The organism is Type-C symbiont of Plautia stali (genome assembly GCF_059730935.1).
In genome coordinates this window covers 1-56,093 of the sequence record NZ_AP035924.1, presented here as the reverse complement: position 1 = coordinate 56,093, position 56,093 = coordinate 1, and the positions used below count along the sequence as shown (strand labels likewise).

The following is a 56,093-nucleotide window of genomic DNA, read 5'->3' as shown; positions in this document are numbered from 1 at the left end:
GCCGGAGCAGATTTTTGTTAATCCGCAGAATCCGCGTACCCAGCAGTTTTTGTCGCGCGTGCTTGAACACTAACAGGAGGCAGAATGTCGATTCACTTCCCTTTGCAGGCCGATGGCGCGCTGGATGCGCTGCAGCCTGCGCCGAGGTTTAAATCGGTGGCCGGAACGGGCAATCAGCCGCTGGCTAACGGTACGCCGGTGTTTAACAGCCCTGAAGTTTTTTCACCGCTGATGCTGATGAAACAATCGGCGCTGGAGAATAACCTGCGGCAACTGGCAGCGTTCTGCCGGGAGCACGGTGTGATGCTGGCCGCGCACGGCAAAACCTCGATGTCGCCGGCGATTCTGCGCCGTGCCGTCAGTGAAGGCGGCGCCTGGGGCCTGAGCGCAGCGACGCCGGCCCAGGTACGCGCACTGCGCCAGTTTGGCATCCGCAACGTGTTTCTCGCCAATGAACTGGTGGATCCCGCCGGGATCCGCTGGATTGGCCAGTGGCAACAGCAGCATCCCGACCACGGCTTTCTCTGTTATGTGGATTCGCTGCAGGGCGTAAAACTGCTTGAGCAGCATCTCGGCGGCGCGCAGATCGCCGTACTGCTGGAGATGTCGGTCAGCGGCGGCCGTACCGGCTGTCGCTCGCCGCAGGCTGCGCTGGAAATCGCCCAGGCAATCCATGATAGCCGCTCACTGCAGCTGGTGGGTGTGGCCGGTTATGAAGGTGCGCTGGGTGCCGGACGCGATGCCGCAGGCGTGCAGCGGGTGAAAGATTACTGCGAGATGATGATCGCGACCGCCGCGCTGCTGGCTGAACACCAGCTGTTTGCCAGCGGAGAAATTATTCTCAGCGCCGGCGGTGGCGCGTGGTTCGATGTGGTCGCGGCCTGCTTCAGCGCGGCACAGTTGCCGCTGCCGGTCACGCCGCTGATTCGATCCGGTGCGTACATGGCACACGACAGCGGCTTATATGCACGCATTGCCCCCTTTGCGCAGCCGGGAGCAACGCACCATTTCAGCGCCGCACTGGAGATCTGGGGCCGCGTGTTATCGCGTCCGGAGCCGGGGCTGGCCTTTGTCGATTTCGGCCGGCGCGATGTGCCGTTCGATCAGGATCTGCCCAATCCGCTGTGGATTCGTCAGGCGGACGGCAGCGCACCGCGCGCGGCTACGCATTTGCGCATCACCGACGTCAACGATCAGCACGCTTATTTGCAGTTACCGGCGGACGATCCGCTGCAACCGGGCGACTGGATTGGCTGCGGCATTTCCCATCCCTGTACCGCATTTGACAAGTGGCGTTATTTACCGTTGGTGGATGATGACTATTACGTCACCGATTCACTGGAAACCGCGTTCTGACGCTTTTTCAGCCACAAAAAAGGCTGCCAGTGCTGGCAGCCAGTTCTGGCACATCCCTGTGCGACCATGCGGGTCGGCGTTGTGCCTTCAATGAACACATAATAACACAGATTATAATTAGCAGGCTAGTTATTTATTGCCAGCGCCAGCTTCACCGCGTCCTGCGCATGGATTAATGTGGTATCGAACAGCGGCACCGCCGCATCCTCCGCTTTAACCAGCAGCGTGATTTCGGTACAGCCAAGGATAATGGCTTCAGCCCCTTGTGCCACCAGCTGAGCGATGATGTCACGGTACTGCGCGCGTGATTCTTCACGGATCACGCCGAGGCACAGCTCCTGATAAATAATGTCGTGCACCGTTTTACGTCCGGTAGCGTCCGGTACCAGCACCTCGATGTCATATTGCTGCTCAAGGCGCCCTTTATAGAATTCCTGCTCCATGGTGAACGCGGTCGCCAGCAGACCGACGCGTTTCACGCCGGCCTGACGAATGCGTTGTGCCGTGGCGTCAGCGATATGCAGCAGCGGAATGCGGGTGGCCGTGGTGATCTGATCGGCGACTTTGTGCATGGTGTTGGTGCACAGCACAATGAAATCCGCCCCGCCCTTCTCCAGGCTACGGGCGGCTTCGGCCAGGATTTCACCGGCCTGCTGCCATTCACCGGCGACCTGCAATTTCTCAATTTGCTGAAAATCGACGCTGTACATCAGGCTGCGCGCCGAGTGCAGTCCGCCCAGCTGTTGCTTTACCTGTTCATTGATGATGCGGTAATAGAGCGCGGTGGATTCCCAGCTCATGCCGCCAATCAGGCCAATCATTTTCATCAGTTACCGTTCCCCACGGAAATTAGCTCGTCTGGCACTGTACGGTATTCAATGAAGGCTTGAAAGCATCGCGGCGCTGAACCGCATCGCAGGCACAAAAAAGCCCGGGATAACCCGGGCTAAGCACGTTAACGGAGAAAAGGATTGTTATTATTTGTACAGCTCAGCAGTCATGTCCACGCCGTTGTCTGCGCGGGCGCTGGTGATTTTGTAGCTGTCCGCACCACTCGCTTTAGCCTGAGCGGCAACCTGGGCTTCAGCGCTATCCAGCGTGCTGCCGTGAACGGAGATGCTTTCAGCGGCGAAGCTACCGAAAGAGATCATAGAAAGAGCAGCAACAGCAGCGATGGTCAGAGTTTTTACGTTTTTCATGGTCATATTCCTTCAATGTTTGGGTCAGAGCTGAATGCTCTGCATGGGAGTTATAGTAACCATTGTTATTATTACCGACCTAACAAAAAGTGCGATCTTAATCACACTATGTGCGGTTTTGCTCTGCCAGCGGCTGCGGCCAGCGCGCGCCAGGAAAGAGCGACAGACGGATATTGAACAGATGAAACAGCGGCGCAAACAGCGCATTTTCCTGCTGCGCCGCCGCCTCCAGCCGCAGCAGTAACACATCAAGCTCATGCAGCAGCGCAGGCGATGGCGTGCTGTCCAGCGTTTTCAGCCGCTGCTTAAGAAACTGGCTCAGCTCGTGAAACATGGCTGCGCTTTCTATCTGGTTCGCCAGCAGCAGGTGCCGATGACGGGTGTAATAGTCATAGCAGTTAGCCCCGAGCCAGGCCTCCGCAATCAGGTTACCGCCCGCCACCAGCTCCGGTGCCGGATCGACGCGTTTACGCGGCAGAATCACGTTTACTCTGTCCAGCGTGCGTGCGACAAATTGCTGCCGCGCCGTCAGCGTGGCGGTGTTCATGCGCAGCGCGGTGATAAACTGCAGCAGATCGCGAATGCCTTTACGCAGCGCACGCGTGGCCGTCCATGCCGGGCGTTTGTTGCGAATCAGCAGCGTCAGCACCAGCGCAACGGCAATGCCCACCAGCGTGGAGATCATGGCATTCACTATAAGCTGCAAGTCGGGTTTGAAATGGTGGCTCATGCCGATCAAACCGGGGATCTGCGTGGCAACGATGAGACCGATCAGGTTGGTGGACGGATTGGCAATCACCAGCCCTAAAGCAAATAATCCCGGCGCGAGGCAAATCACCAGCGCTTCAAACGTCACCGCCTGTGGGATCAGCAGCGTGACGTAAATCAGGCTGATCGCCATGGAGATTAGCACGCCCTTCAGAAACAGCTTCATTGGCGCGATGGGGCTATCCAGCCCGGCGAAGAACGAACACAGCACCGCCGCCATCATCGGCGCGGTTGAACCATCACGCCAGCCGCTGCCAATCCAGAACAGGCAGCTGGCAAAGGTGGCGATAAAGGCAGTAAAGCACGACAGGAACAGCAGACCTTTATCGACATGTTTGTGCGCGCGTGAGGCCTTGCCCGGTTTCACCGCTGGCGTCCAGTCACTGACGCGCTCGCTGACGCTGTGGTAAGCATCAGCAATACGGACAAAGTTGAGTAACCGTTCCAGCAGACCGATGAGCAAAATGCTCTCTTCACTGTTAAGCCGCCCTGCGCGCCAGGCCTGCTGCAGCTGTTCCTGAGCGTCGGTGAGGCGATCGCGCACCGGCTGCTGCACATCACCGTTCAGCCATTGTAAAAATTGCTGAAAGGCCGTCGCGACATAATCGGGAAAGCGGATCTGCTGCTGTGCCAGCAGATTCAGACGCGATTCAATGGCGGTGAGCGTCGGGATAAGGTACGACAGATGCTGATACTGCACGCTGACCAGCCGCACCAGCCGCCGCGCGGCATCCCCTTCATAAACGCAGTGGGTGATCAGCGTTTCGACGTTAAGCGGATAGTTGGCCATCTGCACCAGAATATCCTCGCGCTCCAGCGATTTTGCCGCAGGCATCGCCGTCATCAGCTCGCTACACAATTTACGCGCGTTCTGATACCACAGCCCGACGCTCTGTTCGAGCAGATGGCGCATCGAAACCGGGAAGATCAGCCGATGCACCAGGCTGCTGCAGACAATCGCCACGGTGATTTCCTCAATGCGGGAAATTACCGTATAGGTAATGGCGCCGGGCGAGGTCACATCGGGAAAGCCCATAATGGCGGCGCTGTAGCCGGCCAGCATAAAGACGTAACTTTTTGGCGTGCGGTCGTGCAGCGAGAGATACAGGCAGACGGCAACCCAGAGTGAAATACACAGGCTGAACAGCATCGGCGACTGGACCGTAGCCGGATAGATCAACAGAGTAAACAGCCCGCCCAGCACGGTGCCAAAAAAGCGAAACACCGATTTGGACACCGTCGAAGCGGAATAAAGCTGCGAGGCAACATACACGGTGGTCAGTGACCAGGCGGGTTTGTCCAGGTTGAGTTCCAGCGCAAGATAAAAAGCCAGAAAGGCGGCCAGACAGGTTTTGGCAGAGAACAGTACGGCGCTTCGGGAAAACCACTTCATAGAACGGGAGCAACCTATAGCAGGCAACGTTATCGCTTATCCTGACAGAAGCCTGCGGCGTTGACATTTTGATTTGTTATACAAATTATTACCGTGCTAATTATCCGGTTCTCTATGCAACTTGCCCATTACAGTGAATGCTGATGCAGGCTGAAATTAGAGTTATAAGCGATATTAAAAAGTTATTTATTGGTTATATAACAACTTTGCCAGGATGGAGAAAAAACCACGAGAGACGCCCCATGAAAGCACAACGTTTTGCCCTGAGCGCACTGGCACTCAGCTTCGGCCTGCTCGCCACGCACGCCTTTGCCGCCAACCCGGAAACCGTCACCATCGGCTATCAGAAAGCCAACATTTTTGCGCTGCTGAAATATCGCGGCACGCTGGATGAGACCTTCAAAAAAGAGGGTATTGCGGTGCGCTGGGTGGAATTCCCCGCCGGCCCGCAAATGCTGGAGGGGTTGAACGTGGGCAGTATCGATCTGGCCGCCACCGGCGATGCGCCACCCGCCTTCGCGCAGGCGGCAAAAGCCGATCTGATTTATCTCGGACATTCACCCGCCAACCCTAAAACCGAAGCCATTGTGGTACCGAAAGACTCACCCATCAAAAGCGTGGCCGATCTCAAAGGCAAACGCATTGGCCTGAACAAGGGTTCAGACGTCAATTATCTGCTGGTGAAAGCGCTGGAAGATGCCGGGCTGAACTATAAAGATGTCACGCCGGTGTACCTGCCGCCGGCCGATGCGCGCGCCGCCTTCCAGAAGGGCGCAATCGATGCCTGGGTGATCTGGGATCCCTACCTGGCAGAGGTCGAAGCCAACGCCGGCGCGCGTGAAGTGCGCAACGCCGAAGGTCTGGTGCCGCACTACACCTTCTATCTTGCCAGCCGCCCGTTTGCCGAAAACCACCCGCAAACGGCTAAGCAGGTGGTTGACGAGTTGAGCAAGCTGAGCGACTGGGCCAATCAGCATCAGGATGAAGCCGCCGCGATTCTGGCGAAATCCACCGGTCTGGATAAATCCATCTGGCAGACCACGCTGCAACGCCTGCCTTATGGCGCGTCACGCATGTCACCGCAGGTGTTTGCGGAACAGCAGGCGCTGGCGGACACCTTCACCCGCGTCGGCCTGCTGCCGGTGAAGGTTGATGTGCGCAGCGCGACCTGGTCGCTGGATAAAAAATAAGCTTTTTGTTAAATCTGAAAGGTCGGGCGATCTGGCGCCTGACGTTAATTCAACTGATTTTCAGTTTAAACAGCCGATACATTGCAACCCGGCCTGAATCGGTTACGTTGACTTCACGGTATCCCTGTATACGCTTTACCCATTCTTTTTGCAGGAAAAGCGTAAACAGGGCTGAGCCCGCGTCACCGCCGAGGTGGAAACGCCTTTCACTCCAGTCCAGACAGGGGCAACAGGGCTTGCGCCGTGTGCGGGAGTTAAGTAAAACGCCCATGTTCTCAAAATGGATTTTGCCGGCTGATGTCAGTCCCGAACCCTCTGCTTCCAGCCAGTTTTCCCTAAGCATAAAGTCATAAATTTCGACAGCAAGCTCGCCTGCCAAATGGTCATAGCAGGTGCGTGCATAACGCAGATGAAGCGGCGTACTGGAAACGGGGGCCTTAATGGTCCCCATGGAAACCCCCATCAGGTTTTCCAGCAATCCGGCGATAGGATGGCCAGCCAGACTGTAATAGCGATGACGACCCTGCATCATGCAAATGACCAGACCGTTGTTGAGGAGTCGGTTCAGATGCCCGCTGGTTGTCGAGGCTGCTATGCCAGCCACTACGCTAAGTTCGGTCGCTGTCCATGCGCGCCCGTCCATCAGCGCGCACAGAATAGCCACCCTTGACGGGTCTGCCAGCGCAGATGCCACCATTGCCATTGATGTTTCAAGGACATTATCCGGCTCACTTTCGCGCGTTTGGTTAACAAGGTTCATTCAGAAGCTACTGCCCATTTTCGGGTTACTTCGGCTGCCCGGACATCATCATCCGTAATGAGAATGAGCCGGTTATGGTGGTCGCTGTACTGTACCAGAATATTGATGCCGTTCCGGGCAAGCGTGTCAGCGATTTCGCCCAGCTCTCCGGGACGTTCCTGCGCTAATTTTCTGACCAGAGGACGACATAGGTTGCCGACTTCAAAACCGGCTTCAGTTAATACCGTGCGCGCTTTATAACCGTCTTCAACCAGAAAGTGCGCATGTCCGCCTTCCGGTGTTGTAAATACGCCACCTCCTTCAAGACCCACACCGTTTTTCCCCAATACACTCCCCAGTAAACCCAGCGAGCCCGGGCTATTTTTGAGAATAACGTGAATGTCATGCATGCGGATTGGTTCCATTATCAGAAGAGTAATCACGGAATACACTGGCTACCCGTATTCTGTAGAATGAAAAAATCGACTGCCTGCCTTCTTGCTGCGCGGCCTGATGCATCACATTGCGTTTCCACCCGGCGACAGCATCCTCATCTTCCCACCAGGACAAAGAGAGGATCTTGCCGGGCGTGGTCAGGCTCTGGAAGCGTTCTATGGAAATAAATCCGGGCGTGTCGGATATAAGAGGCGTCAGCTCAGAAGCAAGTTGAAGATATCGCTCCTGAGCTGCTGGCAGGGCTTCTGCCTCAAAAAGTACTGCAATCATGGTCCGCTCCTTCGTTAATTTTCAGACAGCTTAATGAAGACAAAGCCATGTTGCTTCGGCCGGTACCAAAGTGTCTGTGTCAGCGAAGCCATCGGCATGAAAAAGCGATAAACAGCAAACGCAGAAGTTAAAAGGCGGGAATATGGAACCACTGGCTATGACCGCTTCTGATACAAAGCGAATTCATATACACTTCGATGTCTGGTATAAGCGAAAAAAAGACATTACAAGCAGTTTTGGACTGAAACCCTAATGGCTTCACAATAATGACATCAATACTAAAATTTATGCTTATCCTGGAATGGAGTTATACCTCTGAACATAAATATAAGAACCGCCCAGGCAGCTGATATCGATGGCATGTTTCATGTCAGAATCTCAGTTATCGAGAATCATTTAAGTCGTGAGGAAATGCAGCGAATCGGGATTACCGAAAACGTAGTAGCTGATCTGATTGAAAAGAGTTGCTGTGCATGGGTTGCGACTGATAACGAAAAAATTATTGGTTTTTCTATGATTTTACCTGATGAAGGCTGCCTTTTTGCTGCCTTTGTTCTCCCGGAGTACGAAGGCAGGGGTATAGGCCGCAGGCTTGTTGAAATCGCGGAAAAGGAATTATTCAGGCATCATGAGATTGCCTGGCTTGAAACTGACAAACAAAGTCGTGCAGCAAAATTTTACATACAGCTCGGCTGGGGCAATAAAATTGACATCAATGACACAGATATCAGATTAGAGAAACATCGCTGAGTGAAATCTACAGCAATATTCATTGATGTCGGCTCCTGGCACAAAGCGCGCCGTCTGGTCAGGTTAGAAACTATTTTGCCCGGTCAATGCTGACATATAGGCATCACCCCAAAGCCGACATTCCAGGCTGGACTTGTCTACTTCAAGGCAGAGATCGACATCCGCGGCGAATCCACGTTGCAACAGCTCTATTGCAGACGAACACTCCCGTAGAAGCACCAGGTTTTGCTTCTGGTAATGCTGCCAGACAGCCACCGCAGCCTCTGCTTCTGGTGAGCAATTTTGACGCCCCATTGCAGCGATAATTCCGCCAGCAGCCACATAATCCTCAATACCGGGGCGAAGGCTCCCATCGGGCCAGCGTTCTCCGCAGGGAATTACCAGCACACGGCCGAAGGAACGGCAGGCATTCGCGGTCGCAGATATGTTTCTGAAACAGCCGCTCAACACTGCTATTCCAGCATCCCTTGCTTTGAATGAAACGGCTGAACCGTTAGGCGATGGGAGGACCAGTTTTTCACCCTCGCTTATGTTTCTTAGCGAAGCCGGCGATAGGCTGTAACCTTCACCGCTGAATCGTCTGTCCGGACTCGCTGTGCTGGCTCCCATTTTCAAACCATATTCAATAGCAGAAGCATCTTTCCAGGGGTACGGATAGACACAGGCACCATTATTGACAGCCATACTGACGCAAGTTGAGAACGACATAACGTCAACAATGACAACGCAGTCGACCTCCCCGGCAAGATGCTCTACCGCAGGCAGGCCCCACTCAAGACGAACCGCAAATTTTTCCTGACTGAACCATTGCACGAGGCTTTCTCCGTTATTCCCACGCCCTGTTTTGCATCACCACCCGGTACCCGTCGGGATCGACGAAGGTTTGCCCATTCACATCCCAGTAAGGATTGAAAGAATTCGTCCGTTTAAAACCCGCGTCAATCATGGTTGCACATGCCAGCTTCCATGCATTTTCATCCGGATAATAGAGGACGAGGAGATCGTCTTCGGTTGGCGAGGGTATAACGGGATGTCCCGGGCAGCAGGTGAATTCGAGGTGCCAGTCGAGGTCTTTTCGCCCCAGCATCACGCCATTGAAACCGTCGTGATCGTGGAATTCGGCAATTTTTTGCAGACCCAGTCCCTGACTAAACATCAGCACCGATCGTTCAAGCTGGGAGACGGGTCTGGCAATGCGCATGTGCGTAAACATCTGGCTAGACTCCTGAAAACGTTTTTCTGGGTATTGTTAACCCGGTAGAGTTTACACATGATCGGGCTGGTCATTTGTCGATGAGAGCCTGCGCAACATTCCCTGCCCGCGTTGTGCACGTCATGATACAGCACCGCGGCGGTATAACCCGAATGGCAGCAACGGTTATTCAGGTTTCCCGATCGGCGCGCTGCGCAGCGGGCGACAAATCACGGTCATGGCAACGGCGCTGCACAGGGGAAACAGCGCCAGCAGCAGCCAGGGATAAATAGCCTGCGTTGAAGGGACAAGCGCGTTGTCCAGCAGCGGTCCAAACATTAAATTGCCGGCCAGCACCGCGAAGCCGCCGGCGGTGGCCAGGGCGCCGTAATGTGCACCCAGCGTCGCGGGGTCGGCAAACCGGGGAATCAAATCCTTGGCCGACGGCACCAGCAGCATCTGGCCGAATGTCAAAAACGTCACCAGACACACCGCAGGGATCAATCGCAGCCAGCCGTCAGGCGGCGTGGTTGACGCGAACAGGGCCACGCTGGCAAACGCGGCGGAGAGCAGCAAAAAACCCACCGGTAAAACTTTTACCGTCCCCACACGTCGTGCAAAGCGCGCCAGCGGCAGCTGAAAAGCGATGATCAACACCGAGGCCAGCATAAAGAGCGGGCCGAGATCTTTCTCGCTGCCGCCTGCTCGCCGAATCTCCACTGGCAACGCCAGATACAGCTGGTTGTAGCTCAAAAGCCACGAGCTGTAAGCCACGATGAAAGCGACAAAACGCGGCTGGCGGAAGGTCATCCACCAGGGGACAATTTTCAGCGCCTGTTTGCTGTTACCTGTAGCAGGGAGAAAAAAGTACAACACAATCAGCGCGATGACAAAGACCGCGGCCCCTGCCAGCGCCACCTGGCGGAAACCGAATCCGGTCAGCAGTGCGCCAGCCACCGGACCCAGTACGGCACCGAGTTCGCCGCACACCGCAAACAGCGCAAACCACTCCGCGCGGCCGCGCTTGCCCTGCGCCTCGCTTTGCGTTCCCGCTTTGGCCAGCAGCGCTTCAATTGACGGGGAAAACAGCGCACCGCCGATGCCCGTCAGACATGCACCCAGAATAATCGGCCACAGCGATTGCCCCAGCGCCAGCAACAGATAACCCGCAATCCGGACCAGACAGCCACACAGGATAATTATCTTTGCGCCGTAACGGTCAGAGAGCGCACCGCCCAGCAGAAACATCCCCTGCTGGGAGAACGTGCGTAATCCCAGAATCAGCCCGATAACGCCGCCGGAGAGCAACATATCATCGCGTAAGAATATCGCCAGAAAGGGAACGACCGCGTAAAAGCCAATGTTGAAAACAAACTGGCTGCCCAGCAAAACGCCCGGGCGCAGGGTGGAGACAGGACGCAGCGAAAACGGAAGCATGCTACCTGGCCCTAAAGAATGAAATGAATGTGCTTCTTGCCATGAAAGCGGGAGATCTCAATTTTGGTTTTCACCCGGAATACCTGCCAAAGCAGCGCCTCGGTCAGGATATCCTGCGGCGTGCCGGTTGCGATGATTTGACCGTTCTGCATCACGATCAGCGAATCACAGAACATCGATGCGTGGTTGAGATCGTGAATGGCGACAATGCTGGTAACCGGTAACTCGCTGATGAGCTGCATTAATTGCATCTGGTGATGGATATCCAGATGGTTGGTCGGTTCGTCCAGCAGAATTTCGCTCGGCGTTTGCGCCAGTGCGCGGGCAATGTGCACACGCTGACGTTCGCCACCGGAGAGACTCAGCCATCCCTGCTCACTTTTCTCCAGCATGTCCACGCGCTGCAGAGCGGCCGTCACAGTCTCGTCATCGTGCGCGCTCCAGTTGGAGAATGGCGAATGATGCGGAATGCGCCCCAGTTTCACCACATCGCGCACACGCATGTTGGCGTCAGTCATGCCGTGCTGCTCGACGAATGCCACCCGGCGGCCAAGCTGTTTGCGGGCGATGCGGGCGATATTTTGCCCGTCCAGCGTCACATTGCCGGCATCCGGGCGCCGCAGGCCGGCGAGGATGCGCAGGAGGGAAGATTTGCCGCAGCCATTTGGACCAATCAGCCCTACCGTTTCACCACGGGAAATGTGCAGCGATACGTTATCGACGATGACCTTTTTTCCGACCTTCCAGCTAATGTTGTCAGCGGAGATACTCATTATTTATTCCCCGAACGCCAGATAATCACCGCAAAGAACGGTACGCCAACCAGCGCGGTCACCACGCCTACCGGCAGGCTTTGCGGGGCAATCAGCAAGCGTGACGCGATATCTGCCAGCACCATCAGAATGGCACCGGCCAGTGCGGTGGCAATCAGCAATGTGCGATGCAGCGGACCAAAGAAGAAACGCATGACATGCGGCACCACCAGGCCAATAAAACCAATCGAACCGGCCATGCTGACGATGGTGGCAGTGATAAGCGCGGTGGTGATAAAGAGCGCAAGGCGCACCTGAGGCACCGCAATACCCAGCGAGGCAGCCGCATCGTCACCAAAGGTGAACGCATCCAGCGCCCGGGAATAGTAGAGGCAAATGGCCAGTCCGAAGGTCACCACCACCAGCACCAGCTGGAGTTCCGGCCAGCGCACGCCACTGAAGCTGCCCAGCAACCAGAACATCACATCGCGCGCCTGCTGCGCACTGGCAGAGGTGCTGATGGTATAAGCGGTGATGGCATTAAACAGCTGGGAAGCCGCAACGCCAGCCAGGATGGTGCGTTCATTACCGCCGCGTGCCCCTTTCGTCAGAAAAGCGACAAAGGCAAAGGCGGTGAAGGCGCCGGCGAAGGCTCCCGCCGACAGCGAGACGGCTCCGCTGCCGATGCCCAACACCACGACAGAAACCGCCCCGGTGGAGGCACCGGCAGAGACACCGAGCACATAAGGCTCAGCCAGCGCATTCTTCAGCAGGCTTTGCAAAACGGCACCGCAAATCGCCAATCCAGCGCCACAGCATGCCGCCACCAGCGCCCGGCTCAGGCGAAAGTCCCAAATCACACTCTCGTAGATACGGCTCAGGGGAACGTGCGTTAGCCCCATTTTATTACTGATGGCATAAAAGACGCTTTTTAGCGGGATCGACAGCTCCCCGACGCTGACACCGGTCGCAATCACCAGCAATAATAACGCCACGGCAGCCACCAGCGAGGCGGTCAGGAACAGCCCCTGTCGCGCCTGAACAACAGCGATGGTCATCAGTTCAGTTCCAGTTTTCTCAGCTGCTCACCCACCTGTTCGGCTCCGTAGATAGTGCGGATGGTCGGGTTCATGGCCTGGCCGTCCATCACCACGATGTGGCCTTTTTTCACCGCATCCAGCTGGCTGACGGCGGGATCGCTTTTCAGGAATTTGATTTTCTCTTCGGCCTTATCCAGCGCCCAGCGATTGCGATCGAGACTGGAGACCACGATCACATCCGGATTGGCAGCAATGATGCTCTCCCAGCTGACCGTCGGCCATTCGGTTTCTGACGTGATGGCGTTGTGCCCGCCCAGTACGTTAGCGATGAATCCGGATGGACTGTTTTTACCGCCCACATAGGCATCTGCAGACGGTGACGAGCTTGAGAACCAAAACACAAACGAGAGATCTTTCTTGCTGCTACCAAACTCCTGACGCAGTGCCGCTTCACGCTTTTTGAAATCGGCAATCACCGCCTGGCCACGATCTTCCACGTTGAAAATTTTGGCGAAGTCCTGAATCTCCTGATACAGGTACGTCATATCCCACAACTGCTGGCGACTGCCATACATATCCCCTGCGGCTTTTTTGGTGGCGCACATTCCTGGCGACACATAACTGTTTACGCCAAGGGTGATTAAATCTTCGCGTTTTGCCACCTTGCTCTCGGGTCCCAGCAGCAGCGGCGTCTGGGCAGGAACGAAGTCCGGGTTTTGCGCCAGCACGGATTCAAGGGTGGGGATTTCAACCGTCAGCGTTTTGATTTTTGCATTCTGTTCAGCCAGCTGTGGCAACACTTTAGTCGGCCAGAATGCACTGGCGATGACCTTACCCTGCAGGCCGAGCAGCAGCAAAATTTCTGCGGTATTTTGCCCCAGCGCCACCACGCGCTCAGGCGGTTTGGTAAAGGTCTCTTTATAGCCGCAGTTTTCAATCGTGAGAGGATAGGTGGTGGCCAGCGCAGAGCTAACCGATGCAAACACCAAACATAACGTGCAGATGACCTTTTTCATTTACCCCTATCCCCATTGATATTGTTTTGAGAAGCCCGCGCCGCTTTAATGCAAATGAAACTCATTAACGAAGCGGGCTTTTATACAATGGGCACTTTAAGGTGTCAACGGGAGATTGTTTCCCTGAGTTATCATCGTCATGGGCCTGCCGGGATCGCATACCGGACGTTCGGTAAAAGCCTGTCCGCAGCCAGCCGGTCCCCTTCCCTGCTGGCGTCACGTATTTAATACGCAGAGCATGCCAGGCCAGCATTCGCTTCGCGGCACCGGGTAAGAGGCGTCCACCGATTCAGGCCTGACGCTGACCGCACTCAGCGATGTTTACCGGTTGCCTGCGCTTTTCTGACAGCTGCAGACTGAGCATCGCCAGCAGAATAAAGGCCACCGACATGCCGATCAGCCCGTAAAAGCCGGCCAGTGGATATATCCATGATGCGACCGCAGAGCCAAAGCCGATACCGCCAAACATGAAGGCACTGGTCAGCGCCAGCGCAATGCCGCGATGGCGGACTGATGCCAGCTCGACAATCCGGCGCTGCTGGCTGGGCCAGAGCAGATCGGTGGCAAACGCCCAGACCACCAGTGCCGCCAGCAGCACGCCCAGCGCTTTCGGCAGCACGGCGATAAGCGCCGTATCGACGATGAGCAGCGTCATGCCGCTCAGCAGCAGTTTCTCAGCGGTAAAGCGTGTCGCCGCGCGGGTGACCCAGAGATTGCCCAGCACGCCGGCAACGCCCAGCACGGCCAGCGCTGCGGAGACCGCATGCGTGCCGCCAGTGTAGGTGTCGCGAATGAGCGGCGCGATAAAAGCGTAAAAGCTGTAAACGCCGGAAGTAATAAAAAACACCACCAGGAAAGCCGTCAGGTATTTGCCATCGGCCAGCACGCCGGCCATCTCACGCAGCCGGATGCGCGTTCCCGCGCTGTCATCCGGCACCGTCAGCAAAATATTCAGCCCGCTCAGCAGACTTAGCAATCCGACCAGCACAAACAGGGCTTTCGCGCCCCACAGGCTGGCTACCCAGGCGGCGAGCGGAATACCGGCAAGGCTTGCCATCGATACTCCGAGCAATACCATGCCGATGGCCCGGCCGCGCTGCTGTTCATGGACCAGTTCGGAGCCCAGCGCAACAAGCACCGGACCGATGAACCCGGCGCCGGCCCCCATCAGGATGCGTGAGGCGAGCAGTACGTTGTAGCCCGGCGACAGCACAAACGCGAAGGCGCCCAGGCTAAACAGTGCAATGCCAGTGAGCACCAGCCGGCGACGGCGCAGGTGACCAAACAGCACCTGTACCAGCGGAGCCGCCAGCGCGAAGGTGAGTCCGAAAACACTCAGTAAGCGCGCGCTCTGCGCATCAGTCAGCTGCCAGGCTGCTGAAATGGCCGGCAGACTGCCAGCGACAGACAGCGCGCCGGTAGCCTGTACGAAGTAGGCAATGCTCAGCGCACGCAGCGCGCGGCGCTGGGAAGAGGTGATGACAGCGTTCATTATTTCTCTCCGGCATAAACTTCAGGGGCGCTGCCCCTGAAATGTTTACTGAACAGGAATCGGGTTATCCGCCACAGACTGGTTGAACTGATTCACCAGCGTATGCTCGTTCGCGCCCGGGTTATCGCGCACCGGCAGCACGCGGTCGACAATCGCTTCGATGGTGTCGGTTCCCAGCTTTTCAAACGTCTCGCTGATGAAGGCGTCCAGCGGCATGGCGCGCGGGTCGCCGCTTTTATAAATCAGATCGGTATCCACCCACGGCGGTGAAATTTCGATGACCTGCACGCCGGTATTACGCAGCAGGAAGCGCTGCGACAGGGTATAGGAGTGAATCGCGGCCTTGGTGGCCGAGTAAAGTGCGTTGGTCGCCAGCGGCAGGAAGGCCAGCACCGAGCTGTTGTTAATCAGCACCGCGTCCGGCTGCTGCTTCAGGTGTTCGATGAAAGCCGCACTGACGCGCACCGGGCCCAGAATGTTGGTGTTCAGTAGCGTCACCGCCTGCACGTCATCCAGTTCGCCCGCCGCGTTGTCAAACGGCATGATGCCAGCATTATTGATGACCACGTTCAGGGCCGGATAGCGTTCCAGCACGCTCTGTGCCGCGGCCTGAATGCTGTCGGCGCGCGTGACGTCCAGCACCACATAGTCCATGCCCGGACTGGCGGCGGTGACTTCCTGCAGCAGCGCCTCGCGGCGTCCGGAGATAATCACCTGGTTGCCCAGCTGATGAAATTTTTCTGCCATGGCGCGGCCGATGCCAGAAGTGCCGCCCGTGATGAAGATGGTGTTATCGGTCAGTTTCATGATCTGATTCCTTAATGGGACAGTTATTGGGATTGCGATTCTGAATAAGGGGGGCGTTCAGTGCACAGAGACGGGCCGATAGCGTTCAGCCGGCGCGTCGCTGCCGAGGTGCGGCATCATGGCCTGACGCGCCTGCTCATAGCGGGTCCAGAGCGCTTCGTCCTGCAGGGACGGAATGGTAATGAGCTCGCCGCGGGCGAAGCCGGTGAGCGCCGCATCAACCATCTCCTGCGCGCTCATGACGATGTTCGGGTCAAGCTGGTCAACCGGCAGACCGCCGTTATCCCAGAACGGCGTCGCGGTAGCGCCAGGCAGTACGGCCTGCACCTGAATCCCCTTACCGGCCAGTTCATGGTGCAGCGACTGACTGAACGCCAGCACGTAAGCCTTGCTGCCGCCGTAAACACCGTTCAGCAGTTCAGGCGCAATGCTGACGATCGAGGCGATGTTGATGATGGCGCCGCGTCCGCGCGCCACCATGCCCGGCACCAGCGCATAGGTCAGGCGGGTCAGCGCGATGACGTTGAGGTTAATCATGGCGTTCATCTGCGTCACGTCGCTGTCCAGCAATGGGGTATGGGTGCCGATGCCGGCGTTATTCACCAGCAGTGTGATGCTCGCGTCCTGACGCAGCTTTTCTTCCAGCGCGTTCAGCTGTGCAGCATCGGCCAGGTCCGCGGTGATGACTTCCACGCTGCGGCCGCTGTCGGTGGTGATGTGTTCAGCCAGCTGGTTCAGGCGGTTGTGATTGCGGGCCACGATGATCAGGTCATAGCCCATGCGTGCCAGGCGGCCGGCGTACAGTGCGCCCATACCGGTAGAGGCACCGGTGACAACGGCAGTGCCGCGGTTGGTGTGTGTCTGCTGCGTCATGATATTCACCTTGTCAGTTATCGGGTTGGTGAATTCATAGTACGCAGTCGCGCACCGGCGCGGCTGACGAGAAAGGTCGTGATTTCGGACAACATGATGACCGGGATTCCGGCCATCGTGATCAGAAGGCGTTCAGGCGGGACAGCCCGCGTCAGGCTTTACCGGTACGCAGCGACTGCGGCGGGATGCCGTAACCGCGAATGAACACTTCCCGCATATGGCGGCGATCGCGGAAGCCGGATTCACGGGCTATCACCTCCATCGGCAGCCTGCTCTGCTCGATCAGCAAGCGGGCGTTTTCCAGTCGTAATCCCTCAATGGCTTTGGCTGGCGACTTGCCCGTCTCAGAACGGAACAGGCGGCTGAGCTGCCGCGCGCTGAGGTGAACCGCATCCGCAAGGTCTTCGATGGTCAGCGCTTTGTTGAGATTGTTGCGCGCATATTCCAGCGCCGACTGCAGCCGGTCACTGCGCGGAGAGAGCATCAGCATCTCAGAGTGCTGCGTCTGTCCGCCGGAGCGGCGGTGATGCATGACCAGCAGGTGTGCCACGCTGCGCGCCACTTCGGCACCGAGATCTTTCTCCACCATTCCCAGCGCCATATCCAGCCCGGCGGTAAGTCCTGCCGAGGTCCAGATGTGATCGTCAATAATGAAGATGCGGTCTTCTTCTATCCGCGTCGTCGGGTGCAGCAGTTGCAGACTCTGGGCATGTACCCAGTGCGTAGTGGCGCGGCGCTCCGATAACAGACCGGCCTGCCCCAGCACGAATGCGCCGGTACAGATCCCGGCCACCCGGCGGGCCCGGGGCGCGTGCACCTGCAGAAAATCAACGATGCCCGCTGTGGCCGGCAGCTCCAGCGGCGTCATTACGCCTGCGACCAGCCAGGTATCCATTTCCATCTCTGCATGAATCGGCTGGCTGTCCACGCCGAAGCCGGAAGAGGACTGCACCGTGCCACCGCGCTCTGAATAAACCGTGCAGTGATAAAACGGTTCGCCGTTTACCTGATTGGCAAACTCAAAAATGCTCAGCGTGGATAATCCCAGAACCTGGAAATAATCGGAAATCAGTAAACCTACCCGGTGCATCATCGTCTCCTTCAGTCGTCCGGCACCGTCTGCCACACTGTGTCCGGCCTGATCTTAAGCGGGGTAAGCGATGACAATAACCCGATTTCGCTCAGCGGTATCACCTGCGGAAAAATAAAAAAGGCGATGACACCGACCTGCTGCGGATCTTCTGCGCCGTTTTATGTTAAGAGTACCCGATCGGGCAGTTCGCCAGGCATAGGATTTTAAACAGGCGGCCATTGCCCAGGTCATCAATCAGAGAAAAAACCATGAAAAAATCAATCGTTCCTGAAGAATTTCAGCACTATTACCATGACTGGCACTTCTCTCCCGTTATCGAAGCCGATGGCACCCTGTATCTTTCCGGGGTGACGGCAGCGCGGAAAGACAAACCGATAAGTACCCACCCTGAAGAACAATTCCATGATGCGTTTTATAAGCTGGGTGTGTATTTAAACGCTGCCGGACTGGACTATGAACATATACTGGAGATGACCACCTTTCATATCGATCTTAAAAAACACATCGGAGTATTTTCTAAGGTCAAAGATGTGTATATCAAAGCCCCCTACCCGGCATGGTCTGCCATCGGCGTATCAGAGTTCATTCCGGAAAACGCTCTGGTGGAAATGCGGATTGTGGCGAAAAGGGTACTTCAGGCGGATGGACAAAAATAACCGCAACCGCCGCTTCCGTAACAGGGCTGTGATTACAGCCCTGCTTCTTCCGCATTTATTCAGTTTTTCCCTGCATCAGCTGCCGGTATTTCATGCTGTCGTGGTACATCTCATGGAATACGCGGTATTTACGGTCGTAATACTCTTTGATTTTGTTGGTCTGCGGCGTGATGGTCTTACCGATGCGGCTCATGGCGGCCATCGCTTCGGGCAAAGAGTCGTACGCGCCCGCCGCCACGGTGCCCATCATGGCGCTGCCGAGCAACATGGCTTCACTCTCTTCCGGCAACAGCATCGCGCAGCCCGTCGCGTTGGAGTGCTCCTGTACAAAGATGGGATTTTTGGTGCCGCCCCCGCTGGCCATAATGGTATCAATGCAGTAACCACTCTGGTTCATGGTTTCAATAATGTGGCGAGTGCCAAGCGCCAGCGCCTGGATGGTGGCGAGATAATGCAGCGCCATATCTTCCGGTGTGCGTGACAGTTTCAGGCCAGTCAGCGTGCCGGTCAAGGTCGGATTGGCACGCGGTGAGCGGTTGCCATGGAAATAAGGCAGCATATGAATGTCTTTGGTCAGGAAAGCAATATTCTCAGGTTCACCCGCCATTTTGCGCAGAATGCCGTTCAGCACTTCATAGATGGTTTTGCCGCTGTCTTTACCCTGCTTAAGCAGATCCTGATAACATGGATGCGACTGAATCACATGGTCAATCAGCGCGCCGGTGGTGGATTGTCCGCCTTCGTTCAGCCAGTAATCTGGCAGGATCGCCGAATAATACGGCCCCCAGATGCCGCCGATATAGCGCGCGCTGCGCGACATCGCCATATGGGCCGTGGACGTGCCGCCAATCAGCGCAATGCGGTTGTCAAAATCCGCTGATTCGCCGGATGCGCCGCTGGCACCAAGAATACCGAGGCTGCCGGCGTGCGCATCAATAATCGAAACGCTGACCGCCGTGCCCGCCATTAACCCCATCTCTGCGGCGGCGCGCTGCGTCAGGCCATGCCCCAGCGGCTCACCCATGGTTTTCACTTCGCTGCCGATCTTTGCCGCATTGTTTTCCAGTAAATCCTCCAGGCCAATCTGGCGGAAATAGCTCGGATCCCAGCGGTCTTCATGGCCGATATAGGTCCATTTGCAGACGGTAGAACACAAAGATCGCGTAGTATCCTGGGTGGCGCGCCAGGTGAGGAAATCCGGCAGGTCGAACAGATGCCCGACGTTGCTCCAGGTGGTCGGCATGTGCTGTTTCAGCCACAGCAGTTTGGGGGTCTGCATTTCCGGCGAGATAATCCCGCCAACAAACTCCAGCACGCGATGGCCCGTGGCATTGATGCGTTCTGCCTGCGTGATAGCGCGATGATCCATCCAGACAATAATGTTCTGCTCGCTGCGCCCGGTCGGGCTGACGGTCAGCGGTTTGCCTTCTTTATCCAGCACCACCAGCGAACAGGTGGCGTCAAAACCGATGCCTTTCACCTGAATCGGGTTGATATCCGCCTGACTGACCACGTCTTTAATCGCGTTACACACGGACTGCCAGATCTCATCAGAGGATTGCTCAACAAAATCAGCTTTCGGGCGGTAGAGCGTGATCTCCCGGCTGGCCTGGCCGAGCATACGGCCAGTCATGTCGAAGACGCCCGCGCGGGCGCTGCCGGTTCCTACGTCGACGCCAATAAAATAACTCGCCATGTTCTTTCCTTTCTTGAAAAGCTTTCGCTTATGATTTTCTGTTTTGCAGAGCGATAAACAGGATCAGGACACAACCCCACAGCGCCATGGTCAGGTAACTACTGACGCCCATCAGGTTCAGGCCGCTTTCCAGCATTTGCAGTACGATGAGCGCCAGCACCAGCCCGATCACCCGGCCAAAACCGCCGTCAGGGTTAATGCCGCCAAGCACCGAGGCCAGAATGGTCACCAGTAAATAGGAGTCGCCGTAGCCAGCCTGGGCCGAGTTAAATTTGGACATCATCAGCAGTGCCGCGCCCCACCCTAACAGCGCAGAAAGCACGTACACCGCGATGGTAACTTTGTGGGTGTTAACCCCGCTGAACCGCGTCGCCTGTTCGCTGGAGCCCATCAGATACAGGCTGCGACCGAGCGTAGTGTGTTCCAGAAACACCCACAGCAGCAGCGCCACCAGCAGGAATAGCACCAGGGCAACCGGGATACCCAGCAGGCTGCCGTTGCTGAGGTACTGAATCACCGGCGGGAAACCGGAAATGACCGCGCCGTTGGTCAGCAGAATATTCAGTCCGGCGATCAGCGTCATGGTGCCGAGGGTTGCCAGAATCGGTGAAACCCCGATAAAGGCAATCAGCGCGCCATTGAGCACCCCAATCACCAGCGCCACCGCCAGACCCGCAAGCAGCGCCAGTGCGACATATTCCGGCTGGTTCGGATGCGCCACCAGAATCGCCGCCATCACCAGCGAACACGCGTTGGCACCGGCAATGATCGAAAGGTTGATCCCGCCGGTCAGCATGGTAATGCCCATCCCCAGCGCCAGCATGCCCAGAATCGGTAACTGCGAGGAGATCGACTGGAAATTGCCGACGCTGTAAAAGCTGCCACCCAGCGTAAAGGAGAACAGCACGGCAACGGCCACGATGATCAGCAACTGCAAACGGATGATGCGGTCGCCGGGGAAGAATCGGTTTAACGTCGTCATGTCACATCCCCTTCGCCAGTTTGCGTTTTTCGTTCCACGCGGTGCTGCTAATGCTGACCAGAATGATCGCGCCGCTGAACACCTGATGCCAGTAAGATGAAATGCTCAGCAGGGTCATGCCATTTTGCAGGAAGGCCAGCAGCATCACGCCCAGAATGGTGCCGGTTAGCGAGCCGCGCCCGCCGGTCATGCTGGTGCCGCCTAATACCACCGCCGCCAGCACCGTCAGTTCATAACCGAGCAGGGAATTAGGTGCCACCGACTGGGTAATTTGCGCCTGTACCACGGCAGCAATACCCGCCAGCAATCCCATAAAACCGTAAACGTAAAAATGCAGTCGCAGGATGTTCAGACCAAGACGCGATGCGGCGTCACGGTTGCTGCCCATGGCGTAAATCTGGCGGCCCACGCGGGTGCGATTCATCAGGACGCCGGTAACGATGATCACCCCCAGCAGGCAAAGCAGCGGCAGGGTCAGGCCATAGTCGTAACCGTCGGCGGCGGTGAAGGAGAACCAGCTGATCCCGTTCATAAACCAGTCGGGGAAACCGTACAACCAGGTACCGTTAGTCAGATACACCAGCAAACCGTAAAACAGGTTGAGCGTCGCGATGGTGATAATGATGGCCGGCACGCGCAGCCAGTACACCAGAAAACCGTTGACCAGGCCGAGCAGCAACCCGATCCCCATCGACATGGCAAACGCCAGCGGAAAGCTGCCGCCGTGATGAATGATGTAGCTCGCCATCACGTACTGACCGATGGAGGTGACAGCGGGAAAGGAGATGTCGATGCCGCCGGCAATCAGCACCACAAACAGTCCACAGGCCAGAATGCCCAGAATGGCATAGCTGGTGGCGACGTCAGTCAGGTTACCCAGCGTCATAAATTCACTGCTGCTGGCGCTCAGACCCACCACCAGCAGCAGCACCAGTAATCCCAGCCAGAATTCGTGCTGGGTAAACAGTTTCGATAGCGATTTGTTACCCATTAATCACCTCCGCAATCTGCGCTTCGCTGCTCTGGTGCGGCGCGAACTCCGCTACCAGTTCGCCTTTGCGCATCACCAGCACGCGATGGCTGTTGTAATACGCTTCCGGGATTTCATCGCAAATCATCAGCACCGCCATGCCGGATTCCGCCAGATCGCGGGCAATGCGGTAAATGCCTTCCTTATTGGCAATATCCACCCCTACCGTTGGTGAATCGAGGATCAGGATATGGGGCCGCGTCGCCACCCATTTGGCGATGGCGATACGTTGCGCATTGCCGCCGGAGAGCGTTTTAACCGGTAAACTGCTGTCCGGGACTTTTATATTCAGGTCACGGATCAGGTCCTTAACTACCGCCGCGGCTTTGCGGTGATCCATCAATCCGGCGCCGGTATGCAGCTTGTCGAAAATCGATACCAGCGTGTTGTCATAAATGGATTGATCCATGATGAGCCCCTGTGTCAGCCGGTCTTCCGACACATAAGCGATGCCGTGACGAATGGCGTCGCGGTTAGAGTGGAATTTCACCACCTTGCCGTTAATGCGGATCTCTCCGCTGTCCGGCTGGCTCATGCCAAACAGGCTCAGACAGAGTTCCGTGCGGCCCGCACCGAGCAGGCCGATAATCGACGTGATTTCTCCCTGGCGCAGCGACAGCGAAATATCGTGGTACTGCCCTTTGCGGCTCAGCTGGCTGATTTCCAGCAGTGGCGTCACATTGGCCGGCGCCCGGTGCGGCAGGTGGCTATAGGTGAAACGCTGCCCGGTCATCAGGAACGCCAGTTCATGGCTGTCGAGTTCACTGGCCGGATAGGTGCCGACCAGTTTGCCGTCGCGCATCACGCTGATACGATCGGCTACTTCCATCACTTCATCGAGACGGTGACTGACGAACACCACGCAGATACCGGCAGCTTTGAGTTCATTCACCACCCGCAGCAGACCATTCACCTCGCTGCGGGTCAGTGACGCCGTCGGTTCATCCATAATCACCAGACTGGCGTCAGCAGCGATGGCACGGCATATTGCCACTAACTGGCGGTCAGCGATCGACAGCTTTTCAACTTTACGATCCGGATCCAGAGCAACGCCGACCCGTTGCATCGCCGCCAGCGCTTTTTTGCGCATTGACTCGCGATGTACCCAGAAATCACCGCCCGGTAAATAGCGGTGAATAACGATATTTTCGGCGACTGACAGATTGGGAAATAACGACAAATCCTGATAAATAACCTGAATGCCGTAATAAGAAGACAGCTGTGGCGTCAGGGTATGAAAAAGTTTTCCGTCCAGCGTAATGGCCGCGCCCTTTTCCGGTTGATAAACCCCGGAAATGACTTTAATTATGGTGCTTTTGCCGCAGCCATTCTGCCCGGCCAGACAATGCACCTCACCTTTATTCAGCGTCAGGCTGACATTATCCAGTGCTAATACGCCGGGGAACTTTTTACTGATTTTTTCGAGGCTGATAAAGGCCTCAGCATTGGCGGGGGACGTGCTGAGCGTATTCATCATAGTTCCTTAAGCCTGCCCATCCTATTTCCAGCCGGGTGTTGGCGATGCTCGCTTATCCGAATCATTTATTTATATCTCATCGAATTTCACTGACTTTCGCCGCGCCTGACGCGAATTATTCAGGGAATATGTTTTCAATCTCTGAGTAGAAGTTCAGATACAGCACAACATACAACGCCGTATCTGTTTCTATTTGCCTGGTGTGGCGCTGGAGATAATCTATCTCCGTTAAATTAAGGTGTTAAACATTCTGATCAGAAGCCAAGTGATTTCGCATTCTCTGGCGTTACTTCAAGAATTTTATTAAAGCGAATCACTTTCTTATCCATATCGACGTCGGCTTTGCCCAGACCTTCAATGCTCAGGTCTTTAGTGACTTCTTTACCCTGCAGCAGCTGATCGGCAACCGAAACCAGGGCGTAACCGGCATCTTTTGGATCCCACAGCAGGACTTTCTTAATGTCACCGCGCATCAGGTATGGCGCAGCCTGAGCGGGCATAGCGATCCCGACAACCGCGATCTTATTTTTCGCGCGCTTCTGCTGAACCGCCTGACCGGCACCAATCGGACCAAGGGAACCGAAACCGATAATTCCTTTCAGATCAGGATAGGTTTTCATCAAATCCAGCGTGGTGGAATATGACTTATCAATATTTTCAGCCACTGGCAGGCGTGACGTGACTTCATGCATGTCCGGGTATTTTTCTTTCTGATATTTGATTGCCGCATTGGCCCACGCATTATGTAATGGCACGGTCAAAGAGCCGACATAAATGGCATAACCGCCTTTGCCACCCATATCTTTTGCCAGCTCGTCCATATTGGCTTCCGCATATTTCTGGCTGTCGATGGTTTCGACATCCCACTGACCAATTTGCTGGTCCGGCGATTCATGGGTTAATACCACGATGCCCTGGTCGCGCGCTTTTTTCAGTACCGGCTCCAGTACTTTGGCATCGTTTGGCACCACAATGATGGCGTCAACTTTTTTGGCAATCAGATCTTCAATCACCTTGACCTGCTGCGCCGGATCGGGCGTGGAGGCGCCAACCTGATAGGCGTTAACATCCAGTTTCTGCGCGGCTTCTTTTACGCCGACTTCCATGCGGGTGAACCACGGAATACCGGTAACTTTGGCCACCACGGCGATATCGTAAGGTTTGGCAGCGAATGAGGGTGTTGTGAATAACATGCACGCTGAAACCACACATGCACTGACTAATGCGAGGTTAAATTTCATTTTGGTACCTTTCTGATGAGGTTCTGATATTGGGAACAGGCGGTTGCTATTTAATTCACGCTCAGAGATTAACTTACCCGTACATAGGTTTTCGCGCAGATGTGATGGAAATGTGAGCAAAGCCCATAAATGCTAAATTATATAACTTTAAATGTTAAATAAATGTTAATAGATAGAGGATTCTGGCACGATTTAGAGCTTTATGATAGCTTTCACTGCTATTTTGCAACATTAAAACATCTAATTATTAACAATAAAGTTACATATAAAACACCACGCTAAGGGTTTTACGACTGAAAAGTCACCGCGGTGTCTTTTAAATTGCACGGATTGTGAACAGCGTCACGGGAGCAGGCGCAGAGGTTTTGCACTGCCTGTGCAGATGCCCGGGCACGATGAAACCACATCCGCACCAGAGGCAGGTCGGACATGCACGCAGCTATAATTCCTTATGAGCGAGGAGCGGACAGCGCTCAAAGATCAATCTCATACTCAATAGCCTCTTTAATTTTCGCCAGGGCCTCGCTCAGCTGATTCATCGTGACTGAGCCAAGAGCCAGACGAATAGCATGCGGCACACAGTTTGAGGTGCTGAAGGGTTCTGCTGTGGAAACAGAGATATGTTGCTGCATCAATCGGTGAACAAGCCTGTCAGCCCTTACTTCCTGAGGCAGTGATAGCCAGATAAAGTAAGAGTTGTCATGGCTTACCCATTCACAGTTCACAAGTATTTTGCGCGCCAGCGCCTGCCGGTGACGCGCGTCCCGTCTTTTCAGCGCCTCAAAGCGTTTAAGTGTGCCATCTTTAATCCAGTCGCAGACAATCGAAACCATGAGGGAGGGAGTATTCCAGGTCGTTGCCCTGATGGCTCGCTCCAGGGCAATTCGCATTTCAGCGGGACACACCACGGCACCGACGCGCAGGCCAGTGGCGACACTTTTAGCAAAACCGGTAACATAAACGGTTCTTTCGGGCGCATAAGTGGCAAGCGGCGGCGGTGGACGACGGACAAGAAATGCATAGGCCGCGTCTTCGATGATAAGAAGATCGAACGTTCTGGCAATCCGGGCCAGCTCCCTGCGCTGGGCATCATTCATAACCCAGCCAAGCGGGTTATGCAGTGTTGGCATGGTATACACCGCGCGCAGGCGCCGGCGTTGGCAGATTTGCCTGAATGCCGTCAGGTCCGGTCCACTGGCATCAGCGGGTATCGCCACCAGCTCCAGATGATAGAGGCTGGCCAGGGCTTTGAAGCCAGGATAGGTCAGAGCATCTACAGCCACCACATCCCCGGGTTTCAGCAGCCCCATAACAGCAACGCTAAGACCGTGCTGCGCGCCATTTACAATCAAAACCTCATCAGCAGACGCGGTCATGCCGGAGGCATTGAGCCATAACGCGATTGTCTCCCTGTCGCTTTGCCTGCCAGCGTGCGGCTGGTAACGCAACAGTGAAGCCAGATCGCCAGATGTGGCCAGCTGTCGCATTGCCTGGCGTAACCGTTCCGCCTGGTCCGGTAGCGTAGGATAGTTGAAGTTCAGATCGAGCACGTCAGACGCCACTGCGTGCTGATCCAGACCCAGCCCGGCGGGCAGCGAAATTTCCCTGACAAATGTTCCTCTTCCGGTTTCTCCGCTCACCAGCCCCATGGCTTCCAGCTCAGCGTAAACGCGGGTAGCCGTTGCCAGTGACACGTGCTTTTCAGCCGACAGCGCTCTGTGGGTAGGCAGGCGGGCGCCCGGCAGGAGCGCGCCTGTTCGTATCGCGGAAGCGAATTCATCAACGATGACTTTGTATCGAGCTTTCATGAATTGTATCTATGACAATTATTTGATTGTCCTGAATGCTGGTACTTAGCATGGGGGCTGTCAACGTTATCTGTTAAATCATTTATCGAACTTAATGAGGTCTGTTGTGACAGTTACCAGGGTAAAAAATACACATTCTGGCCTGAAATCAGGTTGGCTGAACGGGCTGACCGGCGTGATCATCTTCAGTGGCTCTTTGCCCGCAACACGCATAGCAGTGCGGGAAATGGATCCCTTTTTTCTGACTTTTTCACGCGCTTCAATTGCCGGTGTACTGGCCATTATGCTGATTCTCTTTTTAAGTCAGGCTCGTCCTCAGCGGCATCAGCTGATTTCTCTGGTTGTCGTTGCTGCAGGTGTAGTGGTTGGTTTTCCTCTTCTGACAGCCATGGCGCTGCAGCACGTTACCTCGGCTCACTCTATTGTCTTCCTCGGTCTGCTACCCATGGCGACGGCTATTTTCGGCGTTGTCAGAGGAGGCGAAAGGCCCAGGCTGGCTTTCTGGATTTTTTCAGTCGCCGGCAGCCTGCTGGTGATGGGATTTGCCCTACTCCAGAAAGGTTCTGTATCAGTAACCGGCGATCTTCTGATGCTGGCTTCCGTGATTGTGTGTGGCCTCGGCTATGCCGAAGGTGCAAAGCTTTCGCGTGAATTGGGAGGATGGCAGGTTATCTGCTGGGCACTGATTATGTCCCTGCCGCTGATGCTTGTTGCCACCCTGGAGACCTTGCCGGAGAACATGGGCGAAATAAGCCTGCAGGCGTGGCTTTCACTGGGATATGTATCGCTGTTCAGTATGCTGATTGGTTTCATTTTCTGGTACAGGGGACTGGCTGCGGGCGGCATCGCCGCTGTGGGACAATTACAGTTGCTGCAGCCATTCTTTGGTCTCGGACTTTCAGCAACGTTACTGTCTGAAACGGTAAGGCCGATGATGATTCTCATAACACTGGGCGTGATCCTGTGTGTCGTTGGCTCGCGCAGGTTTGCAGATTAGTCCTTAGCCTCCTGTCGTCTGGATTTACGTAAGTGTCCGCGTTGGGCAAAAAGTGAACCACAATATGCGACGATCAGCCTGATTCTTAATACCGGAACAGTTCATGCTATAAACGATTTAACTTTTCATTCACCGACGATTGAGGGAATTTTCATGTTTGCGGTTGAGGAAATAAAAGTGAAGTATCCTGGCGCAGATGCCTGGCAAATGGGTGACAGCGCGGAACTGGCCAGCAAGCTGGCAGAACTGGTAAAAAAAGGCATCAAAACTGCTTCCTGCGGATCGTTTACCGCTTACCAGCAGGAGGAGTCTGCTCCGAAGATTGGGAGCTATAACATTATTCTTGATGGTCAGAATACCCCGGTCTGTGTGATCAGATTGATTTCACTGCGGCTGGTGCGTTTTTGTGATGTTACAGAAGAGTTTGCCCGCAAAGAAGGTGAAGGCGATTTAAGTCTTGAATTCTGGCAGAAAGAACACCAGCGCTTTTTTAGCCGTGAAGGTCATTTTTCAGAAGATATGGAGTTGATTGCTGAAGAATTTGAAGTGGTGGAAGTGCTGTAAGATCAGGCAAATAATTAACATTTTATCGGCGGCCATCAATAATAATGTCCGCTTTTAGCCTACAGAGGACTTAGCACAAGTCCATTTCTGCTATGAGCGCGAAGCGGTCATCCGCTGTTTATCGACAAAAATGCAGGCTTATAGCGTGGTTGCTTATTTATCAATGGGAAGCTGGTTTCTGTACATCTGTTGCTGTGTATGAATCGTAAATACATAGTTTAAACCGAATTGCATAGTGCTTGTTCCTGTACAAATCCCATCGCATTTATTGTGTAGCAATAAAGCTTTCATTTCATATAGTTGGATGGTCAATTTTCGAAACTCAGCAGGTAATCGAATGATCTTAAGTGTTAATCACGTTGGTTTTTCAGTTAAAAACATTGAAGACTCCGTGTTCTTCTGGACTCATATCCTTGGAGGTGAATTAATACGCGAAGGAAAAATGTCTGGACCCATAATCGATGAAGTCACAGGTGCAAGGGGAGCTGATGTACGGATGGCTTTGCTTGAACTGGCTGGTATCAAAATTGAATTACTACAATATAGTAATATAGAGCAGCCAGCAGAACCTTCAGCACCTTATATCCCAGGCTACGCTCACCTTGCTTTTACAGTTGAAGATCTTGATACACTGTTGAGCAAAGCATCGGACTATGGCTGGAAGACGCCGGGTAAACCTCAGACAGTGTTGTCAGGCCCCATGAAGGGAACCAGAGTAATATATTTACAAAGCCCTGATGGTCAGACGCTTGAATTAATGGAGCTTAGTCATTGAAGCCCATAGATTATCATCTGTTATCCTCTAATTAAAACAGTGACGTTTTCGATGTCCGCTTCTGACACACAGCCGACAACAATCGCTTTACCCGGCCGGCCATTGAAGATCACCAACCGATCTGTTTCGCAGATGCGTCAAAAAGGCAGCGTAGAACACTACATCAGCGAGACATGCTTCTGCTGTAAAATCTGGCGCATTTCGGCATCGGGCTCGCCATCAACAATCAGCGTACTGGCCAGATCCAGCTCCCCAATTGCGAAGGCAGAGGCGGAGTTGAGTTTCTCTTTTGACACCATGACAACGGTCTCGGCGGCTCTCCCCGCCAGCGCGCGTTTTATGCCGGCCTCTTCATAGTTGCCGGTCGTGAGGCCGGCGGTTTTATGCACACCGGTGACGCCCATAAAAAACAGATCAGCATTAATACGCGCAGCTGCCTCATGAACAGCCGATCCCACTGCGACCACCGAGTGGCGATAGAGCAGCCCGCCCAGGGTTATCACTTCTACCCGCGGAAAATCCACCAGTGCAACTGCAATACCGGGGCTGTGGGTGATCGCCGTGAAAGCCAGGTCTGCTGGTAGCAACTGCACCAGTTCTGCTGTGGTGGTTCCGCCGTCAATAATCACCACCTGACCGGGTTGAATCAGCTTCACCGCCTTTTGCGCCACACACTGCTTGGAACTCATTTGCACGTTTTTGCGTTTTTCGAAGGATGCCAGAGCGGCTGACACCGGCAGCGCGCCGCCGTGCACGCGCTGTAACAGTCCTTCAGCGGCCAGCTCCCGCAAATCGCGGCGTATTGAGTCCTCGGATATGCCAAAACGCTGACTGAGCTCACCTGACATCACCTGATTTTCAGCCGCCAGAATCTTCAGAATCTGTTGTTTACGCTGGCTCGATAGCATAATTACCCGCTCACGTTTTTTCTTGAATTTGCACGATTATGCATGATAGCGTCTATTTTGTCATCTTCAGGAGGCAAGCTATGCAGCAGAAAATACGCAATATCCGTGAGCAGCTATTGTCCGACAACTGGTACACCCTGAAAAAATACAGCTTCGAACTGCAGCGCCGTGACGGCTCGTGGCAGGAGCAGCAGCGTGAAGCGTATGACCGCGGTAATGGTGCCGTCGTGCTTCTCTATAACCGCCAAAAACGCAGCGTGGTGCTGACCCGCCAGTTTCGCTTGCCGGTTTTCATTAATGGTCACCACGGTTTTTTGATTGAAGCGGCTGCCGGGCTGCTCGATAACGCTTCGCCGGAAACCCGCATTGTCGCGGAGGCAGAAGAAGAAACCGGTTACCGGGTGCAGCATATTGAAAAAGTCATGGAAGCCTTTATGAGTCCGGGTTCGGTTACCGAGAAACTCTATTTCTTCATCGCCGAATATGCTGATGACGATCGCCAGAGCAAAGGCGGTGGCCTTGCCGATGAGGGCGAAGATATCGAAGTACTGGAATGGCCCTTGGCTCAGGCGCTGAGCGCAATTCGCAGCGGGGAAATTATGGATGCGAAAACCATAATGTTACTGCAATACGTTGCCATGAATGTCCATTTTGAGGAGCCAATACCATGCTGATCCTGATTGCCGGCCCTGTGCGCAGCGGCACCGAAGGAGACCCGGTTTTAATTGACGCGAATATGCGGAAATTAGACGAAGCCGCACTGCAGGTTTATCACAAAGGGCATACGCCGGTAATTGGAGAATGGCTGGCATTACCTCTTGCCGCCGCCGCAGGTTCACAGGCAATCGGTGATGAAATCAGTGAGGCTTATCTTTATCCGGTTGCACATCGGCTGATTCAGCATTGCGACGCGATCTTACGTATGCCGGGCGCGTCGCAAGGCGCCGATCACGATATACGGATTGGCAGAGAACGCGGGTTAAAAATTTATACTCACATAGATGAGATTCCGATCGGGTGATTATGCTTTCACTGGATGGCGACGATGCCCGCGCGGCCATTCAGGCTTATGGACATTTGGCTTGTCGCCGTCATTCAAACACGGGTATTTTTCGCGAATAAAACAAACCTATTGATGCCCGGAAAATATGCCACTATTGCAGATGGTGGTTTCTCTGCATCATCTGTTGCAGTGATTCATAACACCGGGCGGCCCTATCCGCAGCAGGCTGACAACATCGTGCCAGTCTGAGTCAGGCATTTGAATTAATGCTATCGTGTCTGGCTTAACGCCTCACAGGCATGACAACGATAATTGGTACCAGGATGGAAACAGGCATGCTCATTCCGTGCACATCCCCTTCCGACTGCGATTGCGATAATGACAGCGCAGCCACTCGTACAGAGTTCTGGCGCGATCCGTCGCTGGATTTTGTCGAAAGTCGTCGCGCGTGTCACAGCCGCGCATGTTACAGACCACACAGTCATCCAACCTTTTCAATTGGCGCAGTTGACGCAGGCGGCAGCCTGTTCACAGGCGCATCCGGTGGTCCCTGTTCTTTAAAACCTGGAATGATGGTTTTTATTCCCGCCGGCGCGGTTCACTCCTGTAATCCATTGCCTCACAAGCATTGGAGCTATCAGATGTTACATATGGATGCCGCGTGGTTAAATGCTTTACTTGCTGAAATGGACGATGTTTCAGGCGGCTTCATCAGTCAAGGTGAAGTTCGGGTGACGAATAATCAAGAGCGCTATCATCGCTTCTGTGAACTGGATAACCTCCTGTTTTCGACTGCCAGTACAGAAGACAAAAATACAGCGCTAATCGAGTTTATTGGCGACAGTAAATATGGCACCGGCCCGGTGAAAGCCTTTCCTGTCATGACGTCTGACATCAGTCGGGCATTACACAACGTGATTGAAGTATTGCAGCAGGCTGAAAGGCAGCCGTGGGCGTTGTCGGAGCTGGCAAACCTCTCGGGCATGAGTCGTTATCAGCTCATCAGAGCATTTCGCGCTGCGACTGGCATGACACCGCATGCTTATCAGCTTAATTTGCGCATAAACAAAGCACGTCACTGGCTTCAGTCAGGCTGTGATATTACCGATATCGCTTACCGGCTGGGTTTCGCTGACCAGAGTCATTTTCAGCGCGTATTTAAGGCCCACACTGGCGTGACGCCAGGCTGCTATCGAACCTGAGCAAGTGCAATTTTGTTCAATACAATCCTGCCCGGGAGTTGCACCCTGTTAAAAATTTTTAAGAGGGTAATACCGTGTTGCAGCAATTTCTTATCGTGGCAGCAGCGCATTTTCTGGCGTTGCTGTCGCCTGGCCCGGATTTTTTTCTCGTGGCACGCACCTCAATCAGAGCCGGCTGGCGGCGCGCCGCCAATGTCTGCCTGGGGATAGCCATAGCGAACGGCGTGTTTATACTGGCTGCCTTCAGCGGTATCACGCTTTTCCATCCTGAGAGCATCAGTTTTATCGTTATTCAGCTCGCGGGCTGTGCTTATTTACTCTATGTCGGTCTGCTTTTTATCCGCTTTGCTGGCATGAGCTCATTGTCTGCCTGCAGCGTCAAAACAGCGGAATCAGTAACTCAGCCTGCTGGTGCCTCGAACCATTACCGTGAACTGGGCATGGGTTTTCTCTCCGGAATACTCAATCCCAAGAATGCGCTGTTTTACGTGAGTCTGGCCACGCTTATTGGTGGCGGCGATGCGATGGTGAATGTGAAAGTCGTCTATGGCATATGGATGTTTAGTGTCGTGCTGCTATGGGATTTACTGGTCGCCGCTTTCATTGGCAATCGTCTGGTACTTCAGCACTTTTCCCGGTTATTACCCTGGCTGGAACGTATCTCAGGAATGATGTTGATTGGCCTGGCATTGAGTGTCATCGTGGTTAATTTAATTTCGATAGTCTGACAGACAGTAACGGGTTTCCATTTTTTATTGCACAACCATTGCCTTTGCTGATGGCAAAGCCACTATCACCTTTTAGATGAAGGCATTATTTATGAATGATTCTGCATCAACATCCATCGGTCTGCTGCTGTTCCCTGCGCTTACGCAGCTTGACCTGACCGGTCCGTTTGAAGTCTTTGCGCGGGCACCAGACACGAAAGTGCATCTCATCTGGAAAAATCTGGACCTTGTGGTGTCAGACCGGGGGATGGCGATTCAGCCAACCACCACGTTCGACGCGTGTCCCGCGCTGGATATCATCTGTATTCCCGGCGGGCCGGGGCAGATAAACCTGATGGAGGATGAAGAAGTCCTTTCGTTTATCCGGGCTAAAAGTAAACAGGCGAAGCTGGTAACGTCGGTATGCACCGGATCGCTTGTGCTGGGCGCGGCCGGGCTTCTTGAGGGATATAAAGCGACGACACACTGGGCTTCGCTGGATCAGCTGGCGCTATTGGGCGCAGAGCCGGTAAATGAGCGCGTTGTACGCGACCGCAATCGCATAACGGGCGCCGGTGTGACTTCAGGTATCGATTTTGCCCTCAGCGTCGTATCAGAGATGTTCGGACCGGATATCGCGCAAAACATTCAGCTGCATATGGAATATGACCCTGCCCCGCCCTTTGACTGTGGCTCGCCCCGCTCCGCATCTGAAGAACAGCTAAAAAAAGCTCAGCAACAGGTTGCGCCATTTATTGAAAAGCGGCGACAGGCAACGTTGAAAGCCGCAGGCAGACTGCAGAAATAACGGGTCGGCACGGAGCGGACTTCCCCACCGACGAATGCCTCGATGAGCGAAAAACGGACCTACAGGTAAGAGTAAATAGGCTTTTGTCGTCATAAATTTATTTTGCATTAAAGAACGTGCCCTACAGAAATTACACCGTTAAGTGGCTTGCGATGTTAGGGTGACATCCTTGCCACATTAAGAGGAAAAACGAATGATTGTAAGGACCTGGCACGGTTGTGTTCCACTCAAACACGCTGAAGATTTTGCGAAACACCTTGAGAAGACAGGTGTGAAACATTCACGAAGCATTGCAGGGAATATAGGCGCTTATGTGCGCAGAGAAACACAGGGCGACTGGGAGCATTTCTTTCTGGCAACTTACTGGAAGGATCTGCAGTCAGTAAAGACCTTCGCGGGAGAAAACTATCACGTGGCAGTGACGTATCCGGATGACGAACAATTTGAGTTACTTTCCGATCCATACGTTTTTCAGCACACCGTGGAAACCGTTTTACCGCTTTAGCCCCCTTTTCAGGGCGACCTAACGGTTGTCCTGATTCGTCTCTAAGTTGATTCGAAGCGTCAATGTCCGCTTTGCGCGACGAGCGGACGTTTCTCTCAATAGTCACGAGCCGGCAGGTACCTCCCTGGATTCAGAGGATGAGCAGTGGAATGCCCGCGTTCAGAGTGAGTCCCAGACATGTCCGGCTTATTACATTACTGATATTTCAGAAATGAGGTGATGGTTAAGATTGCCGCCTCGTTCTATATTTCAATAAGGCAACACATACTATTAAGGACATCTGTCATGCTCACGCAACGCACGCTCAAAACAACCTTTGCTCTGATGATTGGTTTCGCCGTTTTTGTTGCACCGGCTTATGCAAACCCTGGCAATGGCAATGGCAATGGCAATCACGGTAATAATGGCGCGCACGGAAATAAAGAGCAGGGTTACGCATCGTCGAAAAACGAACATGGACATCGCAAGAACGCCCGGCACCCCGATCATGTTCAATCTGATATCAGCTTCTCTCAGGCACGAGCGCTCGCCGTCAACTATGGTTTGGTAGGCTATCAATCTCTGCCGCCGGGAATCGCTAAGAAAGTGGCGCGTGGGAAAGCATTGCCACCGGGTATTGCTAAGAAAAATTTGCCAGCATCGATGATCAATGCGCTACCTTACTACCCCGGCTACGAGTGGCGCGCGGTGGGAGATGATTTAGTGCTTATTGCGTTGAGCACAGCAGTTGTGACCGCCGTGATTAACGGTGTGTTCAACTAACCACAGACTGCAAGCCCGGCAAAAAGAGATCGCCGGCAAAGTCATGTATACGCAAACAACCTGTTTCCCGAATTGCTTGCAAATTAAACGGATGATGTCCGCTTTTCGCTCAAAGCGGACATCGGTCTGTTCGTCAATTCGTTCTATGGCAAAAGCCGATGTTTACGATTATCCGACTCAAATGCCCCCAGACGAAACTCACATAGTGCTGTATTTAGCGGCTATTTACTGAGTGGGAAAAGGTGAATCAAATTAGCGGCAAGGGGATAAATACCTAATGATCGCGTTGAAGCCCTGAGGTCATCAATGGAGGCACCTTCTTTCGGCATGCTTCCTCCCCACACCGTAATTCCTTCCGAAAGATGCGACGGGCGCTGCTGGCTTTCGTCACTAATTTCAACGGTTTCACCATTACTTAATGTGATAATCAAAGATGCAACATCCTGTGTTTCGGATGTTCCATTTTCTTTTTTAAGTGTAATTTTCATTAGCCTTTTCTCCGTCATGATCATTCATATGGCTATAATACCAGGCGTTTAGCTCCCTCGCACGATTATCACATTAATGTTGTGTCCCCTTCTCGCTCATCGCGGGCATTAGCAAATCATGAAAAATGATAATTAAAAAATTAGTTATTACAAAGTTGAATAATCCGTTATCTCTTTCATGCCTGATAAATAACTTTAGCTGAGGAGGAATGATGTCAGACGAAGACCAGAAATGCCTCGAAGCTTGTTATCTTTGTTGCGGCATGTAATCACTGTGCGGCTTCGTGCCCTGAGGAACAGAGGCTGCGCATGTGCATCAAACTGGATAAGCAGTGGGCAAATTTCTGCCGGATTTACGCTGATATGTCATTAATGTGGTCATGCCAGATATAGCCAGCCACAGACAGGCAGTTTTCGTTCTCCCTCTTCCCACCGCCTGAATGTGTCTTAGCTCTTCTGAGTTACCTGACTTTCAGGGTTTCAGAATGACTTTTGTCCAGCCATTATCACGATCATCAAAATGCTTATAGCCTTCGGCAGCATCTGCCAGAGCGAGACGATGTGAGATGATCTGCGCCGGATTGGCTCTGCCCTGATGGATAAGCCTTGCGAGCTGGCGGTTGTACGCTTTGACATTACACTGACCGGTCTTGATTGACTGACCTTTGAACCAGAAATTCCCAAAATCGAATGGCACTTTGCCCTCTTTTGCCAGGTCGGTCGCGCCTCCGGGATCCTGCGGAACAAAAACGCCGACCGCACCGATGCCGCCCGTGGCCTTAGTTGACGCGACAAGACTGTTAAGCGTGGCAGAGTTATCCTCGTGGCCATGCTTGTTGCAACATTGATACCCCACACACTCACAACCGCAATCCGTGCCGCGCCCGTCGGTTAACTCGAGAATTTTGTTTACAGCCTCATCGCCCACCCCATTGATCGCTACTGCGCCCAGCTGTTCGGCCAGCGCCAGTCTGTCCGGATGGGTATCAACCACAAACACCTGCGATGCGCCTTTAATCATGGCCGAGTGAGCCGCCATCAGGCCGACCGGGCCTGCACCATAAATCGCCACATTTTCTCCGGGGCGCAATCCTGCCAGTTCAGTGGCATGCCAGCCGGTGGGGAAGATGTCGGAAAGTAAAACGTAGTCCTCCTCTTTTTCTACCGCATCCGGCGGCAGCACCAGACAGTTAAAGTCAGCATAGGGCACACGCAGTAACTCCGCCTGGCCGCCATCCCACTCGCCCATTTCAGCAAAGCCATAGGCGGCCCCGGCCGTACCCGGATTTGCCGTCAGGCAGTAGCCGGTTAACCCTTTCTCGCAATTTTCACAGAATCCGCAGCCGACATTAAAGGGCAGGCAGACATAATCGCCAACTTTGACCCGCTCAACCGCGCTGCCGATTTCAATGACTTGCCCCAGATTTTCATGGCCAAAGATGCGACCCTGTTCGAAGCTGGTTCGTCCTTCGTACATATGCAGATCTGAACCGCAGATATTGGTGGTGGTAATACGGACAAGCACATCGGTAGGGCGAACGATTTTGGGATCCGGAACCTCTTTGACTGAAACGTCAAAAGGTCCGTTATAGACAACTGCTTTCATGGTGTTCTCCTCACGTGCATGATCAGTTATGAAGGCTGCGGCTGCGTGACGCTTTGCTGCCGCCGCCCTCTCAGTGATGCTGCTTTTTCAATCAAACGGCTTGGTTGAATGTGTAAGTGTAGAACAGCTCATGAAGTCACCCGGGAGTATTAATATTATGTAACTCTATGAATTGTAAGCACCGTTTCGCTAAACGCCCTTTATCTCCGCCTTCTTCCAGGCCCCTGGCGCACCACACCGCTACGCTGACTTAGCCTTGCACGGAATCCCGTAACAGCTATTGTCCCCAACCTCTGCCTGGTTTGAGTACCACATGAAAAAGCCCACTCCAGGGTGGGCTTAGGCGTACAAATGGTGATCAGCGTCATGCAATTAATCAAGTATACCGGAGGGACAGTAATTGCCTTCCCATCCAACTATCTTAGCGCCTGGATCCAGATCTCTCACCGATACGCTATCCCCGCCAAATTCTGAGCCAGTGACGATGATATCGTAATCATGATTTGGCTGAGGAATGAATCTGGTGGAGACAGATCGTTCTGTATTTTGGTAGTAGCCCGGCTGAGTCCAGTAATGAATTATACTTATCAGCTGCCCCGGCTTGATCGTAAATTCATTTATGAAAGCCCCTTTATTGTTACTTGATTCTGGCATTCCGATTTTTTTATTTCCTGACACAGGAATACCGAGAATAGCCAGACCAGCCGTAACCCGGCGCTCTAAAACTTTTTTATAACAGCCACTCGACTGTTTTTCGTAAAATTGCAGGGCTGTATTGCCCTCAGATGCAGCACGAACCCTGGCTGCATCTGAACCTTTATAGTCTTCCAGAGAAGGCCTAAACCCAGCCGAACATCCACTTAACAACGTTACTATTATTCCCGTAATGACCAGTTTTCCATACATGCGCATCTCCTTACGTTTCTGTCGCTCCTGTTTTTATCGGCCTGTGGGTGTGAAATCTTTAACAGATATTAAGCCAGCCATCCGGGGATAATCTGTCCCTGAGATACCTGCCTGACACCTGAACAATGTCCGCTCCTGGCACCAAACGGCCCTACCCCCTGCGAATTCCGTTATTAACAACACGCTGCCATCATAGCTAAAGCAAAGCATCAGGTGATTATTGAGACTTAACCTGTTAGTTTAAAACGATGAAAACTTGCTCAGCCCTGTCTTCCGCAATCATTATTATCACCTTGCACGTTCAGGTGGGATAACGTTTGCCATTTTCCCGCCGGTAAGGCGGGCCTTACCGGTAATCAACCAGTGAGGTCAGCCATGAACACCACCGATGTCGCATCACCTGAAAAATCCACGCTTCACCTGTTATGTGGAAAAATTGCGTCGGGTAAATCCACGTTATCCGCAAAATTAGGTGCTGCACCACATACTCTCATTATCAGTGAGGATCGCTGGCTTGCAGCGCTCTATGCCGATGAAATGCACACGGTCGCGGATTACGTGCAGTATTCCTCTAAGCTCAGAAATGCCATGAAACCGCATCTGGTGTCATTACTTAACGCGGGGATGTCGGTAGTCCTGGATTTTCCGGCTAATACACCCGCCAGTCGTGAATGGATGATGAGTATCATCAAAGCATCAGGGGCTGCTAACCAGATGCATTTCCTTAACGTCCCTGATGAGGTGTGTAAGAGCCGATTACGTGCCCGTAACGCAGCAGGCACCCACGATTTTGCCGCTTCAGATGAACAGTTTGAAATCATAAGCCGTTATTTCTCAGCACCAGCGGCTGATGAAGGTTTCAATATTATTGAATACCGCTCTTAAGCCGCCGGGTTGCGGCTTAAGAGGTGCTAATTCCATGACGCAGCCGGATTCTGCGCCATTAAACGGCGCCCGATAACGGCGCCGTTAGTTCATCAAGGCTGGTTACCCCTCTCCCCTGCCGATTTGCCAGATGCCGGTTGGTGGCGTGCCGTTGACTTTCCAGTCACCGATGTCGCGCGCTTTGTAGATCACCGGGTTATGCGACGAGACGGTGCGCGCATTGCGCCAGTGACGATCCAGCGCTTTGCTGACGCGCGTATCCGATGCGCCAAGCGCATTAAACAATTCGGTGGCGGCACGCGGCACCAGCTCGCTGGCGATTACCTGCGCCTGTCCGGCCTCGGCTTCCGCCAGGTTGTTGATGGCGGCGATGGCCGCTTCATCGGCACTCAAGTGCGCTTCATACGCTGATTGCAGTGAATGGGTAGCGCGAATCACCGTGGCTTCGACGGCAAATGCCAGACTGGTGATCTCGCCCACCACCTGCAGCACCTGTGCATCCTGCCGCGAGGCAGCTCCGTTGCCGTGACTGTAAACGCGGTTGCGTGCGGCAACGGCTGCCGCGCCGTCCCGCGCGACCGCGCGCGCAATGCCCGCCAGCGTCGCCAGCAACACATGCTGGTAATACGCGGTCTGATAACGGAAGCGCGTGGCAAAATCATACACGTGCTGCGTCTCCACATGCGCGTGCTCGAAGCGCGTCGTGCCGCTGCCGGTCAGGCGCTGGCCAAATCCGTCCCAGTCATCTTCGCGCGTAACGCCCGGCTGATGCGTATTCACCAGCGCGATCACGTCACCCTGGTTATCGTCGCGACGCGCGTAAACATCTATCCAGTCGGCGAACAGCGCACCGGTGCTGTAAAACTTCTCGCCATTCAGCGTCCAGCCATTGGCGGCAGGCGTAACGCGGGTGATCACGTCGCCCAGCCTGACATTGCCAATTTCCGTCCAGCCGCTGCCCACCAGCTCGCCATCAACAAAGCGGCGAAACCACGCATCGCGCTCCACATTGTCCGGCTGGTTGAGCCGGTCCTCGACAAAAGCAAAGTGCGCGCGCAGCGCCTGCGGCAGGTTGGAATCCGCTTCCGCCAGCTCAATCAACAGCTGAAACAGCTGCGGCAGCGAGGCGCCCCAGCCACCTTTTTGCTGTGGAATACGTACCGTGCCAAAGCCAGCCTCCTTCAGCCACTGCAGTGGTTCATAAGGCAAGGTACGCGTACGCTCGCGTTCCGCCGCGCCCGCCGCGATGCGGGCAAACAGCGGTCGGAAGTGCGCCGCCAGCGTGTCATAGTCAGTACCGGTAGAGAGAATGCTCATGTTTTACTCCTGAGGGGAAAGGTCGTCGATGTCGTGGCGGGTCGGTTCGTGACGCACCGCTAGCAGGAAAAAGATCGGAATGATGGCGGCCAGCGATACCACCCAGAACATGTTGGTGCCGAGCGCCGCCTGCAGAATCGGCAGAATGAACAGCGCCAGCGCACTGCCGATGCCTGACAGCGCACGGCTAAAGCCGACGCCAGTCGCGCGAATCGAGGTGGGATACGAGAGCGCCGGATAGACCATCAGCTGCGCGCCCGGGCCAAAGCCTTCAGCGAACAGCCACAGTCCGAGCATCAGCACCGCGAATACGATGCCCACTAGCGCCTGCGGGTGGCCAATCAGTGCCAGCGCCACCAGCGCCAAAAACTGCAGCGCAAAGCCAGCGATCGCCACGTGGCGTGACGGATATTTCCACGCCAGGCGCATCCCCAGCAGCCCGCCGGTAAAGGCAAACAGCGCGTTCAGCCCCAGCGAAGCTGAGATGGTCTCGAACACACCGGCACCAAGAAACTGCGCCAGTATCGACGGCAGGAAGAAGGCGATGGCGGTGTACTCAAACGAAATACAGATATTCATTACGCCGGCAACGATGGTGCGTTCACGCCACGGCTTCTGGAACAGTACGCGAAAACTCACCTTCGGCGCCGCCGCCGCGGGTGGCGTTTCTGGTTCTGCTTCGTGTGCATGAATACCGTACGAATCACGCAGGATACGCACCGCCGAGGTCAGATCGCCCTGATTCGCGGCCCACAACGGTGATTCATTCATGAATTTACTGCGCACCGCGATGATCAACAGCGCAGGTACCGCGCCAAACAGCAGCGAGGCGCGCCACAGCCAGTCGAGATGATCTTTAGGCAGCAGAAAATAGAGGCCAAAAATCAGCAGGAAACACACAGTGGAAGCCGCATACCACATCGGGCACCAGGCCGCGAGCCGTGCGGCTTTGTTGCCTTTGCCGGCAAATTTAGAGAATTCCGCCAGATAAGACATCGCCACCGGCAGATCGATGCCCACGCCAATGCCCATCAGGAAACGCGCGCCAATCAGCACCCAGACGTTGGGTGCTAAGCCCGCCGCAATCGCCGATACGACAAAAAACAGCATGTCGGCCATGAACACCGAATAGCGGCCGTACTTATCCGTCAGCCAGCCACCAATCAGGTTGCCGACAATGGTGCCGACCATGATGGATGAGGTGACCAGCCCGGTGGTGAACGGCGATAGCTGGAACTCGCGCACCACGTCATCGATGCCGTACGACAGTGTGGTCAGGTCGTAGGCGTCGAGGAACACGCCACCCAACGCGAGAAACACAATCATGCGCGCATAGTTGTTTTTGCTACTGCGGGTGTTGATCAGCCTTGCCACATCACTGACCGAACGTACCGGTTGCGAAGCCGGCAAGGTGTTTTCTAAAGGAAGAGTACTCATAACGCCTCACGTCTATTTTTGTTGTGCAGGTGAGGTGGTTATAAGCGCTTTATGCAGGGAACCAAAGCAACAATATTTGCTATTAATTACAATATAATCAATAAGATAATAAAGACACCAACACTAAAACCCGGACGCGCAATGCGGGTCCGGGTAGCGTATTCAGCGGTAAAGTTATTCAGCAGAAACCGGCACCAGCACGCCTTTGACCAGCGGGTCATCGGTGGTTTTTAGCCACTGCTGTACGCGCGGATCGGCAAAAGCCTGCCTGAGTTTGACGATGTTCTCCTGCTCCAGGTAAGGCGTACCGATCACCAGCTGCGAGGCAAAGGTGCGCGGCGCGGGCGGGAACAGAATACCTTTGTCACGCGGGACTTTACCGGCGTCAAACTGCGACACATAACCAATCGCCGCATCGACCGAATTAAGCGCCCGCGGCATGGTCAGCAGATCCAGCTCTTTGAACACGAAACCGTGCGGATTACCGACAATGTTTTTCAGTTTGGCGGTGCGCGGTTCTACCGTTGGATCGAGGGTGATCAATCCCTGACGCGCCAGCAGCCAGAGCGCCTGGCCCTGATTCGCCCCATCGTCGGGCACCACAATGGTTGCGCCCTGCGGCAGATCCGCCACAGAGTGGTAGCGATCGGAGTAAATACCAAAGGCCCACTGGAACAGAGGCAGGCTGGAAGTGAGCTGGAAGCCGTTAGCATCGACCACCTGCTTCAGCCACCACTGATGCTGATAGACCGTCGCAGCATACTGCCCTTCTGCTACCGCACGGTCCGCCTGCACCGGATCCTGCACACCGACCGCCTCCAGCTTCAGGCCGTAGTCCGGCGCGATATGCTCACCCACATAGTCGATCAGCTTCTGTTCCCCGGCCATTGCCGGCTCATAATGCACTTTCAGCGTGGTGCCAAACACCACCGCCTGCGGCTGCTGGCTGCGCCAGAACCAGCCAGCGGCGGCCAGCAAAATGACCACTATAATCAGCAGCAGCCACGGCCAGCGGCGTGTTTTACGTAACTCAAATTCTTGTGTTGTCATAACGATGTCCCCTGAGGATGGCGCAAGGCCGCAACCAGCCGGTCGCCGAAAAATTGAATGGTCTGAATCAGTGCAATTAACACTATGATGGTGGCGATCATGATGTGGTTATCGAACCGCTGATAGCCATACACCACCGCCAGGTAGCCAATGCCGCCAGCGCCAATGGTGCCGGCGATGGCCGAGTACTCAATCATGGAGATCAGGTTGAGCGTGATGGCTGCGACAATCGCCGGCAGCGCTTCACTCAGCTGGGCGGAGCGGATGATCTGCCAGCGCGACCCGCCGCACACCAGCCCTACGGCAGTAACTTCACCTGGCAGCTCACGTAATGCGTTGTCGACCAGGCGGCCAAAGAAAGGAATACCGGCGGCGATCATCGGTACCACCGCCGCCGGAATGCCGATGGTGGTGCCGGTGAGCCAGAAGGTAAACGGAATGATGGCCGCCATCAGTACCAGAAACGGTAACGAGCGCCCCATATTGACGATCCAGCTCAGCACCCGATGCACGCCGCGCTGCGGAAGCAGTCCGCGCGGCGAGGTGTTAAACAGCACCACGCCAACCACGCCACCGAGGCTCACCACAAACAGCATCACGATACCGACCATCAGCGCGGTTTCACCCAGCGCCGGCAGCATCAGTGCCGGAATTTCAGGCCAGGGCGTGTCCTGGCTTATCACGGATACGCTCATACCGCCTCCCGTAACGGCGGCACGCTGACAGCAACGCTGGCCGCCAGGCCATACTGCTCCAGCTGCGTCAGCAACCGTGCCAGCGGCACCTGCTCCTGCTGAAAATGAATGCCCACCTGCAACCGTCCGGCCTGGATGCCATTGACCCGCTCGACATGCGCACCCAGCAGATCCACTTTTAAAGCGAACTGCTGGCTGATGCGCGAAATCCAGTCGCTGGCCACCGCGACATCAGTACGGTAGCTAAGCTGCAGCACCAGTCCGGCATCACTGACTTGTGCCGTCAGCGGCAGCAGCCGCTGGCCGAGCGCGCTGTCCGGCTGTGCCAGCAGCGCACTGACGGTGCCATACTGCACTATCTCTCCATTGCGAATCTCGGCAACCGCATCCGCCGCCTGACGTACGGCATCCATCTCATGGGTGATCAGCACGATTGCCAGCCGGTAGTCGTCACGCAGTTTTTTCAGCAGCTCAAGGATGGTGACCGTCGCTTCCGGATCGAGGCCGGAGGTGGCTTCGTCGGCCAGCAGTACAGAGGGACGTAGCGCCAGCGCGCGGGCAATACCAATGCGCTGCCGCTGCCCACCGGAGAGCTGGGCGGGAAAGGCGCTGGCTTTGTGGCTTAGCCCGACACTCTCCAGCAGCTCGCCGACGCGGGCGCGGATATCGCGCTCGACCACGCCGAGATAGCGCAGCGGCAGCGCGATATTTTCCCAGGCACTTTTACGCTGCAGCAGCGCGGAAGACTGAAATACCGTGCCGATAGCGCGACGCGCGCGGCGCAGCGCTTCGCCATCCAGCCGGGATAAATCGCTGCCGTTAACCCGGATGCTGCCGCCGCTCGGCTGCTCCAGCAGGCTGATGCATTTCGCCAGGGTAGATTTGCCGGCACCGCTCGGTCCGACCACCGCGGTGATGCTGGCTTCCGGCACCTGCAGCGTGATGTTTTTCAGCACGTCGGTGACGCGACCGTCCGGCGCACGGTAGTGTTTACTCAGGCGCTCGATTTCGATCATATGACCTCCTGCTGCTGCGCGCTGCGTACGCGATAGCCAGCACCCGGATGCGGCGCACTGAGCTGCGGCCCGGCGGCAAACAGCTTCTCGCGTAGCGTGCCCGCGGCGTAATCCTGTTTGTAAACGCCGCGTTTTTGCAGCTCCGGAATCAGCAGCTCGACCACATCCTCAAAGGTTTCATGGGTCAGCGCATACGCCAGGTTGAAACCATCCACGTCGGTCTCCTCTACCCAGCTCTGCAGCTCATCCGCCACCGTTGCCGCACTGCCTACCAGCAGCGGGCCAAAACCGCCGATACCCACCCAGTCAGCCAGCGCTTTCACCGTCCATTGACGATCGGGATCGGCAGTAGAGAAAGTTTCAACCGCTGACTGAATGGCGTTGGTGTGCAGGTATTTCAGCACCTGGTCCGGCTGATATTGTCCAAAGTCGATGCCGGTCCAGCCAGAAACCAGCGCCAGCGCGCCTTCGTAGCTGACCCAGTTTTTATACTCCTGCCACTTCGCCTGTGCCGCCCGATCGGTTTCACCGACAATCACCGTCTGCAGGTTAAAGATCAAAATACTGCGCGGATCGCGACCGGCTTCGGCTGCACGACGCCGGATGTCGGCCACGGTTTTCTTCAACAGCACTTTGGACGGCGCGGCGACAAACACACATTCTGCGTGCTCAGCGGCAAACTGTTTGCCGCGGCTCGATGCACCGGCCTGATACAGCACCGGCGTGCGCTGCGGCGAGGGTTCACACAGGTGGATGCCCGGTACGTTGAAGAACGTACCCTGATGGTTAATCGGATGGATTTTGCTGGGATCGCTGAAAATGCGACGCTGACGATCGCGCAGCACCGCATCCTGCTCCCAACTGCCTTCCAGCAGTTTATAGACCACCTGCAGGTACTCATCGGCATAGTCATAGCGGCTGTCATGATCGGTTTGCGCTTTATGACCAATGTTGCGCGCGCCGCTCTCCAGATAGGAGGTGACAATGTTCCAGCCAATGCGGCCTTTGGTCAGATGGTCCAGCGTCGACAAACGGCGCGCGAACGGATAAGGATGCTCAAACGACAGCGAGGCGGTTAAGCCGAAACCGAGGTGCTCTGTGACCAGCGCCATCGGCGTAATCAACGCCAGCGGATCGTTCACCGGCACCTGAGTGGCCTGGCGTATCGCCGCGTCACCGTTGCCGTTCAGCACATCGTAAATGCCGAGCACATCGGCAATGAACAGGCCGTCAAACTTGCCGCGCTCCAGCAGGCGCGCCAAATCAACCCAGTATTCCAGATCTTTATACTGCCAGGAGCGGTCACGGGGATGGGCCCAGAGTCCGGGCGACTGGTGACCGACACAGTTCATATCAAAGGCATTCAGGCGTATTTCGCGTTGCGATGGCATAGCAATCTCCATAGCGAGGCCGTGATCGTGCAGCGACCCGGCGTTCGTCAGTTAATTTTCAGGATGTTGAGTATTCAGGAGGCGGAAGGGGGACATCGCTCAGCGTGAGCGACAGGCAATACCTTAAGAATTTCATCCGCTACGGCGGCCGCGTGATCGGCCACCTGCGGCAACCCCATCAGCTCGCCAAAGCGGGCGCGCGCCGCCGGGCCCACGACAAACAGACGTGCGTTGGGCTGGCCGTGCCGGTTGAGGGTGCGCGAGTGGTGATCCACATCAATGCCGAAGCCGAGCGCATCGGCGCGGATCAGGCCCTGCTCGCTGAGCGATTGCAGCAGCGGCTGGCTGGTCGTCAGCGCTTCATGTCCCGGTCCGGTCGTGACAATCAGTTTATCCAGCACATGGTTTTGCCGGGTGCCATCGCGCTGGCGCAGGGTGATTTCCAGCTGCTGCGGATGAGCGTGAATCGCCACGAGGCGAGCGGCCAGTACCTGCAAGCTACCCTGCTGCTGTCGCCGGGCGATGACGGCGGCGACCTGTGGGGCAATGCGATAGCGATGCACATCCCACCATGAACGCAGATGACGCGCAAAGCGTCGCTGTTCAGGCAGCGGGAGTGACTGCCAGATGGCTTGTCCCTGCACACGCACCTCATCAAGCACACGCTGCCACGGCAGCTGCTGCGCGGCAGCGCGAGCGACTTCATCACGAATATGCCGCAGCCAGCGGCGCGCGCTGGGCTGAGATTGCGCGCCCAGTGTCCACTCCGGCCATTCGCCGCTGAGATTGGCGCGTGACAGTTGTCCGCGCCGTGAGAACGCCAGCAGCGGCCCCTGATGCTGACGCGTCGCCAGCGAAGCCACCACATCAGCCATGCTCAGGCCGGTGCCGACAATCGCCACCGATGCGTCAGGCTCAACGTTATCCAGCACGCCTGGCTGCCACGGGTTAGCAATCAGCGCCGGATGGTCTGCAAACGGCTGTAGCATACGTGGCAGCGACGGCGGTGGATGGCTGATCGCCAGCGCCAGGATGTCGCCAGTCAGGGTTTCACCGTTACTCAACAGCAGTTGTTGCCCTTCCCATGCCAGCGCACGCGCCTGAACGTGACGCAGAGTGACATGCGGATGCGCCTCAGCGGCGGCGACAAACTGCTGAGCCAGATAGCGGCCAAACAGCGCGCGCTGCGGATACACCGCGCCATCGGCACAGTGTGCTGCTGAATCCAGTGAACATTCCGGCTGCTGACGATACCAGCGATCAAAGGCGCCCTGCTCTTCTCCGTTGAGCTGCATACGCGCAGCCGGCACGTTGATGCGGTGTGCCGGTTCCAGCGTGGAATAGGCAACACCGGCGCCGAGGCTGGCGCGCGGTTCGACCACTGTAATCAGTAGCGGCGCGAGCGACGTGCGGGCAAGGTGAATTGCCAGCGCTGTGCCGCTGAAGCCCCCGCCGACAATAATGATGTGCGCTGTTGCCATCGCCTTCTCCTGCATCAGCTGGCGCTCGTCTGTTTCGCCGATGGGCGCTTATCGCCGCCGATGGTTTCACCAAACGGGCCAGTGTTAATGGTACGGGCGCGCTGCTGCTGACCGTGGGCCAGCGGTAACAGCGGCAGCAGTAATTCAGCCACGCGATGGGCCTCTTCCAGATGCGGATAACCCGAAAGAATGAAGTTAGTCACGCCGAGCGCCTGGTATTCCCGGATGCGTTCAGCGACCTGCTGCGGGCTGCCCACCAGCGCGGTGCCGGCACCGCCGCGCACCAGTCCGACGCCTGCCCACAGATTCGGCGCAATGTAGAGATTATCGCGCGAACCGTTGTGCAGCGCACTCATGCGCGCCTGACCGGCGGAATCCATGCGGGCAAAAATCTTCTGCGCCTGAGCGATAGTGTCGTCGTCCAGATGGGCAATCAGTTTATCCGCCGCCGCTCGGGCTTCTTCTTCGGTTTCACGCACAATCACATGCAGGCGGATACCGTATTCAAGTTTCCGGCCGCGTGACTCAGCGCGTTCACGCACGACCGCCAGTTTTTCTGCTACCTGCGCCGGTGGCTCGCCCCAGGTGAGATAGGTGTCAATCTGCTGCGCCGCCACGTCGATCGCTGCCTCCGATGAGCCACCAAAGTAGAGCGGTGGACCGTTTTCCTGCACCGGTGGAAACAGCACCTCAGCGCCTTCAACCTGAATATGCTCGCCCTGATAATCCACTTTTTCGCCGCGCATCAGCCGGCTATACACATCCAGAAACTCGCGAGTCACTTCATAACGTTCACTGTGGTTGAGGAAGATGCCGTCGCCTTTGTTCTCCACCGGATCGCCGCCGGTGACCACGTTAATCAGCAGACGGCCTTCCGACAGACGATCCAGCGTGGTGGCCATGCGCGCTGCCAGTGTGGGTGGCTGCAACCCTGGCCGTACGGCGACCAGATAGCGCAGCCGGCGCGTCATGGGTGCCAGCGCGGCAGCCACCAGCCAGGAATCCTCACAGCTTTTGCCTGTCGGAATGAGGACGCCGTAAAAGCCCAGATTGTCGGCGGCCAGCGCGACCTGCTGTAAATAGGCTAAATCAACCGGGCGTCCGCCTTCTGTGGTACCCAGGTAACGGCCATCGCCGTGCGTCGGCAGGAACCAGAAGACATTTATGCTCTCGTGCGCAGAATCGGCCATTATGCTTATCCTATATAACTTTATGAGAAAACGTTCATTCATTACTTTCTATTTGGTTATATAGGCGTAAGCGAAAAGCATGCCAGGTTTTAACAAAACAGAGATTGTGCATTTTCAGTCAGTTAGGTCATCAGAGCGCGTAATGTCTGTTGCAATTGCAACGCAACGCCAACAGCATTTGCTGCATATGCAACTGCTTATGCTTTTTTCCTGCTGTTCATTGCCACTTACCGGGTTTAGCGTGATGGCAGACCTTTACAGGAGCCACCCTCATGCTGACACCTTACAATCAACCGGATTCACCTCGCCTTGTCGACCCGGCATCGCTGGCTTTCCAGTCGCTGCTGGATAAATTCGCACCCACCGACGCCACGGTGCTGATTGTGGGCGAAACCGGCACCGGCAAAGAAGTGGTCGCGCGGTATCTGCATCACCATAGTCCACGCCGGCATGCCCCGTTTCTGGCCGTCAACTGCGGTGCCCTGACGGAAAGCCTGGCAGAAGCTGAATTGTTTGGACATGAGAAAGGAGCCTTTACCGGCGCGACTCAGGCGCACCCTGGCTGGTTTGAAGCGGCGCAGGGCGGCACGCTGCTGCTGGATGAGATCGGCGAACTGAGCCTGCCGCTGCAGGTTAAACTGCTGCGCGTCCTTCAGGAGCGTGAGATCACACGCGTCGGTTCACGCAAGGCCATTAAAATAGACGTGCGCGTTATCGCCGCAACCCATGTCGATCTGGCGCAGGCAATTCGCGAACGGCGTTTTCGTGAAGATCTGTTTTATCGCCTGAACATCGCCGTTGTTCCCCTGCCACCGCTGCGCCAGCGTCGCGAGGACATCCCCCTGCTGGCACAGCATTTCCTCTCCCTGTACGCACGCCGCCTTGGCCGTCCGGCGCGTCGCCTGTCGCCTGACGCGCTGGAAGCGCTGCGCGACTACAGCTGGCCCGGCAATATTCGTGAGCTGGAGAATACGCTGCACAATGCGGTGCTGCTCAGTCGCGATGAGACATTAACGCCGACGCAGCTGCGGCTGGCAGGTTACAGTGAACGCGGATACAGCGAAGCGGACGATTCGACGCTGGATAGTTTCCTGCGCCAGCAGATTACGCGCGAACCGCAACAGCTGTTTGATCGGGTGATTCAGAGTCTGATCAGTAACGCACTGGAAATAGCGGACAACAATCAGACGCAGGCCGCCACGCTGCTGGGCATTAGCCGGCACACGCTGCGCACGCATCTGGCACAGATGGGCGTCATAAAAGGGCGGCGTAAGTCTGCCGTCATGGCCTTCCCACACGTCAGCGGGGTCGCGCGCCCTGAACGCGAGTTGCGTATCGGCTTTCAGAAATTTGGCAATCTCGGCGTATTGAAAGCGCGTCAGACGCTGGAACAGTGCTTTAACCAGCAGGGTATCAGCGTGGTGTGGAGTGAGTTTCCTGCCGGTCCGCAACTGTTGTATGCGCTGCAAAATAATGAGATTGATTTTGGCACCACCGGTGAGGTGCCGCCCATCTTCGCGCAGGCCAGCGGTAACGCCGTAACTTATATCGCCTGGGAGCCACCGGCACCGGGCAGCGTCGGGATTGTGGTGCCACGCGACAGTACTATCCACAACCTGGCAGATTTGCGGGGTAAGCGTATCTCGGTCAATAAAGGATCGAATGTTCACTGGCTGCTGTTACAGCTGCTGGAGGAAGCCGGCATCGGTCTGGATGAAATTAAAGTGGTGTACACGCCGCCGAAATATCCGCTCACAGCCAGCGATTATCTGGCCGTCGATGCATGGATGATGTGGGATCCGCTGCTGAGTGCCGCAGAAAGCAACGCCGATTTGCGCGTGCTGGAGAAGGGCGAAGGCCGGGTGCGCAACCACCAGTTTTATCTGGCGCGCCATGATTATGTGCAGCAGCATGACGATATCGTGCAGCAGCTGGTAACGAGCCTGCAGCAAACCGGGACCTTTATCGATAATCATCGCCATGAAGCCGCCACTATGCTGGCGCAGGAACTGGGGCTGGAGTTCGCAGCCGTGGAACGTGCCTTATCTCGTCGCAGCCACCAGACGCGGGCCATGGTTTTCCACGTCATCAAAGAACAGCAAACTATCGCTGACCGCTTTTATGCGCTCGGTTTGATTCATAAACCGGTGCGCGTGCGTGATGCAGTGTGGCAGTCGCCCAGCCAGACGGCGCTTATGGCATAGCGGCTATAGTGAAAGTTATCCACGTTTTCTGTGGATAACACATTGAATATCGTCTGGCTAAATCCCCGTTTTCTCACGACAGCATGAAGATTTGCTGTGAAATTCGGGCGATTTCAGCCTGAAATCCTGCAGATAAAAACCCTATTTTCAAACGGTTAGGGGTGAAATCGCCATGGCGAATGTCACCTGATTCCGGCAAATCTCGTTAAGGATTCTCCCTGCTCGTTTCACTGTTGCTTTAGCATCCAGCAAAGCTGGCCATCATCAAAGCTTCAACCGGCGATGGCGCGGTTTCACCGTATTACATTGCTGAGCTGGCGATTTCAGCCTGAAATTCCGGCTAAGGTTGATTTGATTTCATGCACTTAGCGCTGAAATCATGCTGGCGAAGGATGAAATTTTGGGGGGGAAATCAGGTGGGTGAGGTAACAATCTGTAGCGGCACGGTACAGGATGTACGGGATTGTGCTGCTACAGATTGCTTATCATCAGAGGTGAAGCGCTATTACTGATTGAGATACTTATTCAGCGTCTCGGTGATAACGCGATCCAGCTCTTCCTGTAACTCTCTGGACTGACGGTTAAACTCGTAGCTAAACATGCGTCCGCGCGTTTTTTTGCGGGCATAACGGTCTTTATCCGCGAAGGTCCACAGCGGTGTCGCCACCACTTTATCTTTAGCCGGCGCCTGCACCAGTGTCTGGCTGCCGTTACGGACCAGCCGCAGGATGCCATTCTTGACTTCATCTTCCGCCAGGCCTTCACGCGCACAGACGCTGTCCACATCCATACCGATGGTTTCAATCAGAGCGTCTACCGTCTGACCGGTTTCCTGCAGTTTTTCGTAGGCCTGCAACAGCGTTTTGTAGTCAGGATAGGTCAACTCTGAATGGTTCGGGAACAGGGTGACCAGCTCCAGCGGCACACTGGCAGCCTGCAGCGCGCGGGTCACTTTTGCCTGTGACAGCCCTTCACTCTGCGCAATCTCTTTTTGCGACAGGCCGCTGTCTTTCAGTGACAGCAAACGCATGCCGACTTCACGCAGATTATGCTCACGCGCGGTCTGGATATCCTGCGCCAGACGACGGGCTTCTTCGGCAGAGATGGCAACGTCGGTAACCAGCACATCCAGCCCGGTTTTACAGTGCAGCGCGGCCGCCCGACGACGCGAACCATCGAGGATTTCAATCCGATCGCCACGCTTCACGCCGATGGCCGGGAAGAACTGCTGCAGTTTAATGGTACGGATGATATCGCGCAGTGACTCTGGCGTGAGACCGGACTGGTCACGGCCGTTGGTTTCCATCACCACGTACGTACGTTCTTCTATCTCTTTAGCCGTGATGTGTTCCAGCGTGAACAGGGCGCGTTTACCGGTGGAAAGGATAAACGTCTGGGAGTGACCATCCTCGCTGGGTTCATTTTGTAACGGGCTCTGGCTGAAGGTGCGGCCAATAGTGATTCTTTTTGCGCTCATAATAACCTCAGTTCAGGCGGATAAATTCAATACGATCAAAGACGGCTTTGGCAAAGTCTTCTGCCGCCGAACGCGCGTTTTTCAGGGCTTCGCTGCTGCCGACATAAGTCGATGGGTTAGCGGAGATAACCGTGTCGAACGATTCACCACAGCGCTCAAAGCCATCCAGTCGCGGCAGCGCTGCATCCAGCATATCGCCACCAAATATCTCTTTCGCCAGGCTGTGACACATCTTGTGGTCCGCTTTATTCGACAGCTTGGACATAAAGCCAATGTTGCCCTGCAACCGGCAGGTGGCTCCCGACTCTTCGATGATGTCGATAAGCTCGGGCAGGCGCGTCAGATACTTCAGCGTGGAGTGGAAATCAACCTGTGCCGGCGGCACCGGCGTCATCAGCAAATCGGAAGCGGCAATGGCGTTTTTCAGGAAGGCATCCAGATGTGGGCCGCTGTCAATAAAGATGAAGTCGTAATCTTTTTTCAGCTTAGCCACCACGTTTTCATACAGCACCGCATGCACGTTTTGCTGCGGAAGATGCTCCGCACACAGCTCTTCCCAGCGTGAAGCAATGAAAGCGTCATCGATTGAGGCGGGCAGTACGTCAACGCCAGGAATAATCGACGGCACAATAAATTCACTTTTCAGCTCTTCGCGGCTGACGTTTTGCAGCATCGCCTGAGCTGCTGTGGCCTCAACCAAACCGACCGAACGTTCATGATTCAGGAACATGGTGGCCGAAGACTGCGGATCGAGATCGATAACCAGGATACGTAAATCTTCAAACAGCAGGTGCGGATGCGCGCGCAGCGCGTGCGCCAGCGATACCGTTGAAACGGTTTTAGACACGCCGCCTTTCAGGTTACCGACAAACAGCGTAAACGCTTCAGGATGGCGATCGCGGTATTTCGGGACGCCGCGATGATGGTAGATGTCGATAATATTTTGGATCGACATCGCGTACTTGGTGGAACTGCCGGCCGCACGCTTATCAAACGGATAGCCGTTTTCTTCCATCTCGTTAACCGCGTAATCGACACTGGCGCGCGTCAGCTTGGGCAACTTGGCTAACGCCGCTTTGGCATAGACCTGGTAAAAAGTATTCTCGTGTAACTCTTCTTTTTGCGCCTGAATCTGCTCCGTCAGGCTCATCAGCATTCTTTCTGAGCGTTGAGCGACTTTCAGAACCTGCTTCTCATCGTTAGCCATACTTGCTCCACACATGTAGGATTTATGACTTTATACCGAAATCCTGCACATGAGGCAAATCTATCTCATCTGTTCATCATCGGCTCGCGTTGTAAAAAGACCTTTTGCAATAGGGGGTTAAACCAGACGTTCACTGCAGTCAGTAGTGCGCGTTGATTGTTTACCCATCAATTGATGAAAATGTGCTCGGCGTAAGGGCGGCACTCTGCCACTGTTCACTGTAATCAGTAACTGGCATGTCTGGCTGAGGCGGTTAATCACGGTGAAATACTGCGCGCCGTTACCTGACAGAGCAGTCCGCACGTTCACTGTAATCAGCGGGTGGCGAAAAGGAATGAACTGCGTTCACTGTACTCAGCGTAACATTCACTGCAATCAGTAACCCTGCCGTAAGATTTACTGTAATCAGTAATTCTTAGCGCAGGGACAGCGCCACCGGCGCCAGGATGAGCCAGTGCGCAAAAGTAAATGTTCACTGTAGTCAGTGGTTCCGCGCATCATCCGCTCAACAAATGGTCAGGATTCACTGTAGTCAGCACAAGCCCACTACATTCCTCCCTCACTTACTGCCTGCAATGCACGGTGTGAGGGGGTGCGGCCGGCCAGTGAGAAGGGGAGAAGCTGCACACGATGAGAATCACCCGGATTACGATTGCGGGCTGGCGAGCATCGCCTGCAGGAAGATTGGGCTGCGCCGTGCAGTGCCATGTTCAGGGCCGCCTCGCTGGCGGCAATCTGCCAGCGCATCGATTCATGCAGGTGTAAGATTCACTGTAATCAGTAAACTGCGACGTCGATGCCAGCGGCATTCACTGTAGTCAGTAAACTATGAACGCCTTTTCGTCAATGTTCACTGTAATCAGTAATGTGACCTTTATCAGATATTCATAACCTGATCGCTGCGGCGCATTCACTGTAGTCAGTAAAAGGAAAAGCGTCTTTAAGCCTGAACTGCTGACCTGCCTGACTAAGCATTCACTGTAATCAGTAAATCCGATCATCTTTATCGCGCCAGGTTGAGAGATGGTCGCGAAGCACAGGGAAGGGCACTCAGCTAACAACATTCACTGTAATCAGCAGGCGAGCTGGCGCGCGCTGCGCTTTGAGGCAGCAAGACCTGACAAACACGTTCACTGTAATCAGTAAATGCCCGCTACGCCTCAGCCCCAATAATGTTCACTGTAGTCAGTAGCTGGCTTTATCTCCCTTGCAGACCAGTGCCTGCGGTGAGGGCAGGGGAGTGTTGAGAACGTTCACTGCAATCAGTAACGCAGAGAGCCGTTTCGTCATGAAATGACGTTCACTATAGTCGGTAAACCCTCCCACGATTCACTGTAATCAGCGATAGTGACCAACCCTGTCACTTTTACTGGTTACTTTTACAGCATAATTACTGAATACAGTGAATGTATTACTGTATATCGTTTATTACGCTTAATTTTCAGTCAGATACGATAAAGCGTTCACTGTAATCAGTGAGGTCGTATGCTTACGTGTTCACTGTGGTCAGCAGAATCGCCCGGCAGACCAGACATTCACTGTAATCAGCCAGACGGTCTCTGAAGGCACAGGCAAGGTGTCTGTCAACCCACCTGGTAAGTACCCACTATCAATAAAAGCGCTGTTATGCATGAAAAGGAAGTTTGGAGGGTTTTTACGGAACAGGCGATACCGGCAGCGACCACTGATTACAGTGAATGCTACCGATTACAGTGAACAGATTAGGTTGTGCTGATTACAGTGAATGAGGGGAAAGCGGCAGTGTCACTTTTAGGCTCAGTGACACTGCGGGAAGAGGGCTGACTGATTACAGTGAATGGGTGAAGTCAGTCTTCGAAATCGAGGTCTTCCAGCGAATCGATACTTTCCAGATTGCTGATACCATCGAGTTTGGGTGTGCGGCTGTGGATGATGAAAAATACCGAACGGCCCCGTTTCACTTCGGAGTAGTCCAGATAGCCAATCTCTTTCAGCTGCTCCATGGCGCGCCGCACCACATGGTTTTGCGTGGTGGTTTTTGAGCCGAGATTAAGGCGCATGCGTAAGCGCGCCAGGGAGATAGGCGCCGGATTAGTGGGCAGGCTTTCCAGGTAGGTATACAGCGCCTGCGCCGACTCCTTACGCTTGAGGCGCGAGATAGCACGCAGCTGCAGCAGCACCTTGTGGTCGAAGTTATACAGCTCAAACAGCTTAGGATCGGCCTGAATACGCACCAGATCTTTCTCACGATCGTAGTAAGCCGACTGCACCAGGTGCGTGTGGTAGGCCTTACCATTCCCCTCAAACGACAGGGTATTGGTTGCGATGCGTCGCAGCGAGGCGTCAAGACGCTTACGCAGCGCCGCGGACGAGTTGGCTGAGGGAATACCGCACATCTTGACGAAGTCGATAAACGGCAGCGTGACGGTGTCGCCTTTCGACGGATAACGCGAGAAAGACTGAATGATGCCGGCCCAGGTTTTGAAATCATTATCCATATCCAGCCGTGCGCCAGTGATGGTAATCTTTTCATAACCTTCCGCTTTCACCAGCGACAGGTTTTTGAGCTCTTTGGTGGCATCGGTTGAAGCCATTGCGCCGGATTTTCCGCGCGCCGTTGACTTCAGGGTAGGAACAAACAGACCCAGGCGCATTAGTGCGACCGGTTGTACGGTGTTATTTTTATTGGGATGAAGCTGAATAACTTCACCACTGTTTTTCGTCACCGACAGAAAAGGTTCAAGTAACGCCTTGTTTTCACTCTCTTTATCTGCCATAGCCTGAGATCTTCATTCTGTGGATGAAAAGGATCGGTATCTG

At 55.0% G+C, this 56,093-nt stretch carries 54 protein-coding genes (1 of these 54 running past the window's edge); 17 read left to right on the top strand and 37 right to left on the bottom strand.

The features are described from left to right. Together AC6I7J_RS19460 and AC6I7J_RS19455 are read left to right on the top strand one after the other, a co-directional pair. Window positions 1-73, top strand: partial view of an amino acid ABC transporter ATP-binding protein gene (locus tag AC6I7J_RS19460; RefSeq protein ID WP_021508752.1) — the 3' portion only. It extends 665 nt beyond the left edge of the window; 73 of the gene's 738 nt are visible here — the last part of the coding sequence; its start codon lies beyond the left edge, outside the window; the stop codon is at window positions 71-73. An 11-nt stretch (window positions 74-84) separates the two neighbouring features. After that, on the top strand, window positions 85-1,356 hold the full coding sequence (locus AC6I7J_RS19455; protein WP_166710663.1) for an alanine racemase: 1,272 nt from the start codon (window positions 85-87) through the stop codon (window positions 1,354-1,356). 125 nt (window positions 1,357-1,481) lie between these two features. Here AC6I7J_RS19455 and AC6I7J_RS19450 read toward each other — a convergent pair whose 3' ends face one another. From AC6I7J_RS19450 to AC6I7J_RS19440, 3 genes are all read right to left on the bottom strand, one after another. Beyond that, window positions 1,482-2,183 carry an aspartate/glutamate racemase family protein gene (locus tag AC6I7J_RS19450; RefSeq protein WP_058770465.1) on the bottom strand — a complete coding sequence of 234 codons (702 nt, stop codon included), beginning with the start codon at window positions 2,181-2,183 and terminating at the stop codon, window positions 1,482-1,484. Window positions 2,184-2,333: 150 nt separating this feature from the next. Further along, entirely contained in the window at window positions 2,334-2,555 is a 222-nt protein-coding gene (locus AC6I7J_RS19445) for a YdgH/BhsA/McbA-like domain containing protein (RefSeq protein ID WP_010615756.1), read from the bottom strand. 106 nt (window positions 2,556-2,661) lie between these two features. Beyond that, window positions 2,662-4,716, bottom strand: a complete 2,055-nt coding sequence (locus AC6I7J_RS19440; RefSeq protein ID WP_127835078.1) for an FUSC family protein — start codon at window positions 4,714-4,716, stop codon at window positions 2,662-2,664. A gap of 242 nt (window positions 4,717-4,958) precedes the next feature. On the opposite strand from AC6I7J_RS19440, the gene AC6I7J_RS19435 reads away from it, so the two are divergent. Continuing rightward, window positions 4,959-5,906, top strand: coding sequence for a sulfonate ABC transporter substrate-binding protein (locus AC6I7J_RS19435; protein WP_498007374.1), 948 nt, complete (start codon window positions 4,959-4,961; stop codon window positions 5,904-5,906). A 49-nt stretch (window positions 5,907-5,955) separates the two neighbouring features. Here the strand turns inward: AC6I7J_RS19435 and AC6I7J_RS19430 are convergent, their stop codons facing one another. Genes AC6I7J_RS19430 through AC6I7J_RS19420 form a run of 3 tightly spaced genes read right to left on the bottom strand, consistent with a single transcriptional unit; the run spans window position 5,956 to window position 7,371 of the window. Further along, window positions 5,956-6,666 (bottom strand): ArsR/SmtB family transcription factor, encoded by a 711-nt coding sequence (locus AC6I7J_RS19430; protein ID WP_498007373.1) that lies wholly within the window; start codon window positions 6,664-6,666, stop codon window positions 5,956-5,958. Continuing rightward, complete coding sequence (locus AC6I7J_RS19425) at window positions 6,663-7,055, bottom strand: amino acid-binding protein (protein WP_058781345.1); 393 nt, start codon at window positions 7,053-7,055, stop codon at window positions 6,663-6,665. Before AC6I7J_RS19425 ends, AC6I7J_RS19430 begins: the two co-directional genes overlap by 4 nt. Continuing rightward, window positions 7,048-7,371, bottom strand: coding sequence for an antibiotic biosynthesis monooxygenase family protein (locus AC6I7J_RS19420; RefSeq protein WP_498007372.1), 324 nt, complete (start codon window positions 7,369-7,371; stop codon window positions 7,048-7,050). Before AC6I7J_RS19420 ends, AC6I7J_RS19425 begins: the two co-directional genes overlap by 8 nt. Before the next feature lie 315 nt (window positions 7,372-7,686). Between AC6I7J_RS19420 and AC6I7J_RS19415 the strand changes: the two genes are divergently transcribed. After that, window positions 7,687-8,121, top strand: coding sequence for a GNAT family N-acetyltransferase (locus AC6I7J_RS19415; RefSeq protein WP_031279940.1), 435 nt, complete (start codon window positions 7,687-7,689; stop codon window positions 8,119-8,121). 63 nt (window positions 8,122-8,184) lie between these two features. Here AC6I7J_RS19415 and AC6I7J_RS19410 read toward each other — a convergent pair whose 3' ends face one another. From AC6I7J_RS19410 to AC6I7J_RS19365, 10 genes are all read right to left on the bottom strand, one after another. Then, window positions 8,185-8,934, bottom strand: coding sequence for a 2-phosphosulfolactate phosphatase (locus AC6I7J_RS19410; protein ID WP_498007371.1), 750 nt, complete (start codon window positions 8,932-8,934; stop codon window positions 8,185-8,187). Between the two features lie 13 nt (window positions 8,935-8,947). After that, window positions 8,948-9,334: a VOC family protein gene (locus AC6I7J_RS19405; protein ID WP_498007370.1), complete on the bottom strand. Its 387-nt coding sequence runs from the start codon at window positions 9,332-9,334 to the stop codon at window positions 8,948-8,950. Window positions 9,335-9,499: 165 nt separating this feature from the next. After that, a complete protein-coding gene (locus AC6I7J_RS19400) occupies window positions 9,500-10,750 on the bottom strand; it encodes an MDR family MFS transporter (protein ID WP_166710654.1) in 1,251 nt (416 codons plus the stop codon). Between the two features lie 11 nt (window positions 10,751-10,761). Beyond that, window positions 10,762-11,523: a siderophore ABC transporter ATP-binding protein EitC gene (eitC, locus tag AC6I7J_RS19395; RefSeq protein WP_132463501.1), complete on the bottom strand. Its 762-nt coding sequence runs from the start codon at window positions 11,521-11,523 to the stop codon at window positions 10,762-10,764. Beyond that, entirely contained in the window at window positions 11,523-12,560 is a 1,038-nt protein-coding gene (locus AC6I7J_RS19390) for a FecCD family ABC transporter permease (RefSeq protein ID WP_215481074.1), read from the bottom strand. The genes eitC and AC6I7J_RS19390 overlap by 1 nt, the downstream gene beginning before the upstream one ends. Next, entirely contained in the window at window positions 12,560-13,558 is a 999-nt protein-coding gene (gene eitA / locus AC6I7J_RS19385) for a siderophore ABC transporter substrate-binding protein EitA (protein ID WP_498007369.1), read from the bottom strand. Before eitA ends, AC6I7J_RS19390 begins: the two co-directional genes overlap by 1 nt. Before the next feature lie 289 nt (window positions 13,559-13,847). Further along, the gene (locus tag AC6I7J_RS19380) at window positions 13,848-15,050 is read right to left on the bottom strand and encodes an MFS transporter (protein ID WP_498007368.1); all 1,203 of its coding nucleotides are present in this window, start codon (window positions 15,048-15,050) and stop codon (window positions 13,848-13,850) included. Between the two features lie 45 nt (window positions 15,051-15,095). Beyond that, window positions 15,096-15,857 carry an SDR family oxidoreductase gene (locus AC6I7J_RS19375; RefSeq protein WP_498007367.1) on the bottom strand — a complete coding sequence of 254 codons (762 nt, stop codon included), beginning with the start codon at window positions 15,855-15,857 and terminating at the stop codon, window positions 15,096-15,098. A gap of 57 nt (window positions 15,858-15,914) precedes the next feature. Further along, on the bottom strand, window positions 15,915-16,730 hold the full coding sequence (locus AC6I7J_RS19370) for an SDR family NAD(P)-dependent oxidoreductase (protein WP_058776187.1): 816 nt from the start codon (window positions 16,728-16,730) through the stop codon (window positions 15,915-15,917). Window positions 16,731-16,881: 151 nt separating this feature from the next. Further along, entirely contained in the window at window positions 16,882-17,820 is a 939-nt protein-coding gene (locus tag AC6I7J_RS19365) for a GlxA family transcriptional regulator (protein WP_058776186.1), read from the bottom strand. A gap of 251 nt (window positions 17,821-18,071) precedes the next feature. Here AC6I7J_RS19365 and AC6I7J_RS19360 point away from each other — a divergent pair, with 251 nt between their 5' ends. Then, window positions 18,072-18,479 carry a Rid family hydrolase gene (locus AC6I7J_RS19360; RefSeq protein ID WP_021508771.1) on the top strand — a complete coding sequence of 136 codons (408 nt, stop codon included), beginning with the start codon at window positions 18,072-18,074 and terminating at the stop codon, window positions 18,477-18,479. A gap of 55 nt (window positions 18,480-18,534) precedes the next feature. On the opposite strand, the gene AC6I7J_RS19355 is transcribed toward AC6I7J_RS19360, so the two are convergent. The 6 genes from AC6I7J_RS19355 to AC6I7J_RS19330 form a co-directional block, all read right to left on the bottom strand. After that, window positions 18,535-20,175: an FGGY-family carbohydrate kinase gene (locus AC6I7J_RS19355; RefSeq protein ID WP_058776185.1), complete on the bottom strand. Its 1,641-nt coding sequence runs from the start codon at window positions 20,173-20,175 to the stop codon at window positions 18,535-18,537. A gap of 28 nt (window positions 20,176-20,203) precedes the next feature. After that, entirely contained in the window at window positions 20,204-21,157 is a 954-nt protein-coding gene (locus AC6I7J_RS19350; RefSeq protein WP_058781969.1) for an ABC transporter permease, read from the bottom strand. A 1-nt stretch (window position 21,158) separates the two neighbouring features. Then, the gene (locus AC6I7J_RS19345) at window positions 21,159-22,148 is read right to left on the bottom strand and encodes an ABC transporter permease (protein ID WP_021508774.1); all 990 of its coding nucleotides are present in this window, start codon (window positions 22,146-22,148) and stop codon (window positions 21,159-21,161) included. After that, window positions 22,141-23,661 (bottom strand): sugar ABC transporter ATP-binding protein, encoded by a 1,521-nt coding sequence (locus tag AC6I7J_RS19340; protein ID WP_498007481.1) that lies wholly within the window; start codon window positions 23,659-23,661, stop codon window positions 22,141-22,143. Before AC6I7J_RS19340 ends, AC6I7J_RS19345 begins: the two co-directional genes overlap by 8 nt. 257 nt (window positions 23,662-23,918) lie before the next feature. Next, window positions 23,919-24,905: an autoinducer 2 ABC transporter substrate-binding protein gene (locus tag AC6I7J_RS19335; protein ID WP_031279943.1), complete on the bottom strand. Its 987-nt coding sequence runs from the start codon at window positions 24,903-24,905 to the stop codon at window positions 23,919-23,921. A gap of 473 nt (window positions 24,906-25,378) precedes the next feature. Further along, window positions 25,379-26,713 carry an aminotransferase-like domain-containing protein gene (locus AC6I7J_RS19330; RefSeq protein ID WP_394516372.1) on the bottom strand — a complete coding sequence of 445 codons (1,335 nt, stop codon included), beginning with the start codon at window positions 26,711-26,713 and terminating at the stop codon, window positions 25,379-25,381. 94 nt (window positions 26,714-26,807) lie between these two features. Between AC6I7J_RS19330 and AC6I7J_RS19325 the strand changes: the two genes are divergently transcribed. From AC6I7J_RS19325 to AC6I7J_RS19315, 3 genes are all read left to right on the top strand, one after another. Next, the gene (locus AC6I7J_RS19325; RefSeq protein ID WP_104187684.1) at window positions 26,808-27,710 is read left to right on the top strand and encodes a DMT family transporter; all 903 of its coding nucleotides are present in this window, start codon (window positions 26,808-26,810) and stop codon (window positions 27,708-27,710) included. 153 nt (window positions 27,711-27,863) lie between these two features. Then, on the top strand, window positions 27,864-28,274 hold the full coding sequence (locus AC6I7J_RS19320; protein WP_164861081.1) for an ASCH domain-containing protein: 411 nt from the start codon (window positions 27,864-27,866) through the stop codon (window positions 28,272-28,274). A 337-nt stretch (window positions 28,275-28,611) separates the two neighbouring features. Then, window positions 28,612-29,049 carry a VOC family protein gene (locus tag AC6I7J_RS19315; protein ID WP_104187682.1) on the top strand — a complete coding sequence of 146 codons (438 nt, stop codon included), beginning with the start codon at window positions 28,612-28,614 and terminating at the stop codon, window positions 29,047-29,049. A 158-nt stretch (window positions 29,050-29,207) separates the two neighbouring features. Here AC6I7J_RS19315 and AC6I7J_RS19310 read toward each other — a convergent pair whose 3' ends face one another. Further along, window positions 29,208-29,957 carry a DeoR/GlpR family DNA-binding transcription regulator gene (locus AC6I7J_RS19310; RefSeq protein ID WP_394516371.1) on the bottom strand — a complete coding sequence of 250 codons (750 nt, stop codon included), beginning with the start codon at window positions 29,955-29,957 and terminating at the stop codon, window positions 29,208-29,210. A gap of 80 nt (window positions 29,958-30,037) precedes the next feature. Between AC6I7J_RS19310 and AC6I7J_RS19305 the strand changes: the two genes are divergently transcribed. The 7 genes from AC6I7J_RS19305 (at window position 30,038) to AC6I7J_RS19275 (ending at window position 34,944) form a co-directional block, all read left to right on the top strand. Continuing rightward, on the top strand, window positions 30,038-30,631 hold the full coding sequence (locus tag AC6I7J_RS19305) for an NUDIX domain-containing protein (protein ID WP_394516370.1): 594 nt from the start codon (window positions 30,038-30,040) through the stop codon (window positions 30,629-30,631). Continuing rightward, window positions 30,625-30,978 (top strand): DUF4406 domain-containing protein, encoded by a 354-nt coding sequence (locus AC6I7J_RS19300; RefSeq protein WP_215481087.1) that lies wholly within the window; start codon window positions 30,625-30,627, stop codon window positions 30,976-30,978. The genes AC6I7J_RS19305 and AC6I7J_RS19300 overlap by 7 nt, the downstream gene beginning before the upstream one ends. Window positions 30,979-31,295: 317 nt before the next feature. Beyond that, window positions 31,296-32,162 carry an AraC family transcriptional regulator gene (locus AC6I7J_RS19295; RefSeq protein ID WP_215481089.1) on the top strand — a complete coding sequence of 289 codons (867 nt, stop codon included), beginning with the start codon at window positions 31,296-31,298 and terminating at the stop codon, window positions 32,160-32,162. A gap of 77 nt (window positions 32,163-32,239) precedes the next feature. Continuing rightward, entirely contained in the window at window positions 32,240-32,890 is a 651-nt protein-coding gene (locus AC6I7J_RS19290) for a LysE family translocator (protein WP_058759240.1), read from the top strand. A gap of 91 nt (window positions 32,891-32,981) precedes the next feature. Beyond that, window positions 32,982-33,677 carry a DJ-1/PfpI family protein gene (locus AC6I7J_RS19285; protein ID WP_215481091.1) on the top strand — a complete coding sequence of 232 codons (696 nt, stop codon included), beginning with the start codon at window positions 32,982-32,984 and terminating at the stop codon, window positions 33,675-33,677. 193 nt (window positions 33,678-33,870) lie between these two features. Further along, window positions 33,871-34,182, top strand: coding sequence for a hypothetical protein (locus AC6I7J_RS19280; protein ID WP_021508785.1), 312 nt, complete (start codon window positions 33,871-33,873; stop codon window positions 34,180-34,182). A 285-nt stretch (window positions 34,183-34,467) separates the two neighbouring features. Continuing rightward, window positions 34,468-34,944: an anti-virulence regulator CigR family protein gene (locus AC6I7J_RS19275; RefSeq protein ID WP_498007366.1), complete on the top strand. Its 477-nt coding sequence runs from the start codon at window positions 34,468-34,470 to the stop codon at window positions 34,942-34,944. Window positions 34,945-35,165: 221 nt separating this feature from the next. Here the strand turns inward: AC6I7J_RS19275 and AC6I7J_RS19270 are convergent, their stop codons facing one another. The 3 genes from AC6I7J_RS19270 to AC6I7J_RS19260 form a co-directional block, all read right to left on the bottom strand. Beyond that, the gene (locus AC6I7J_RS19270; RefSeq protein ID WP_072208583.1) at window positions 35,166-35,432 is read right to left on the bottom strand and encodes a hypothetical protein; all 267 of its coding nucleotides are present in this window, start codon (window positions 35,430-35,432) and stop codon (window positions 35,166-35,168) included. Between the two features lie 472 nt (window positions 35,433-35,904). Further along, the gene (locus AC6I7J_RS19265) at window positions 35,905-37,038 is read right to left on the bottom strand and encodes a glutathione-independent formaldehyde dehydrogenase (protein WP_159377564.1); all 1,134 of its coding nucleotides are present in this window, start codon (window positions 37,036-37,038) and stop codon (window positions 35,905-35,907) included. 372 nt (window positions 37,039-37,410) lie between these two features. Then, complete coding sequence (locus AC6I7J_RS19260; RefSeq protein WP_159377565.1) at window positions 37,411-37,944, bottom strand: hypothetical protein; 534 nt, start codon at window positions 37,942-37,944, stop codon at window positions 37,411-37,413. A 375-nt stretch (window positions 37,945-38,319) separates the two neighbouring features. On the opposite strand from AC6I7J_RS19260, the gene AC6I7J_RS19255 reads away from it, so the two are divergent. Next, window positions 38,320-38,829, top strand: coding sequence for a P-loop nucleotide/nucleoside kinase family protein (locus AC6I7J_RS19255; protein ID WP_159377566.1), 510 nt, complete (start codon window positions 38,320-38,322; stop codon window positions 38,827-38,829). Window positions 38,830-38,931: 102 nt separating this feature from the next. Here the strand turns inward: AC6I7J_RS19255 and AC6I7J_RS19250 are convergent, their stop codons facing one another. The 8 genes from AC6I7J_RS19250 to ssuD all read right to left on the bottom strand — a co-directional run bounded on the left by AC6I7J_RS19250 (window position 38,932) and on the right by ssuD (window position 48,406). After that, window positions 38,932-40,146 carry an acyl-CoA dehydrogenase family protein gene (locus AC6I7J_RS19250; protein WP_498007365.1) on the bottom strand — a complete coding sequence of 405 codons (1,215 nt, stop codon included), beginning with the start codon at window positions 40,144-40,146 and terminating at the stop codon, window positions 38,932-38,934. Between the two features lie 3 nt (window positions 40,147-40,149). Next, window positions 40,150-41,583, bottom strand: a complete 1,434-nt coding sequence (locus AC6I7J_RS19245; protein ID WP_152390888.1) for an MFS transporter — start codon at window positions 41,581-41,583, stop codon at window positions 40,150-40,152. Between the two features lie 174 nt (window positions 41,584-41,757). After that, on the bottom strand, window positions 41,758-42,633 hold the full coding sequence (locus AC6I7J_RS19240; protein ID WP_058780977.1) for a MetQ/NlpA family ABC transporter substrate-binding protein: 876 nt from the start codon (window positions 42,631-42,633) through the stop codon (window positions 41,758-41,760). Beyond that, complete coding sequence (locus tag AC6I7J_RS19235) at window positions 42,630-43,328, bottom strand: methionine ABC transporter permease (RefSeq protein ID WP_498007364.1); 699 nt, start codon at window positions 43,326-43,328, stop codon at window positions 42,630-42,632. Before AC6I7J_RS19235 ends, AC6I7J_RS19240 begins: the two co-directional genes overlap by 4 nt. After that, entirely contained in the window at window positions 43,325-44,344 is a 1,020-nt protein-coding gene (locus AC6I7J_RS19230; protein ID WP_336699117.1) for a methionine ABC transporter ATP-binding protein, read from the bottom strand. Before AC6I7J_RS19230 ends, AC6I7J_RS19235 begins: the two co-directional genes overlap by 4 nt. Beyond that, window positions 44,341-45,735 (bottom strand): LLM class flavin-dependent oxidoreductase, encoded by a 1,395-nt coding sequence (locus AC6I7J_RS19225; protein WP_058780980.1) that lies wholly within the window; start codon window positions 45,733-45,735, stop codon window positions 44,341-44,343. The genes AC6I7J_RS19230 and AC6I7J_RS19225 overlap by 4 nt, the downstream gene beginning before the upstream one ends. Before the next feature lie 74 nt (window positions 45,736-45,809). After that, window positions 45,810-47,216, bottom strand: a complete 1,407-nt coding sequence (locus AC6I7J_RS19220) for an FAD/NAD(P)-binding protein (RefSeq protein ID WP_152390884.1) — start codon at window positions 47,214-47,216, stop codon at window positions 45,810-45,812. A gap of 14 nt (window positions 47,217-47,230) precedes the next feature. After that, complete coding sequence (gene ssuD, locus AC6I7J_RS19215) at window positions 47,231-48,406, bottom strand: FMNH2-dependent alkanesulfonate monooxygenase (RefSeq protein ID WP_058780982.1); 1,176 nt, start codon at window positions 48,404-48,406, stop codon at window positions 47,231-47,233. A 272-nt stretch (window positions 48,407-48,678) separates the two neighbouring features. Between ssuD and AC6I7J_RS19210 the strand changes: the two genes are divergently transcribed. After that, the gene (locus tag AC6I7J_RS19210; RefSeq protein ID WP_498007363.1) at window positions 48,679-50,610 is read left to right on the top strand and encodes a sigma-54-dependent Fis family transcriptional regulator; all 1,932 of its coding nucleotides are present in this window, start codon (window positions 48,679-48,681) and stop codon (window positions 50,608-50,610) included. A 505-nt stretch (window positions 50,611-51,115) separates the two neighbouring features. Here the strand turns inward: AC6I7J_RS19210 and AC6I7J_RS19205 are convergent. The 3 genes from AC6I7J_RS19205 to AC6I7J_RS19195 form a co-directional block, all read right to left on the bottom strand. Continuing rightward, window positions 51,116-52,087 (bottom strand): ParB family protein, encoded by a 972-nt coding sequence (locus AC6I7J_RS19205; RefSeq protein WP_058780984.1) that lies wholly within the window; start codon window positions 52,085-52,087, stop codon window positions 51,116-51,118. A 7-nt stretch (window positions 52,088-52,094) separates the two neighbouring features. Beyond that, the gene (locus tag AC6I7J_RS19200) at window positions 52,095-53,294 is read right to left on the bottom strand and encodes an AAA family ATPase (protein WP_058776156.1); all 1,200 of its coding nucleotides are present in this window, start codon (window positions 53,292-53,294) and stop codon (window positions 52,095-52,097) included. Window positions 53,295-55,120: 1,826 nt separating this feature from the next. Next, on the bottom strand, window positions 55,121-56,050 hold the full coding sequence (locus AC6I7J_RS19195) for a RepB family plasmid replication initiator protein (protein ID WP_021508802.1): 930 nt from the start codon (window positions 56,048-56,050) through the stop codon (window positions 55,121-55,123). Between the last annotated feature and the right edge of the window lie 43 nt (window positions 56,051-56,093).

Bases quoted from the DNA above. Each gene is read 5' to 3' on its own strand.
- AC6I7J_RS19355 (WP_058776185.1), bottom strand. From the start codon at position 20,175: ATGGCGAGTTATTTTATTGGCGTCGACGTAGGAACCGGCAGCGCCCGC.
- AC6I7J_RS19360 (WP_021508771.1), top strand. From the start codon at position 18,072: ATGAAAAAATCAATCGTTCCTGAAGAATTTCAGCACTATTACCATGAC.
- AC6I7J_RS19380 (WP_498007368.1), bottom strand. From the start codon at position 15,050: ATGAACGCTGTCATCACCTCTTCCCAGCGCCGCGCGCTGCGTGCGCTG.
- eitA (WP_498007369.1), bottom strand. From the start codon at position 13,558: ATGAAAAAGGTCATCTGCACGTTATGTTTGGTGTTTGCATCGGTTAGC.
- AC6I7J_RS19245 (WP_152390888.1), bottom strand. From the start codon at position 41,583: ATGAGTACTCTTCCTTTAGAAAACACCTTGCCGGCTTCGCAACCGGTA.
- AC6I7J_RS19235 (WP_498007364.1), bottom strand. From the start codon at position 43,328: ATGAGCGTATCCGTGATAAGCCAGGACACGCCCTGGCCTGAAATTCCG.
- AC6I7J_RS19310 (WP_394516371.1), bottom strand. From the start codon at position 29,957: ATGCTATCGAGCCAGCGTAAACAACAGATTCTGAAGATTCTGGCGGCT.
- AC6I7J_RS19420 (WP_498007372.1), bottom strand. From the start codon at position 7,371: ATGATTGCAGTACTTTTTGAGGCAGAAGCCCTGCCAGCAGCTCAGGAG.
- AC6I7J_RS19270 (WP_072208583.1), bottom strand. From the start codon at position 35,432: ATGAAAATTACACTTAAAAAAGAAAATGGAACATCCGAAACACAGGAT.
- AC6I7J_RS19435 (WP_498007374.1), top strand. From the start codon at position 4,959: ATGAAAGCACAACGTTTTGCCCTGAGCGCACTGGCACTCAGCTTCGGC.
- AC6I7J_RS19455 (WP_166710663.1), top strand. From the start codon at position 85: ATGTCGATTCACTTCCCTTTGCAGGCCGATGGCGCGCTGGATGCGCTG.
- AC6I7J_RS19315 (WP_104187682.1), top strand. From the start codon at position 28,612: ATGATCTTAAGTGTTAATCACGTTGGTTTTTCAGTTAAAAACATTGAA.
- AC6I7J_RS19400 (WP_166710654.1), bottom strand. From the start codon at position 10,750: ATGCTTCCGTTTTCGCTGCGTCCTGTCTCCACCCTGCGCCCGGGCGTT.
- AC6I7J_RS19205 (WP_058780984.1), bottom strand. From the start codon at position 52,087: ATGAGCGCAAAAAGAATCACTATTGGCCGCACCTTCAGCCAGAGCCCG.
- AC6I7J_RS19320 (WP_164861081.1), top strand. From the start codon at position 27,864: ATGTTTGCGGTTGAGGAAATAAAAGTGAAGTATCCTGGCGCAGATGCC.
- AC6I7J_RS19340 (WP_498007481.1), bottom strand. From the start codon at position 23,661: ATGAATACGCTCAGCACGTCCCCCGCCAATGCTGAGGCCTTTATCAGC.
- AC6I7J_RS19285 (WP_215481091.1), top strand. From the start codon at position 32,982: ATGAATGATTCTGCATCAACATCCATCGGTCTGCTGCTGTTCCCTGCG.
- AC6I7J_RS19345 (WP_021508774.1), bottom strand. From the start codon at position 22,148: ATGGGTAACAAATCGCTATCGAAACTGTTTACCCAGCACGAATTCTGG.
- AC6I7J_RS19210 (WP_498007363.1), top strand. From the start codon at position 48,679: ATGCTGACACCTTACAATCAACCGGATTCACCTCGCCTTGTCGACCCG.
- AC6I7J_RS19365 (WP_058776186.1), bottom strand. From the start codon at position 17,820: ATGCACCGGGTAGGTTTACTGATTTCCGATTATTTCCAGGTTCTGGGA.
- AC6I7J_RS19265 (WP_159377564.1), bottom strand. From the start codon at position 37,038: ATGAAAGCAGTTGTCTATAACGGACCTTTTGACGTTTCAGTCAAAGAG.
- AC6I7J_RS19330 (WP_394516372.1), bottom strand. From the start codon at position 26,713: ATGAAAGCTCGATACAAAGTCATCGTTGATGAATTCGCTTCCGCGATA.
- AC6I7J_RS19225 (WP_058780980.1), bottom strand. From the start codon at position 45,735: ATGCCATCGCAACGCGAAATACGCCTGAATGCCTTTGATATGAACTGT.
- AC6I7J_RS19325 (WP_104187684.1), top strand. From the start codon at position 26,808: ATGAGGTCTGTTGTGACAGTTACCAGGGTAAAAAATACACATTCTGGC.
- AC6I7J_RS19370 (WP_058776187.1), bottom strand. From the start codon at position 16,730: ATGACGCAGCAGACACACACCAACCGCGGCACTGCCGTTGTCACCGGT.
- AC6I7J_RS19250 (WP_498007365.1), bottom strand. From the start codon at position 40,146: ATGAGCATTCTCTCTACCGGTACTGACTATGACACGCTGGCGGCGCAC.
- eitC (WP_132463501.1), bottom strand. From the start codon at position 11,523: ATGAGTATCTCCGCTGACAACATTAGCTGGAAGGTCGGAAAAAAGGTC.
- AC6I7J_RS19430 (WP_498007373.1), bottom strand. From the start codon at position 6,666: ATGAACCTTGTTAACCAAACGCGCGAAAGTGAGCCGGATAATGTCCTT.
- ssuD (WP_058780982.1), bottom strand. From the start codon at position 48,406: ATGGCCGATTCTGCGCACGAGAGCATAAATGTCTTCTGGTTCCTGCCG.
- AC6I7J_RS19195 (WP_021508802.1), bottom strand. From the start codon at position 56,050: ATGGCAGATAAAGAGAGTGAAAACAAGGCGTTACTTGAACCTTTTCTG.
- AC6I7J_RS19450 (WP_058770465.1), bottom strand. From the start codon at position 2,183: ATGAAAATGATTGGCCTGATTGGCGGCATGAGCTGGGAATCCACCGCG.
- AC6I7J_RS19390 (WP_215481074.1), bottom strand. From the start codon at position 12,560: ATGACCATCGCTGTTGTTCAGGCGCGACAGGGGCTGTTCCTGACCGCC.
- AC6I7J_RS19300 (WP_215481087.1), top strand. From the start codon at position 30,625: ATGCTGATCCTGATTGCCGGCCCTGTGCGCAGCGGCACCGAAGGAGAC.
- AC6I7J_RS19335 (WP_031279943.1), bottom strand. From the start codon at position 24,905: ATGAAATTTAACCTCGCATTAGTCAGTGCATGTGTGGTTTCAGCGTGC.
- AC6I7J_RS19255 (WP_159377566.1), top strand. From the start codon at position 38,320: ATGAACACCACCGATGTCGCATCACCTGAAAAATCCACGCTTCACCTG.
- AC6I7J_RS19350 (WP_058781969.1), bottom strand. From the start codon at position 21,157: ATGACGACGTTAAACCGATTCTTCCCCGGCGACCGCATCATCCGTTTG.
- AC6I7J_RS19200 (WP_058776156.1), bottom strand. From the start codon at position 53,294: ATGGCTAACGATGAGAAGCAGGTTCTGAAAGTCGCTCAACGCTCAGAA.
- AC6I7J_RS19260 (WP_159377565.1), bottom strand. From the start codon at position 37,944: ATGTATGGAAAACTGGTCATTACGGGAATAATAGTAACGTTGTTAAGT.
- AC6I7J_RS19220 (WP_152390884.1), bottom strand. From the start codon at position 47,216: ATGGCAACAGCGCACATCATTATTGTCGGCGGGGGCTTCAGCGGCACA.
- AC6I7J_RS19440 (WP_127835078.1), bottom strand. From the start codon at position 4,716: ATGAAGTGGTTTTCCCGAAGCGCCGTACTGTTCTCTGCCAAAACCTGT.
- AC6I7J_RS19275 (WP_498007366.1), top strand. From the start codon at position 34,468: ATGCTCACGCAACGCACGCTCAAAACAACCTTTGCTCTGATGATTGGT.
- AC6I7J_RS19445 (WP_010615756.1), bottom strand. From the start codon at position 2,555: ATGAAAAACGTAAAAACTCTGACCATCGCTGCTGTTGCTGCTCTTTCT.
- AC6I7J_RS19375 (WP_498007367.1), bottom strand. From the start codon at position 15,857: ATGAAACTGACCGATAACACCATCTTCATCACGGGCGGCACTTCTGGC.
- AC6I7J_RS19240 (WP_058780977.1), bottom strand. From the start codon at position 42,633: ATGACAACACAAGAATTTGAGTTACGTAAAACACGCCGCTGGCCGTGG.
- AC6I7J_RS19295 (WP_215481089.1), top strand. From the start codon at position 31,296: ATGCTCATTCCGTGCACATCCCCTTCCGACTGCGATTGCGATAATGAC.
- AC6I7J_RS19425 (WP_058781345.1), bottom strand. From the start codon at position 7,055: ATGCATGACATTCACGTTATTCTCAAAAATAGCCCGGGCTCGCTGGGT.
- AC6I7J_RS19305 (WP_394516370.1), top strand. From the start codon at position 30,038: ATGCAGCAGAAAATACGCAATATCCGTGAGCAGCTATTGTCCGACAAC.
- AC6I7J_RS19405 (WP_498007370.1), bottom strand. From the start codon at position 9,334: ATGTTTACGCACATGCGCATTGCCAGACCCGTCTCCCAGCTTGAACGA.
- AC6I7J_RS19230 (WP_336699117.1), bottom strand. From the start codon at position 44,344: ATGATCGAAATCGAGCGCCTGAGTAAACACTACCGTGCGCCGGACGGT.
- AC6I7J_RS19280 (WP_021508785.1), top strand. From the start codon at position 33,871: ATGATTGTAAGGACCTGGCACGGTTGTGTTCCACTCAAACACGCTGAA.